General features: G+C 42.9%; 45 protein-coding genes (1 of these 45 running past the window's edge). 3 read left to right on the forward strand and 42 right to left on the reverse strand.

The window, feature by feature from the left end; translation table 11 throughout:
• Nucleotides 1-105: 105 nt before the first annotated feature.
• From I2D69_RS09355 to I2D69_RS09480, 25 genes are all read right to left on the reverse strand, one after another.
• Entirely contained in the window at nucleotides 106-420 is a 315-nt protein-coding gene (locus tag I2D69_RS09355) for a hypothetical protein (RefSeq protein ID WP_195379803.1), read from the reverse strand.
• Between the two features lie 27 nt (nucleotides 421-447).
• Nucleotides 448-984, reverse strand: coding sequence for a flavin reductase (locus I2D69_RS09360; protein ID WP_173718741.1), 537 nt, complete (start codon nucleotides 982-984; stop codon nucleotides 448-450).
• Between the two features lie 622 nt (nucleotides 985-1,606).
• On the reverse strand, nucleotides 1,607-1,867 hold the full coding sequence (locus I2D69_RS09370; RefSeq protein WP_173718739.1) for a type II toxin-antitoxin system prevent-host-death family antitoxin: 261 nt from the start codon (nucleotides 1,865-1,867) through the stop codon (nucleotides 1,607-1,609).
• An 83-nt stretch (nucleotides 1,868-1,950) separates the two neighbouring features.
• Nucleotides 1,951-2,208 (reverse strand): hypothetical protein, encoded by a 258-nt coding sequence (locus I2D69_RS09375; protein WP_173718738.1) that lies wholly within the window; start codon nucleotides 2,206-2,208, stop codon nucleotides 1,951-1,953.
• A 72-nt stretch (nucleotides 2,209-2,280) separates the two neighbouring features.
• Nucleotides 2,281-2,787, reverse strand: coding sequence for a hypothetical protein (locus I2D69_RS09380; protein ID WP_195379804.1), 507 nt, complete (start codon nucleotides 2,785-2,787; stop codon nucleotides 2,281-2,283).
• Nucleotides 2,788-2,884: 97 nt separating this feature from the next.
• Entirely contained in the window at nucleotides 2,885-3,955 is a 1,071-nt protein-coding gene (locus I2D69_RS09385) for a DUF4179 domain-containing protein (RefSeq protein WP_207741806.1), read from the reverse strand.
• The gene (locus I2D69_RS09390) at nucleotides 3,945-4,508 is read right to left on the reverse strand and encodes an RNA polymerase sigma factor (protein ID WP_195379806.1); all 564 of its coding nucleotides are present in this window, start codon (nucleotides 4,506-4,508) and stop codon (nucleotides 3,945-3,947) included. The genes I2D69_RS09385 and I2D69_RS09390 overlap by 11 nt, the downstream gene beginning before the upstream one ends.
• 138 nt (nucleotides 4,509-4,646) lie before the next feature.
• Nucleotides 4,647-4,931 carry a hypothetical protein gene (locus I2D69_RS09395; RefSeq protein ID WP_147422319.1) on the reverse strand — a complete coding sequence of 95 codons (285 nt, stop codon included), beginning with the start codon at nucleotides 4,929-4,931 and terminating at the stop codon, nucleotides 4,647-4,649.
• A 24-nt stretch (nucleotides 4,932-4,955) separates the two neighbouring features.
• Nucleotides 4,956-5,417 carry a hypothetical protein gene (locus I2D69_RS09400; RefSeq protein WP_177968187.1) on the reverse strand — a complete coding sequence of 154 codons (462 nt, stop codon included), beginning with the start codon at nucleotides 5,415-5,417 and terminating at the stop codon, nucleotides 4,956-4,958.
• A 389-nt stretch (nucleotides 5,418-5,806) separates the two neighbouring features.
• Nucleotides 5,807-6,550, reverse strand: a complete 744-nt coding sequence (locus I2D69_RS09405; RefSeq protein WP_118580687.1) for a sugar phosphate isomerase/epimerase family protein — start codon at nucleotides 6,548-6,550, stop codon at nucleotides 5,807-5,809.
• 96 nt (nucleotides 6,551-6,646) lie between these two features.
• Nucleotides 6,647-10,609, reverse strand: coding sequence for a cadherin-like beta sandwich domain-containing protein (locus I2D69_RS09410; protein WP_173718733.1), 3,963 nt, complete (start codon nucleotides 10,607-10,609; stop codon nucleotides 6,647-6,649).
• Nucleotides 10,610-10,633: 24 nt separating this feature from the next.
• Nucleotides 10,634-12,478: a hypothetical protein gene (locus tag I2D69_RS09415; RefSeq protein WP_195379807.1), complete on the reverse strand. Its 1,845-nt coding sequence runs from the start codon at nucleotides 12,476-12,478 to the stop codon at nucleotides 10,634-10,636.
• Nucleotides 12,479-13,876 (reverse strand): DUF4430 domain-containing protein, encoded by a 1,398-nt coding sequence (locus I2D69_RS09420; RefSeq protein WP_195379808.1) that lies wholly within the window; start codon nucleotides 13,874-13,876, stop codon nucleotides 12,479-12,481.
• Nucleotides 13,877-13,894: 18 nt separating this feature from the next.
• Nucleotides 13,895-16,228: a transglutaminase-like domain-containing protein gene (locus I2D69_RS09425; RefSeq protein WP_195379809.1), complete on the reverse strand. Its 2,334-nt coding sequence runs from the start codon at nucleotides 16,226-16,228 to the stop codon at nucleotides 13,895-13,897.
• Nucleotides 16,153-17,319: a DUF58 domain-containing protein gene (locus I2D69_RS09430; RefSeq protein ID WP_173718729.1), complete on the reverse strand. Its 1,167-nt coding sequence runs from the start codon at nucleotides 17,317-17,319 to the stop codon at nucleotides 16,153-16,155. Before I2D69_RS09430 ends, I2D69_RS09425 begins: the two co-directional genes overlap by 76 nt.
• Nucleotides 17,316-18,254: a MoxR family ATPase gene (locus I2D69_RS09435; protein ID WP_195379810.1), complete on the reverse strand. Its 939-nt coding sequence runs from the start codon at nucleotides 18,252-18,254 to the stop codon at nucleotides 17,316-17,318. Before I2D69_RS09435 ends, I2D69_RS09430 begins: the two co-directional genes overlap by 4 nt.
• A 52-nt stretch (nucleotides 18,255-18,306) precedes the next feature.
• Nucleotides 18,307-19,284 (reverse strand): prenyltransferase/squalene oxidase repeat-containing protein, encoded by a 978-nt coding sequence (locus tag I2D69_RS09440; RefSeq protein WP_173718727.1) that lies wholly within the window; start codon nucleotides 19,282-19,284, stop codon nucleotides 18,307-18,309.
• 52 nt (nucleotides 19,285-19,336) lie between these two features.
• Nucleotides 19,337-20,245 (reverse strand): ECF transporter S component, encoded by a 909-nt coding sequence (locus I2D69_RS09445; RefSeq protein WP_227198971.1) that lies wholly within the window; start codon nucleotides 20,243-20,245, stop codon nucleotides 19,337-19,339.
• Nucleotides 20,224-21,984, reverse strand: coding sequence for an ABC transporter ATP-binding protein (locus I2D69_RS09450; RefSeq protein WP_195379811.1), 1,761 nt, complete (start codon nucleotides 21,982-21,984; stop codon nucleotides 20,224-20,226). The genes I2D69_RS09445 and I2D69_RS09450 overlap by 22 nt, the downstream gene beginning before the upstream one ends.
• Nucleotides 21,981-23,021, reverse strand: a complete 1,041-nt coding sequence (locus I2D69_RS09455) for an energy-coupling factor transporter transmembrane component T (protein ID WP_227198970.1) — start codon at nucleotides 23,019-23,021, stop codon at nucleotides 21,981-21,983. The genes I2D69_RS09450 and I2D69_RS09455 overlap by 4 nt, the downstream gene beginning before the upstream one ends.
• Nucleotides 23,014-23,898, reverse strand: coding sequence for a leucine-rich repeat domain-containing protein (locus tag I2D69_RS09460; protein ID WP_177968197.1), 885 nt, complete (start codon nucleotides 23,896-23,898; stop codon nucleotides 23,014-23,016). Before I2D69_RS09460 ends, I2D69_RS09455 begins: the two co-directional genes overlap by 8 nt.
• A gap of 336 nt (nucleotides 23,899-24,234) precedes the next feature.
• A complete protein-coding gene (locus tag I2D69_RS09465) occupies nucleotides 24,235-24,756 on the reverse strand; it encodes a DUF4430 domain-containing protein (RefSeq protein WP_118580657.1) in 522 nt (173 codons plus the stop codon).
• Between the two features lie 184 nt (nucleotides 24,757-24,940).
• Nucleotides 24,941-30,190, reverse strand: a complete 5,250-nt coding sequence (locus I2D69_RS09470) for an Ig-like domain-containing protein (RefSeq protein ID WP_195379812.1) — start codon at nucleotides 30,188-30,190, stop codon at nucleotides 24,941-24,943.
• 70 nt (nucleotides 30,191-30,260) lie between these two features.
• A complete protein-coding gene (locus tag I2D69_RS09475; RefSeq protein WP_195379813.1) occupies nucleotides 30,261-32,597 on the reverse strand; it encodes a leucine-rich repeat protein in 2,337 nt (778 codons plus the stop codon).
• The gene (locus tag I2D69_RS09480) at nucleotides 32,594-33,169 is read right to left on the reverse strand and encodes a hypothetical protein (protein ID WP_195379814.1); all 576 of its coding nucleotides are present in this window, start codon (nucleotides 33,167-33,169) and stop codon (nucleotides 32,594-32,596) included. Before I2D69_RS09480 ends, I2D69_RS09475 begins: the two co-directional genes overlap by 4 nt.
• A gap of 1,024 nt (nucleotides 33,170-34,193) precedes the next feature.
• Here I2D69_RS09480 and I2D69_RS09485 point away from each other — a divergent pair.
• The gene (locus I2D69_RS09485; RefSeq protein ID WP_118580642.1) at nucleotides 34,194-34,961 is read left to right on the forward strand and encodes a hypothetical protein; all 768 of its coding nucleotides are present in this window, start codon (nucleotides 34,194-34,196) and stop codon (nucleotides 34,959-34,961) included.
• Here the strand turns inward: I2D69_RS09485 and I2D69_RS09490 are convergent.
• The 15 genes from I2D69_RS09490 to I2D69_RS09560 all read right to left on the reverse strand — a co-directional run bounded on the left by I2D69_RS09490 (nucleotide 34,928) and on the right by I2D69_RS09560 (nucleotide 51,817).
• The gene (locus I2D69_RS09490) at nucleotides 34,928-35,716 is read right to left on the reverse strand and encodes a class I SAM-dependent methyltransferase (RefSeq protein WP_118580645.1); all 789 of its coding nucleotides are present in this window, start codon (nucleotides 35,714-35,716) and stop codon (nucleotides 34,928-34,930) included. The genes I2D69_RS09485 and I2D69_RS09490 overlap by 34 nt on opposite strands.
• A 212-nt stretch (nucleotides 35,717-35,928) precedes the next feature.
• Nucleotides 35,929-36,846, reverse strand: coding sequence for a tyrosine-type recombinase/integrase (locus I2D69_RS09495; protein ID WP_195379815.1), 918 nt, complete (start codon nucleotides 36,844-36,846; stop codon nucleotides 35,929-35,931).
• 169 nt (nucleotides 36,847-37,015) lie between these two features.
• The gene (locus I2D69_RS09500) at nucleotides 37,016-37,291 is read right to left on the reverse strand and encodes a hypothetical protein (protein WP_195379816.1); all 276 of its coding nucleotides are present in this window, start codon (nucleotides 37,289-37,291) and stop codon (nucleotides 37,016-37,018) included.
• 31 nt (nucleotides 37,292-37,322) lie between these two features.
• Nucleotides 37,323-37,994, reverse strand: coding sequence for a hypothetical protein (locus I2D69_RS09505; RefSeq protein ID WP_195379817.1), 672 nt, complete (start codon nucleotides 37,992-37,994; stop codon nucleotides 37,323-37,325).
• The gene (locus tag I2D69_RS09510; RefSeq protein WP_195379818.1) at nucleotides 37,991-40,408 is read right to left on the reverse strand and encodes a hypothetical protein; all 2,418 of its coding nucleotides are present in this window, start codon (nucleotides 40,406-40,408) and stop codon (nucleotides 37,991-37,993) included. Before I2D69_RS09510 ends, I2D69_RS09505 begins: the two co-directional genes overlap by 4 nt.
• Nucleotides 40,408-42,618, reverse strand: a complete 2,211-nt coding sequence (locus tag I2D69_RS09515; RefSeq protein WP_195379819.1) for a hypothetical protein — start codon at nucleotides 42,616-42,618, stop codon at nucleotides 40,408-40,410. The genes I2D69_RS09510 and I2D69_RS09515 overlap by 1 nt, the downstream gene beginning before the upstream one ends.
• Nucleotides 42,619-42,635: 17 nt before the next feature.
• Nucleotides 42,636-42,818, reverse strand: coding sequence for a hypothetical protein (locus I2D69_RS09520; RefSeq protein WP_173718716.1), 183 nt, complete (start codon nucleotides 42,816-42,818; stop codon nucleotides 42,636-42,638).
• 46 nt (nucleotides 42,819-42,864) lie between these two features.
• Nucleotides 42,865-43,065, reverse strand: coding sequence for a hypothetical protein (locus I2D69_RS09525; protein WP_195379820.1), 201 nt, complete (start codon nucleotides 43,063-43,065; stop codon nucleotides 42,865-42,867).
• Nucleotides 43,066-43,134: 69 nt separating this feature from the next.
• Nucleotides 43,135-43,599, reverse strand: coding sequence for a hypothetical protein (locus I2D69_RS09530; RefSeq protein ID WP_195379821.1), 465 nt, complete (start codon nucleotides 43,597-43,599; stop codon nucleotides 43,135-43,137).
• 13 nt (nucleotides 43,600-43,612) lie between these two features.
• On the reverse strand, nucleotides 43,613-46,180 hold the full coding sequence (locus I2D69_RS09535) for a hypothetical protein (protein ID WP_195379822.1): 2,568 nt from the start codon (nucleotides 46,178-46,180) through the stop codon (nucleotides 43,613-43,615).
• Nucleotides 46,181-46,196: 16 nt separating this feature from the next.
• A complete protein-coding gene (locus tag I2D69_RS09540) occupies nucleotides 46,197-47,978 on the reverse strand; it encodes a hypothetical protein (protein WP_195379823.1) in 1,782 nt (593 codons plus the stop codon).
• Between the two features lie 69 nt (nucleotides 47,979-48,047).
• Nucleotides 48,048-50,270 carry an ATP-dependent RecD-like DNA helicase gene (locus I2D69_RS09545; RefSeq protein WP_195379824.1) on the reverse strand — a complete coding sequence of 741 codons (2,223 nt, stop codon included), beginning with the start codon at nucleotides 50,268-50,270 and terminating at the stop codon, nucleotides 48,048-48,050.
• Nucleotides 50,267-50,659, reverse strand: coding sequence for a DUF4870 domain-containing protein (locus I2D69_RS09550; protein WP_147422317.1), 393 nt, complete (start codon nucleotides 50,657-50,659; stop codon nucleotides 50,267-50,269). Before I2D69_RS09550 ends, I2D69_RS09545 begins: the two co-directional genes overlap by 4 nt.
• A 16-nt stretch (nucleotides 50,660-50,675) precedes the next feature.
• Nucleotides 50,676-51,266, reverse strand: a complete 591-nt coding sequence (locus I2D69_RS09555; protein ID WP_173718710.1) for a single-stranded DNA-binding protein — start codon at nucleotides 51,264-51,266, stop codon at nucleotides 50,676-50,678.
• A 401-nt stretch (nucleotides 51,267-51,667) separates the two neighbouring features.
• Entirely contained in the window at nucleotides 51,668-51,817 is a 150-nt protein-coding gene (locus I2D69_RS09560; RefSeq protein WP_226855071.1) for a hypothetical protein, read from the reverse strand.
• A gap of 204 nt (nucleotides 51,818-52,021) precedes the next feature.
• Here I2D69_RS09560 and I2D69_RS09565 point away from each other — a divergent pair, with 204 nt between their 5' ends.
• Both I2D69_RS09565 and I2D69_RS09570 read left to right on the forward strand, forming a co-directional pair.
• Nucleotides 52,022-52,330 carry a type II toxin-antitoxin system RelB/DinJ family antitoxin gene (locus I2D69_RS09565; protein ID WP_118580603.1) on the forward strand — a complete coding sequence of 103 codons (309 nt, stop codon included), beginning with the start codon at nucleotides 52,022-52,024 and terminating at the stop codon, nucleotides 52,328-52,330.
• On the forward strand, nucleotides 52,327-52,698 hold the full coding sequence (locus I2D69_RS09570) for a type II toxin-antitoxin system RelE/ParE family toxin (RefSeq protein ID WP_118580600.1): 372 nt from the start codon (nucleotides 52,327-52,329) through the stop codon (nucleotides 52,696-52,698). The genes I2D69_RS09565 and I2D69_RS09570 overlap by 4 nt, the downstream gene beginning before the upstream one ends.
• A gap of 82 nt (nucleotides 52,699-52,780) precedes the next feature.
• Here the strand turns inward: I2D69_RS09570 and srtB are convergent, their stop codons facing one another.
• The gene (srtB, locus tag I2D69_RS09575) at nucleotides 52,781-53,509 is read right to left on the reverse strand and encodes a class B sortase (protein WP_195379825.1); all 729 of its coding nucleotides are present in this window, start codon (nucleotides 53,507-53,509) and stop codon (nucleotides 52,781-52,783) included.
• Nucleotides 53,510-53,576: 67 nt separating this feature from the next.
• A protein-coding gene (locus I2D69_RS09580; protein WP_331464850.1) for a SpaA isopeptide-forming pilin-related protein crosses the window boundary here: on the reverse strand, nucleotides 53,577-57,671 show its 3' portion. Its footprint extends 2,292 nt past the window's final position; the window shows 4,095 of its 6,387 coding nt (coding positions 2,293-6,387); the start codon falls outside the window, past its right edge — the gene reads right to left on this strand; the stop codon is at nucleotides 53,577-53,579.

Here is a 57,671-nt window from a genome sequence, read left to right on the forward strand (position 1 = left end):
AAAGAGAAATGGTGTGCATAAAAATACCTACACTCCAAAATGAAATGTAGGTATTTTTGTCGCTTACCTTTAGATATTTCACCTGTCTACTTGACAAGGGGCATATCATTTACAATACCCTGCCAATTCCTCATTTGCCATCTGACAAAGAACAACCGCCTGTTTCGGATCCAGATACGAGGGAGAATTGTTTCCATAGCTTAAAATCTGGCAGTCAATTCCATGTGTTTCCATAAATTCCAGACGTTTCTCCCCAACCTCTGTAATTTCTCCTTTCGCGACAAACTGCTGAATGAAGTTGGCCTTTGCCTTTTGCGCCAGAGTAAGATTCTTTTTCTCTAAGAGCTTTTGGTATTCCCCATTTACTTTCTCTGACATAAAATGTTCTTCTACCGTAATCACCTTTGAAATCTGTTCCATGCTCACACATCCTTTTTTAGAATCTATCTATTCTTTTTTCCGCTCGCCAATAATTTCACCCACAAATACATAGTGTGGCTGCCAGCCGCCTTTAAAATCTGGATAAACTTCTGGTTTTGCCGCATAATATTCCTGGATTTCCGGGGCTAAATCTTCCCGTGAGAACTGGTGCTGATACAGCTTCTTGCAAAGAAATGTACACTCTGCTTCCTCAAACGTGACACCCTGTCCCATTTTTACAGGTGTAAAACCTACTGCTTCTATTTTATTTTCATCCCGTCCGGAGTGTGATCCAAGATATCCCAATGCCTTACGGCTGGTTTCCGGATAAAAACTGACAGTAAAAATATCACTTTCTTTTAATACCTCACTTGTGTAACGGGCTGGATGGACATATACGGTTACCGTAGACCTACTGTTCCCAGCTGTCCCCCAGATATTCCCAAGGCTTCCCCAGCTTACCGTACAACAGTTATAATGCTGTATATTCCCAGCTGTCACAAGCGCCCATTTCTTATCAAATAATTCAAATACCTTGTATTCTTTCCTTTTATAATCCTGCATAACAGCCCTCCGGTTCTGTCTATTTTATGAAAATTTGTTTCTCTTACTATTAGAATATCAATCTACCAATAATGGCGCAAGACTTTCTTGCAATTTTTCGGACGGAATCATATTACTTCTTTCACCGCCATATAAACCAGAGTAGTTGCCTTCATAAGTTTTCCATCAATTCCATCCGGTTTACATGTTTCTGGAAAAAATTCATAACGCGCTTACTCTGATGTTCCACCAAAAAGGGAAGTGCTATCTCTTCAACACTTCCCAAAATTTGCTATATATTCCAATACGAATCAGTTTTTTTCACGAAACATGTTTTCTTTATGATAATTTATTCCGGTAATCCTCCAGTTGAAGAAATATCCCAATAATATATACCTCCAAATCAACTACTTTGACAATCATCAAGTAGGACATATCCGTAAGAATAACTTACCTGTATTTTAAGGATTTTAGATATGCGTCCCGACATTCTGGAAATTGATATGGGTTCTCTTCCAGGCGATCATATGCTTTTTCTATACATGTCAGCAAATGTTCTGCCGCTATATTATTCCCCAGCCGATATACAAGATAATATAGGCATTCATCTAATTGTTCTTCCGCACGCTCTGTAACAATTAGTTTATAAACCATATTTCCCCCTCATTGCGCTAAGCGATTCTCTGGCATCTTTTACGCTTTCCTCTTTAATCTGCCTTTCGGAAGTTTCCAGCGCCTGATACATTCTTAGCTTCTTCATGGCTCTTTCATAATTTTCAATACTCATAATCACCATATCGCCATATCCATTCTTGGTTATATAAACTGGTTCCTCACTTCTATGGCAAAGTTCGGATATCTCTGCTGTGTTTTTCAAGTCTTTAATCGGAATAATCTGTGGCATATAAGGCGCCTCCTTTGATGGGATTATCATACCATAATTATGACATTGCAACAATTGCTGATAGAAAAATATATCATACAAGTTTACGGATTCTCACAAATCATTCCATACCCATATCTGTCATCTCCAAATTCTCTCTTATTCACCAGCATTACTCCAAGATGGCAGTATTTATCACATTTCAGTTTCTCATCTGTTTCAACCACTTCACGGATAAATGTTAAAATACTTTTTAATGGATATTTGGAATCCGGCGTGGTAATTGCAATGTAGCCTTCGTGTTTTTCCGAAGTTGCATAAAGCATTCTTATCATAAAAGAAAAAAAGATGGCTAACGACAACCACCTTTCTCTCCGTTACATGTTTCATTATATTTTTATATAACAGCGAAACAAAATTTATTTTCTCCTGCGTCAACTAATAGTGACTGATCCGTTTGCGGCACACTTAATTGAAAATGTTCCTCCAGCACCTTTTCCTGTTTTTATGTGCTGGCAATAAAAATATCCAAGCGCAACATCACCTGCTTTTGAAGCATCTTTTGTAATCACCTTATAAACATTAGGTACAAGAATCTTGCAGTCAGGAGTTGCATTTGTGCACTCTGCCTTTTTTCCATTATATCTAAAAGTAGCCTTCAAAATATATTTTACAAACACCGTATTCGTATTTTTATCTTTTACCCGGTAAGTCTTTGTGGCTGATGTGGTTTTCCATCCAGCTCTTGCAAGAGACGGAATTTTTTCTTCATAAGACTCAATTTCAATCACCGTATCTTCATCAAGATCAATGTATTCCCTTTTCAGTAAAACAGCATTTTCCTTATTTTCATATGGCTTGATTTCAGTATCTGCCTTTACCGTCACCATACTACCAAGGGAAATAATCATGGTTAATAATACACACAACAAACTTTTCATTTTTTCTCATAAAGAGCCTCCTTTGTAATTATCCTATTTTTAAATCGAGAAATGGATTCTTTTCTCCCCTCCTTCCCATTTCCACTACATTTCCGATTTAATTTTGTAAATCGACGGTAATACCATCTCCAACTGGAACCGCCAAGTCTTCCGGTGCCTGGTCTTCATCATATACCGTTCCTATTTCTTCTATGTAAGTATCTTCAGATTCTTTCTGCTCATAGGAAACCGTTTTTCCTGTAGTTCCTGAATAGTGATAGAGCTGTAGCGTTAACTGTTTTGCATGATCCAAAATTCCCAAATCCTGTAATTCAAAAATTAGATTCGGTTTATCATAGGAAGTGAGATTAAAAACATATTCATTTCCTAAATCGTCCTTCCCGCGAAGCCAAAATTCGTCGTCCTCCGTCATATCGGAATATGATCCAGAAATGGTACATCCGAAAATATTATATTTCATTTCTGAAATCAAAAACGTCTGATCCTTCTCAATTGGGATAGACACTTGAATGTCAATTTCTTTTGTGTCTGCCTGCAGTGCTTCTGGATCTGCTGTAAATGAAAAACTATATATATCTCTTTCTTCAACCTGCTCATTTTGATTTTGGAAGGTTCCTATTTGAATTTCAAATTTCTGGGAATGATTAGCTCTACTTCGATTAAATTTCGCTACAAAGTATTTTGAATTTATTTTTTCTGATCCGCTACTGTTATCAAGCGAATATTGATTTTCTAACGCTAATGACTCGCCATCAACTGCGACCTGAATGCTGCTCATGGAAATGTCATTTTCGCCATTTTCATCAGTCAGAGAATATGCAATCCAAAGGCTTTTTGCATCCGCTGCAACTTCCTCTAACGAAACCGCAATTCCATTTTTTTCGATTGTCTTTTGAATTGTTTTCACATATTCATCTGTTTCCTTCTCAATTCCCAAAATCCGGCCAATAAGAGAAGTCATTTTATACCAGGCTGCTTTTACCTCATTCTGATGTGTAAGTCCACCACCAATAGCAGCCACTAATATGATACAGGCTGCTGCAACCCGTATGTAGCGCTTGACTCTTACGATTTTATTTTCTTTCCACGGTTTCGCCGCCTGATAAATGTATTTCTCATCTATATCCTCAAATGCCGTTAAAAAATCCCATCCTTTATTATCCCTCATAGCCAGCCTCCTTTAATAAACCATAAAGTTTTTTCCTGCTACGAGCCAAAACTGACTTGATCTTACTTTCCCCACAGGCATGTCGGTCTGCTATCGCTTTTACAGGATCCATATACCAGTAGCGTCTAATAAAAATATCCCGGTCACGTTCCGAAAGCGTTGATAAAAAGTGGTCAAATAATTTTACAAGTTCTTTCTTTTTTAAATAAATTTCAATATCAGAAGAAATTGCACTTCCAATTTTTTCCACTTCCCCAGCAATATCTTCCATATGTGAATCCACCCGTTTCTGCGCATTTCTTTTCCGATAACGGTCGATTGCTGTATTTCTTGTTATTTTTGAAACAAAGGAAGACAAAATAGATGGTCTTCTTGGAGGAATGCTGTTCCAGGTAAAAAGCCATGTATCATTTACACACTCTTCAGAATCCTCCCTGCTGTATAAAATATTGTGTGCAACTATATAACACATATTTTGATATTTATTTTTGGTCTCTACAATTGCATTTTCATCTCTGGCAAAATACAAATTAATGATCTGTGCATCATTCATCCTGCGCTGTTCTCCCTTTTCACCTTATATCACGTATTTTATTTCAATTGGTCGCATGAAAAATGTAATTTTTTTATTTTTTTTGCAGAAAAGGAAATGAAATATATTTCGTTCCTAATTCCTTTTCTGCATTTCCACTTACTGGTCAATTACTTCTGTCATATAAGCTCCCTGACCATCTACCGCAGTAACTATTTCTTTTCCGTCTTCTGTTTCAATAATCTGCCCCACTGATACCTGATCCTGTGGTCCGCTGGTGCTTAAATCCGGATCTTCGTCAAATGTGGCCAGCGGGTACATTACCCTCTCTCCATTTGCATTGAAAAATTCATGTAATTCAACTCCAGAACTGGCAGCCACTGAAGCTGTTCCAATCAGCATACACGCTGCCGCTCCAATCCAAAACTTTTTTCGTTTCATCATGCTGCTCCTTTCTCTTAACCGTGATTATTTTTTATATCCACAAATACTACAGGTCTTCTTCAAAAACGGATAACTATGTTTACTGCAATATGTCCATGGAGTGTAAGTTTTTATCCCCCTACGATGGCATTTATTACATTTGTTTGAGATAATCAGCCGTTCTTTGTAACAGATTCCAGCTGTTCCAACTGTTCGAAAATCTGTCTTTTTACCAACAGCTTCTAAATATCGCGCCGGATGTTCACAAGGCGCATTTGTCGCATAGGAAGAAATCGCTTCAATCGGTTCTGTTACAAAAGATCCATCTTCATTTACTCTGACAATTCTTTCCTTAGCACCAGTTTCTGTCACATAAATGTTTCCACTGGAAATTACTTCCTGCGCTTCATTTTCCGCACCCATTACAGGGATACCCTGCCCTGCCATATTTCCCATAATTGTAACACTTGTCATAATAATTGCCATCCACTTTTTTAATCCACTCATCCTTTTTACCTCGTTTTCTTAAATTTTTCCCTATAAGTTGTAAATAAAAATTTTTAGAGCCCTCCCTCCAAAGTTTCGTTATTCCTTTTTCACTATATATCACGTAAAATTTCGGTATCCGTTGCATCCTTGCTAAAAATAATTTATTTTATTCTCAAAACCTCCAGCCCTAATTTGGCACACAAACAGGATCCGTTTATAATCTGTGTCTTGGCGTTTTATAAGTAGCCGTAGAGCAAAAGCCCCCGACAGCATAGTTCCAAAGATCCATACTATCGGGGGCTTATCCCTCATCTCATCATAATTTCCATATTCTCCTGACGATATAAAGCTTTATCAAATTGTACTTTTTTATAAATTACAGATCAGAAATAGTGCTGTTCCACAACTTATTTTTCAGCCAGACTGTCAAGGCATCTTTTTATGTCCTCTTTTTGCATGCACTCAATGGTCCAGGTGCGTTCTTTTGTTTCCGGCAGATAGCCAAGCACTTCCTCCCAGGGAAGGTTTCCGCTTCCAAGTCCGATATGGGAATCCCGGTCGCCGCAGTTGTCGTGGATATGAACATGGCTTACATAGGGAGCCAGATTTTTCGCCCACTCCCTGACATCCAAAGAAGAATAACAGTGCGCGTGTCCGATGTCCAGGCACAGCTTGAAGTTTGGCTGGTTCACCCTCTCATAAACATCCAAAAGAAGCCGCCAATCATCATCAAATACATTTTCCAGCACGACTTCAAGTTCTGTTTTGTTTTTCATAAATTCCTGCCAGAATTTGGCAACCTGCTCCGCCCAATATTCTTTGTAGTAAACATACGGGTTCATGCCAGAGTGAAAGACAATCTTCTTAGCGCCAAGGTGAAGCCCCGCCTCATAGCACTGGTTGAATCTTGTCATGGTAGCTTCCCGCACCATACTGTCATATGCACAGGGGTTCACATCCAGAAACGGACCGTGAAGGATCAGATCCCTGGTTCCTATCTCTTTCATTTTCTCCCAGTACGTTTTGATCGAATCCGAAAGCTGATCCAGGTTATCCGAAATAGAAAAATCAATGCTCTCGATCCCAGTTCCATACTCTTTTACCAAAGCCTTCATGTCATCATCTAAAACTAAATGGCTAATATATATCATTTTTTTCCTCACTTTTTTTGCGAAGCTGCTCCTGCCTCTTTTAAATGGCAGAACAGGCAGGAGCCCTTTAAGGCTTTGCTGCCTGTTCTATCTTTTTTATTTTACTGTGATCTTAATTTTTTTCGATTTGGAACCGGATTTTACCGTAATGGTGGCAGTTCCTTTTTTCTTTGCAGTGATCACACCTTTTGCGGTAACAGTTGCCACCTTCTTATTGGAAGTGGTATAGGTTACCTTCTGCAGGGAGGTGATCGGGCTGATGACTGGCTTTAATGTCAGTTTCTTGCCCTTTTTCAGGGTTGCCTTAGAAGCAATGCCTATGATCTTGGTTGTCTTCACCGCCTTCTTTTGTACCGTAACGTTGACCACCTGTTTTTTGCCGCTTGCAAGTGTGATGGTGACTTTTGCTTTTCCAGCTTTCAGTCCTTTTATAGTACCCTTGCTTGTCACTGTTACAATCTTTTTGTTGCTGGTTGTCCAGGATTTTACGGAATCTCCATTTGCAAGACCGCTCACCTTCACCTTTGTGGTAGACTGTTTTACCTTCAGCTTTATACTGGTGGCATTTACTTTGATGGTTGGGGTAAGTTTACTTCCTACAGTGCGGGTTTCCGTTCTTCCCTTGTTGCTGGTGCGTTTCTGTGTTTCGGGGGCAAATACCGTTGCTCCCGATACGGTTGTCCAAGGACCAAATACCTCCGGAACTTCCGTCGGTGTCGGAGTCGGCGGAACGGGTGTCGGGGTAGCCGGAACCGGAGTTACAGTCGGTGTCGGGGATGGGGTATCGGTACGCTGTACCACAATGGTATAGTCGGTTGTCTTTCCGGATTTGGTGGTAACGGTAACCTTTACCTCTGCTTCTGCCTCTGGATTTGTTTTATCAAAATACATGGCAATTCTGTGTGCTGCACCACTTCCGGTTACTTTTCCAAGAACCGTTACCTTGCTGGTGCCACGGACTCCCACAGCGGTAACCGATGCGCTGCTGTCTGCCGGTTCTGCAAAGATATTTAAAAATTCCCGGCTCTCTTTATAGATTGCCCGGTAGCTGGTTGTTACACTGCTAAATTCCGGGGACAGCGAAATCCGGTTTGCCGTATTGGAGTAGGTATTGCTGGTGCTAAGTGCCATGTTCGCAAGAACCGGAGTGGAAATATCCTGGGAAATATGGAAAGTATATTCCCTGCTCTTTCCCATACCGCTTACAGTTACCTTCACATCTGTGGAGCCGCCGCTTACATCCGCTACAAAACTTCCTGCATACGCCTGTCCATTTACAGTTATGGTGCAGCCTTCCGGTGCTTTAAAATCAAAGGTCACTTTGCCGGTATTCTCTGCTACCGTTAAATTATATTTTAAGGTATCTTTTCGGAAAGCAGAAGGCCAGGTCACTTTTCCAGTATCTGCTGTGACTGTCACGCTGTCCAGATAGGCTCCATTTGTTTCCAGAGCCATCAGATAGTTGGAATCGTTTTTGTAATAAAGGGTGCCCTCACGGTCTGCACAGATGGTACTGATGCAGTATTCCTGCTGGTCACTTGCCGGGCGGAAAAGCTCTACGGCTGTTCCGGAGGTCTGTCCCGGTTCATCGGACAGCATATAAATACCGCCTGGTTTTGCATTGTAGGTAAAGTACAGATAGACTCTTCCATCTGCCTGTCCATCCCCATTATAATCCTGGTTTTCGTAGGCCGTAGACAAAAGAGGCGCTGCCTGGGGATAGCCTGGGATGGATACGTTATATGCCAGAGAGATCCCGGAAGCGGTTTCAGTTAAGACTGCAAAATGATGACCGCCATCGGAACTAAACTGTTCGCCATTTCCGCAGACACCTACATAGATCCTCCCCTTATATACAACCGGGGAAGCAGTTACCATGCCGCCAAGGTTATAGCTGCAGGCAGTTCCAAAGGTGCCGTCTGCATTCATCTGCACGCGGTACAGATACCCGCCTTTGGTGGTGAAATATACATAACCATTATTATAAACGATAGTAGAACGAATATCTCCATGGCTTGTCATCTTATCCATGAGCAATCCGGTATGTGTGTTTACGGAATACAGGATGGCGGAGTTGGTATCTGTTCCTTCTGAAGAACCGTCGTCGGAACCAAATATCAGGTAATCGGATGAGGCATAAGAACCAGCCCAGTAAAAGCCGCCCTTATGGTTGTATTTCCAAGTGCAGTGTTTAATCTCCGTTCCTGTGGATGGATCCTCGTCTGTAACAGACAGACAGAAATAAGAGCCTGCTGTAGTCTCAGAATTCCAGGTTCCGGTATAGATATAACCATCCTTGTAAGTGATCGGGGAAAGTGTCTGACCTCCCAGGGACTCACTGATCCATAAGGACTTTAAGGAAGTAGCACTGACCGCCTGGATCTGACCGCCGCCGATCTGTGCAAAGAGCATTCCCTCTGCATAGGTAAGGGGGATCATGGCATACTGCATATTTCCAGAGAGCTGTTCGCTGGTCTGAAGGATTTCCCCTGTGTTTTTATCCAGCTTATAGATAAACTGTCCAGACGCTACATAAACTGCTCCGCCCAGGATCAGTGGTGGTGTGATGGCTGCCTCCCAGCCCACTCCGATCCTTTTGGTCCATTTTAACAGGGTGGAATCCGCACTGGTTGGGGTGCTGCTTCCGGTAATGCCGTTATTTGTTTCACTGTTTCGAAAATTGATCCAGTCATTGTCCGTGATCTCCGGCTGCGTAGCATCCTGTTTTACCAGTTCTGCACTAATGTCGGAAACCTCGCCGCCGGTAAAACTGCCCTGCTGGGAAATATAGCCATATTTAGAAATATTCCACGTATAGGCTTCTCCTTGAAGGATGTTCTCATAAACCATCAGGGAATCGGCGGAAGGGGTAAGGCGCTCCCCATCCTTGTCATATACGCTGATGACCGCATCCTCCGGGGTTACCTGGAAACTTACTTTGTCACTTGTGCTTTTATGAACCAGGATGGTGTAGGTGCCGGTGGAGGTATAGGTTTTCTCTGCCAGGGCAGGATCCGCATAGGTGTTTGCCTCTGACATGGAGAGCGTCACTTTGGTATCACCGGTGTCTGCCAGTGGAACGCTCACAGCCGTATCTGTAGAAGAAAACGGAACCTCTTTTACTTCGCCTGTGGTTACATTTTCACTGGAAATGGCAAGCTGATACCAGTTGCCGGAAAACGCTTTTGGAACCACCTGTAAAGAAGCAGTAGAAACTGCTACCGTTGCCTCGTAGTCCCTTGTAGTTCCTGTCGTGTCAAATTTCGGAAGGATATTTTTTGCCAGGTCCTTGTCATCCGGCAGGCAGGCCTTGAGATCGGAAAGGTCAAGACGGCGTTCTACCAGGATCTGGTAAACCTGCTTGTCCCCTTCTGTTCCTGCGGTGATAGTATAAAGTGCTCTTTTGGAGCCATTTTCTCCGGCTGCAAAAACGGAGGCAGCTATATTGTAACGGGTACCATCTGTGTATCCGCTTTTTGACATTTCCGCATTCTGTTTTTCTCCGTCCAGTCCCGTGGTTTCCAGCTGAAGGACGGATCCCTCCGGTGCATTCCCTGCCAGATCCGCTGTGATCCAGAAGGATGCGGAATCCATGTTGGAACCATATTCTGCCACATAAACCTTGCCGCCAAACTCTGCGTCAAGATCAGACATACGCTTTAATCCTACGGTAGAAGCACCGCTCTGGCTGGTATATAAGGTCAAGTTCTGAAGGTAGCCACCCTCATCCTGCGCATCGGTTTCTGGCATGATGATAGGATCTGTCTCCCCTTCAAATCCCTCCTGGGAATCAGAGGCTTCAAAGTCCTCTTCTCCTGAAAAATCTTCTTCTGCTTCCCCGGAGGTAAACCCGGTAAATTCAGAAACGCTTGCAAAAGAATCCTCACTTTGTGTGTCTTCGGATTCCTGGGAACCACCCTCAAAAGAATCCGTCTCATCTGTAAAAAATCCATCCTCTTCTGCGGCATAAGCGGTGTTTAACGCATACACCGGAAGATTTCCAGCTAACAGGGCCGCAGACAAAAGTCCGGTCAGCCATTTTTTCATTGTTGGTTTCATTCAGTTCTCCCTTCTTTTCTTTGCTTACGCCGTTATTTTGGGCTTTTTCTTGCTTTCTTTTTTAAACCTTTTCTTTGCCGTTACAAAAAAGAGAGCAAAACCAGTTTCCAATACCGCAATCACCAGAAGAAATTTTGTTGTCAGACTTGCTTTTTGGATTCCTCTTGTCACACTTCCTGCAAAAGATTCCTCTTGAGCCTGGTTCTTTCCAGTTGTATTTGTAACTGTGGTTTTCGTTTCTTCTGTAAAACCATCTGACGCCTCACTTTTTTCTTCTACCACCGGGGAGGGAGTGGCTTTTTCCATCACCTTCTCCCCTGCTATGGTATAGCCAGGCTTTAAATCCTTTGCATATTTCTTCCCTGTCCGGTCTGTCCACTTCGGGGACTCATTTTTTTTGGTGTCAGCTGTCTTCATATTTCCAAACAAAGAAGTCTGTTTCTCCCCCTGGAGCTTTAAGGAAGCCTTAATCTCCCCAGTGGTTTTCTCCCCCTCTTTGCCTCCAGCTTTGCTTCCCTCCACCTGTTTTAAATTGGATAAGGAACCCTCGCCGTTTTGTCCTGGGATAGTGGCCTGGGACTTATTTCCGCCATGGTCGGAGCCATGTACCAGGTTTCCAGGGGTACCGGCTGTTTTTATATCCGGGATCCCCATGACTAAAGAATCACTTACATTTCCCGCTGCATCCTTTACCACGATCACCAGGTCTTTTTCCCCGGAGGATAATCCAGTCAGGGTAATGGTATTGGTTCCGGCTAATACCTCTGTTCCTTCCCCGCCTGTATCCAGGGAGGGTATCTTTGCACCTGCCTCAATCACCTGGTAATAACAGGTTCCTTTTTCAGAGGTCTTATAGACAGCAGAAGCAGTATCCGTGGAGATACGGCTGGCACTGATTTTTTTTAGTACCGGAGCTGTGGTATCGGTAAGTTTCAGGGTAATATAATAGTCTCTGGTTGTCCCGTCCTCTGCTTTTACCTCCAGGCGGACCTTCGCCTCTTTTTCCTGATCGGCAAAAAAAATCTTCCAGTAGGGGCGGTCTTTGTTGTCTTTCGTTCCCGTGATGGTCTCATCTTTTTCTACAGTTCCTGCCTTGATACCGCTGATGGCATAAACCTTAACAGAAGCTTTTTCATCCTCTACTTCTGGCCAGATGTTCAGGCTCTGCCGTTCGCCATCGTAGGAAGCCTCAAATTTTTCCTTATCTGGAGCCAGATCCGGGCTTAATTTTAAGATCCCTTTTCCGTACTTGTCGGAACTGGAAACATACAGTCCCTTTAAAGCGGTGTTGCTGCTGAGAAGGGTGATAGTATATTCCGTCACCGCAGGATCTGCCGTGATCTTCTGGTAGAATTCCTGGTACCCTTCTTTACGGACATAAAGTTCATACGCCTGTCCCTGTAAAAGAGAATACCGTCCATTTTCTTCTGCGGAAACCGGGTTTCCCTCTGCATCCAGGATCACCACACTGGCATCTCCCGGCTCAATTTGAAGTCCCACGCTCACCAAAGCCGGGGTTGGAGTCGCAGTCGGCTGTGGAGTCTCGGTTGGAGCCGGAGTTTCTGTTGGTGCCGTAGTTGGCTCCGGAACCGGTGTTGCAGTCGGCTCTTGTGGAGTCTCAGTTGGAGCTGGTGCCTGTGTAGGCTCTGGCTCCACGGTCGGCTGTGGTGCCACAGTGGGCTCTGGCTCCATGGTCGGCTGTGGTTCCTCACTTGGAGCAGGCTCCGGCTGTTCCGGTTCCGAAGGCTCTTCAGGTCCTCCTTCTTCGCTTTGTATCATCACTTCTTCTTGCTGTGCATATATCTCATAAGGAACACTTCCGGCAATCAGAGCTGCCGTTAAGGTTCCCATTACTAATCTTTTTTTCATTTACCAGTCCCCCCATGTCTCGCCGTTTACCCCGCCGCCTACGTCGGCACCGGAATAAAGAGAAAATCGAAGCCTTACCTCATCCCCGTCCGCTGGGAAATAGGAAGACATTCCAACACTCATGTATTCACCGTTCACAGAATACAGCCAGCCAGAGTCCATGGTAAAATCAAACTCTCCAAGCCAGTTGGAATCGTGATCGGATAACTGACAGTTTACTTCCTGCAAATGCGCCATCAGGTCATCCGGAATAGCCGCATTTGCGGAAATGCCGCCCCTTCCGATTGCTTTTAAGTAAAAGCCGCTGGTGGCATCCCCATTGTTTCTCCAGTCAAAGCCTGTGTTCTGCAAAAGCCGCAGCAGCACAGAGGATAACTGTTCTCCCTGGTAATATTCAATAGAGGTTGCCGGAAGGATGGTTCCAAGCCCTACCGTACCCGCTTCAATGCTGATGGTGATAGAACCTGCCACCTGTGGACCTGCGTCTTCTCCTTTATACAGGGTAAAAGGAGGTAAGGTAGTGGCATAGCCTTCTTCGTCTGTCGCCTTGATTTCTATGGTGTTGGCACCTTCTGCCAGTTCCAGGCGATATGCCAGGATTCCAGCAGCCGGTTCTCCCTGGCAGGAAAGCCGTTCCCCATTTCCGGTTACCGTAAGGGCAGCTGCGCCCAGACTGTTTCCATAATGGTCGGTTGCCTGGATGTAAAAGGTACGGTAAGAAGCATTGACCGTCTCCCCATCGGTAAGGTCTGTGGCAATCTTCGGGTAATTATCTTCTACCGGTTCCTCTGGACTTTCCGTAGGGGCAGGTGTCGCAGTGATCTGCGGCTCTTCCGGTGCCGGGGTAACAGGTGGCAGATCCTCGTTCGGAGTCTGTGCTCCGTCCTGGTTCCGGTTATCATCGGTATCTGGTGATTCCGATGGCTGCTCAGAATTGTCGGGATCATCCTGGTTATCATATTCAATCGTGTTACTCTCATTTTCCTGATTTTGGTTTGTATTGTTATTATTTTCTGGCGGCGCTTCCGTCACCGTCGCCTGGGGTGTGGGCGTTACGCTCTCCTCCGGCTTAGGAGTTGGTGTCACCGTCTGCGCCGCAGGTTCCTTTGTCGGCTCCGGTGTGATCGTAGGAGTCGGTGTCTCTTCCGGAAGAAGCTGTGCCTGTTCCTGTTGCTCTTCCGCTTCCTCGCCGTTTCCATCTGTCTTAGATCCTGCATAGGCAAAACCGGTTCCCAGATACCCTTTTAAGGAGCTGTCTGCACTGATTCCCTGCACCGGGTTTGGTACTGCCTCGGGCTCACTTTTTAATACGCCCTGTGCAAAAACGACAACAGCCAGAAAAAGTACTGCCACAGGAATGAGTGCTGCCAGTATTTTTCTTTTCTTTTTTTCTTTCATAAACAGCCTCCTTTCCTGTCAATAAAGTCTTTCAATGTATTTCATGATCCATCTGTCATACCAGCTTGCAGATGCTTTTAATTCCTTTTTTAAATGCCGGATACAGCTTGCCGTATCATGGCGTTCGGAGGCCGATACCGGATGGGGGCTAAACGCTGCCTTTTGTCCAATCTTTCTTACTCTTTCATAGAGTAATGTGGTCTCATCTGAATACTGTGTGCCATGCTCGTATAACGCTCTGGCATAACCAGCCATCGCCCGGACTGCCAGTTTGGTGTCCTGGGAGGCAAAGCACTTTCTTCTCTTTCGGTTCGTAAACGCTCTTAAGAATATCACCGTCAGGATAAACAGAAACATAAACGTATCAAATACGATCAAAAACAGAAGGAGGAATTTTTCGATTCCAAACAATGCCAGCTTCAAGCTGAAATTGGTACGGATGTTCTCTTCTACTGAAGGCTGTGATTCCGTCTCCGGGATCGAAGCTGCCAGTTTTCCCTTGGCTTCTAGACCGGTTTTTAAGTTGGCTTCCTCCATGACACCGTAATAGGAAGGTGTCATTTCAAGAGGGATCCAGCCAAGCCCGTCCACATAGATCTCCGTCCAGGCATGTCCGTTGGTGCCTGGGATTTCAATGGTGTCCCCAGCCTGTTTTCCTTCTATATCCTGTGGGGTAATTAAGTACCCTTCTACATAACGTGCCGGAATGCCATAGTAGCGGAACATCAGAGCCGCTGCTGTCGCAAAATGAACACTGTGTCCGATCTTGGAGGTGGTTAAAAAATTCTCTATAAAATCCCCGTCTTCTGAAAATACATCGGTCTGGGAGCTGTAGGTCATGTTCTTTTCCAGATAGGAACGGATCCTGGTGATGGCCGTATAGTAATCGGTATGTCCCTCGTCACGGTTTCCGCCGTCTCCAAGTTCCTTTTGAAACAGGGTTTTTAAGGACGCTGGAAGAGCGGTATCTTCCTGATAAACAAAGGTATTGTAATAACTCTCCTGGCTTCGGTAGGAACTGACGGCATCCGCGCCGCCATCCCCTGCATTATTTCCAGCGGTCAATGTCTGATAGACCTTTGCCCCAAGGGTGGTAAAATCACTTACCAGATTTCCAAGGGAGGAAATGCGGTAGGTTCTTTCTCCAAACATTCCTCTGGCGTACAGGGTGCTGTCCGCCTGGGCGTTTTCGCCTGTGTAGCCGTCTGGCAGACCTGAGAGCTCATACGGGGTATAAAGGTATTTACTGCTTGCCGTTTTATTATTTATCGAAATGATTCCTTTTTCACTGGAGAGGGAATCGTCCTGGATCAGATTTCTTGCATTTAGAAGCTGGGTTTCTCCATAAAAGCCCTCCTGGTGAAGCCAGTAATACAAGTCTTTTTCTTCATAGGCCTCTTCCGTGGAAATCTCCGTCCAGGAAGAGCCGTCATAAACGCTTCCCACAAAGCCACGCAGATACAAAGAAGCCGGATGCTCCATGGTAATTTCAAGTGCCGTATCCGATGACGCACTCCAGGCTCCGGTCTGCTTTAACTTTCCATCTGGAAGGGAATTTGCCCCCTGCCCTTTGTAGCGGAGCCTGGAAAGTCTACTTAATGCCTCTTCTTTGGCATTTGCCACAAGCTGGGAGTCCTGGTACTCATTCTTTGGCACCAGGCTTTGAAGAAACACACCCCCGAAAACGGAGACCAGAAGAAGACCAAATGCCCCGGCAAAAAATGCGGACACGTCGACAGCGTTACCTAAGTTTCCCCCTTTATTTTTCGTCATGTAGTTTAATTCTAACAGGGTTCCAGCGTAAAAGCCAAGACAAAGCCTGGTATCTGGAAGCAGTTCTGTTTTTACCAGAACCACCGGAAGGACTGCCGCAAAAAGAAGGAGCAGCACATACCACCGAAGCTTCAGGATTAAGAAGCCAAACAGCCCACAGGCAATGCCAAGGAAAATAAGAACTGCCAGCTCCCCATTTGCTTTTCCAGAATCCTTCAGCTGGTAGATGGTAAGGTAGATCCCTGCTTTTTTCCCAAGAACTTCTGCAAGTTGGTTCCAGAGTGAAAGAAATCCGTTTAAAAGCATGCCAGAGAACGCAAACAGGCAGATCCCGGCAGCTGCACTTAACGAGAAAACCGCAGCAACCAAATGTTCCCGAAGCCTGAAAAGAACGGCACAGAGAAGGGCGGTCACAGTGACGCTCACCAAAAAAGGAATCCCATTCACAGACGGAATCAGGGTATGCAAAAGCGCAAAGGTACCAACGCCATTTACCAGAAAAATCAGGAAACTTTCCAGCAGGATACCGGGCAGGTATCTTCTATGTTTTTCTTCTTGTCTTGTGATCCATACTTCCATGTGATGGTTTCTCCTTTATCTGCTGTGGTTCCACAGCTTACAACGGTTACCTCGCCCCGGGTTCGAAGCCTTCTAAGGTCTTCTTCCTCTGGTGCGCCCGTAATATAAATATAATTTGCAAATCTTTGTTGTCCCGGAGTGTGAAGATATTCTGTGATGGTGCAGGGCTTTTCCCCCTCCCCTCCGTGGCGGAGGAATAAATAGAGAATAGTTTCATAATCCTCGCGGGTGCGTATTTTTTCAATGTAAAAATGTCCGGTGCTGTGGTCAAACACGCCTGCCTGACAGGAAATGCCCTGTTCCATAAAACTATTTAAAACTGCGGCAAACACTTCACCAAGCGTCTGTGCTACGGCTGGAGCTTTTTCCTTTAAATAGGGCTCTGCCAGGATCAGGACCGTATCATCCACCGGGAAACTTCTCTGGCGGATCATCATTTTATCTAACTTGCCGGTCAACTTCCAGTGGATCTGACGAATGCTGTCCCCCTCCTGGTATTCCCGGATATCAAAGGTCTCCCCCGGATCATCCCCAGGACGGGCTCCCGAATAGCGGAAGCTCTCCATGTCAAAGCCCTCTTTTGTGAGAAACTGAAAATCTTCCTTTTGCTCACAGGGCATCACCACCGTACAAGCGGACAGCCCCGCCTTCCTCTTTTGCCCTGCCAGACCAAAGAAATCATAGGAGCGCCAGGTGTGTAAGGTGGCGTAAATACAACCGCACCACTGGCTTTTTCCCTGGAAGTCAATGGCTTTTTTCCCTCTTCCTTTAAGGGAAAACGAAAACGGAAGCTCCATCTGCTCCCCAGTAAAATGATTTTCCAGATGCAGGCTGCCTTTTCCAAGAAATACCGGAAGGACAGACTCATTTGCAATCTGAAGCTTTCCTTTCCAGATCCCATCCTGTTCCGCAGCTTTGGGGAGCTTTAGCTTCATAGTGATCTTTTTTCCGCAAAAGAAACCAAGCAGCAAAAACGCCACTACCGCAAGGGCGGACAAAAGCAAAAGGACGGCATATACCCAGACTCCGGTAAAAACCGCAGCCAGGGCAAGCAATATGAACCATATAAGTAGTAAAATCCTGTTTTTCATTCTCCCTCTACCTTCGGTGCCGGTGTATCTTTTAAAATTTCTTCCAGAATGTCCTTCGCACTCTGCTCCTGGTATCTCGCCCTGGAATCCAGGATCATGCGGTGTGCGGTTACATCTGTGAATACTCTTTTTACATCTTCCGGAATCACATAATCCCGTTCTTCCATGAAGGCTGCCGCCTTTGTCATACGGCATAGCGCCAGGGTTCCACGGGGGCTAAGACCAAGTGTGATCATCGGATGGTTTCTGGTTGCCTCTGCAAGGGTTGCAACATAGTTCAGGATGGAATCTGCCATATATACTTTTTGTACCTGATCCTGAAGCATAACAACTTCTTCTTTGGTAATAACTGCTTTCGCGTTCTCCAACGGATTTTTTGTCTGCCGATCCCGAAGCAGCTCTACCAGGTTTTCGTGATCCGGGTAGCCCATGGAAAGACTTATCATAAATCGGTCTAACTGGGATTCCGGCAGCATCTGGGTTCCGGAAGAGCCGGTAGGGTTCTCTGTAGCAATGACTACAAAGGGCTGCGGAACCGGATGTGTCTCGTTATCTACCGTTACCTTTCCCTCTTCCATGACTTCCAGAAGGGCTGCCTGGGTTTTGCTGGAGGTACGGTTGATCTCGTCCGCCAGAAGCATGTTGCACATCACCGCGCCTGGGCGGTAGATGAATCTGCCCGTCTGTTTTTCGTACATGGTAAATCCGGTTACATCGGAAGGAACTACATCCGGCGTAAACTGGATCCGGTTAAAATCCATTCCCATAAGACGGCAAAGTGCCAAAGCTGTGGTTGTCTTTCCAACACCAGGAACGTCTTCCAAAAGCACATGTCCTCTTGCCAGCACTGCCATGATGATTTTATCCGTAACTTCTTTTTTTCCTTTTATAATGGTTCCAAGCTCCCTCTGAAGCTGTGTGATCTTATCTGCCATTTCTTTCCTCCTGCCCTTTTCACTGGCTGATCCAGATTCTTTTTCTTATGTGTCAATTGGTATCGCTCATATCATAAAAACTGGTTTTGCCATTTAAAAACCGGCTATATGCCGCCATTGCACAAAACGCCTGGTCGGTAGCCATGGGATCGCTGTCCCCATCTAATATGTGGGAAAAGCTTCCATCTTTTTTATAATACTCCATCAGGTTGTCGTAAAGCCCTTTTTCCTTTTTCTGGAAACGTTCATCTTTATTGCAGTCAATCCCATACGTGCTAAGCGCAAGGATTACCTGGGAAACGGACTCAGAGCTTTTATCCCCATACGCCTCATAGCCGCCATCCTCTGCCTGCGCGTCCGCTAAAAATTCCACGCCTCTGTCAATGATGGCACTGATTTCTTCCTCTGTTGCATAGGGCTCTAAGCACTGTAAGGTCATGGCAGTCAGATCCACATCTGCGGTATCAGAGCTGTCATCTAAGGAAAATCCACCGGATGGCTTTTCCTGTTCCACGATGTAGGTCAGATACTTTTGCTCCAGTTCCCCGTCTATCTCCAAGCGGTCCGCATTTAAGGCAAGAAGGGCATACACGGCTCCATTTAACCCCTGTGCGGTTACAGCCTCAAAATCTTCCAGGGGCTTTCCAAGGTCATACCCTCCAATATCGGAAGGATCGATCCCGATGGCCTTACAAGCCAGAACAGCCCTTGCATACTCGGTATAGCGGTTTTCACTTAATACCCCTTCCTGCTCCTTGACACGCTTTTCTAAGTTTGCCCTGTATTTTTCGTAATAGCCGTCCTCTGCCTCTTCCCCGGAGCGTGCCAGTGCAATCACCGTCCACTCACCGCCGAGGGAATCAGAAGCCGGGGAGGGAATACTTGTCTGTTCATAGGAAGCAGTTTTCTTTAATGCTTCTTCTAAAGATGGGGTACCGCCACCGCAGCCGGATAACAGGCTGCTGGCAGCTGCCGCCGCCAGGATTCCGGCAAGATAGCATCCAGTCCTTTTCTTTTTAGGATTTAACATTTTTCGTTTCTCCTTCTTTTAAAAATCAAATTCCACTTACATCTATTTTCTATCATCGTTTCTCTGATTCTTGTATCAGCCCATATTTTACCTTGATCCGCTCCAGCTTTTCCAGAAGCGGGCGGCTAAGCAGCCAGAGGAAAATCACGGTGGAAGCTGCATGTACCAGATCCACGGGGGCGCCTGAAATGTAGTAGGCGATCAGGCTGCTTTTTGTAATGTACCCGTAGGACATCAGGATGCTGGCAGGATTCATAATGCCGCCATAAATTAAAAAGACACTTAAAAATCCATAGATACAAAGATCGAACTTCCTGGCTTTTAAAATCCCCTTCTGGTACAGGATCCCTGCCAGAAATCCGATCATACCAAAGGCAAACATCTGCCAGGGTGTCCAGGGACCCTGCCCCATAAACATGTTGGAGATCAGCATGGTAAGACTGCCAACTAAAAATCCAGCCTCCCCGCCAAAGGAAATCCCGGTTAGGATCACGATAGCAGCCACAGGCTTGAAGCTTGGCACCATGAAAAAGGCGGCACGTCCTGCTACGCCAATGGCAGCTAATACCGAGATCACCATGATCTCCCTTGCCTTTGGCTTCCTGCCCTCAAACATCATAAAAAAGGGAAGCATGGCAGCCACTACTACGATCAGGCTGCAGAGCAGGTATTTTCGCCCTCCCCATATCTTCACAGAGAAGAATAGAAGGATTGGTACCACGATCAGCATGACCGCAAATGCAAACCAGGTGCGGCGGCTTACCTTTCCCTGGCGCTCCATCTGGCGGATAATCATTCCGTCAGACGGAAGGGTGTATTCTTCCAGTTCTTCAGAAGGAACTTCATTTCGACGGAAAGGATTTTGTTTTCCCGAATTCTTTAAACGGGCGGCATCCGAAGCTGGTTCTTCTTCCCCAAAGAATTCGTCCAGAAATTCATCTAACTGGGATTCGTCAAGCATGACACCACATCCTTTCCGGTAACAGCCTCTGGAAACAGCCCTCTTGCCATACGGTTTGCCGCAGTGGTATAAAAGTTATTTCCAGCGAAAAAGTCTCTTGTCTTTTTGCTTGTCACAATATTTCCTTCGAAAAACAGGCCTGTCGTATCCGCATACTCGGCTACAAATTCCACGTCATGGGAAATCATGAAAATCGTCATTCCATGGGATTGCAGCTTCTTTAAGATGCTTCCAAGCTCTTCTTTATATTCCGCATCCATTCCCTTGGTCGGTTCATCCATGAGAAGGATCTTCGGACGAAGAAGAAGCACTTTTGCAAGGGCAAGCCGCTGCTGTTCCCCGCCGCTTAAATCATAGGGATGGCGTTCAAGCAGTCCCTCCAAATGGGTAAGGCTTACAATCCCCTCAATGGCTTTTTCCTTTTTCATGGAAATGGGATACTCGTTAGACGGCTTTTCTTTTTTTCCGCCGATCACGCTATAGAGGTCTTCTAGTACGGTCTTTTTTAAAAAGATGCTCTGGGGATTCTGCGGCATAACACCTAGATACCCGCAGTATAACTTCCGGTCGGAAAAGGAACGAAGATCCTTTCCATCCAGGTAGATTCTGCCGCTATACGGCTGGTGTACTCGTCCAAGTAAGGATAAGGTGGTACTCTTTCCCGTTCCGTTTCCCCCTACCAGGGCATAGAATTCTCCTTTTTTTACTTCCAGGGACAGATCCTGAATGACATCGGGGCTGTCCTTTTCATACCGAAACCAGACATCCTTCATTTGGATGGCTGGGGGCGTATTTTCTTTCTGGCGCTTTAGATGCCCGAAAAAGCCTGCCGTTTCGTTTTCGTTTTTCTCCCCCTGTTTTTCTAGCCTTTGGTTGGCCTGCTGGATTTTCTCTTTTTTTATTCCTTTTTCTTCTATATATTCCCGGATCCACTGTCTGCCCTCACTTACGGTAAGGGGACAGGTAAGGGCGCTGTCTGTCCCTGCATAGATCTGCATGGGAACTGGCATGGATAAAAACATGCCGTGGTGCTGTTCCTTTAATTTGGTTCCAATCTCCCGGGGTTTTCCTTCCAAAAACAGGGTTCCCTCATCCATGACAAACACCCGGTCGGCATACGGGATGATATCCTGCAGGCGGTGTTCGGTGAGCAGTACAGTCGTTCCAATATCACGGTTGATCTTCTTCACGGTCTCCAGAAAATCGGAGGCTGCAATGGGATCCAGTTGGGAGGTTGGCTCGTCCAGGATCAGTAAGGACGGGTGCATGGCCATCACAGAAGCCAGGTTTAAAAGCTGTTTTTGTCCGCCTGACAATTCCGATACATTTTTATAAAACCACTTCTGGATGCCAAAATAACTTGCCATCTCTGCCACCCGAAGGCGGATGGTGGCATTGTCATACCCAAGGCTTTCCAGTCCAAACGCCAGCTCATGCCATACCTTATCGGTCACGATCTGGTTGTCCGGATTTTGCATCACAAACCCGATCTCCTGGCTCTGGGTGCGGTGGTCGGTATCCCTAAGCGGAATATTCCGGTAGAGGATCTCCCCCTCTTTTTCTCCAGCTGGTGCAAGCACGCTTTTTAACTGGCGAAGCAGGGTGCTTTTTCCGCAGCCGCTCCTTCCCATGATGACATTTAAGGTTCCTTCTTTTATGTTCAGGTTTACATGCTCCAGAACTTTTCTGGAACTTTCCGGATAGGAAAACCCGAAATCCTTTATTTCTACAAGATTCATCTGTCTGTTCCTTCCTGTTCCAGCGTCTGGTAAATTTTTTGATACGTCATTTCAAGGTCTGTCGTTTCTTTTCTCCTGCTATAGGAAAAGCGGATGGTTTCTGTCACATCCAGCAGCACTGGAAGAAAACAAAAGGCTGCAAAACAAAGATAAGTAAGCAGGGCAAGTAACGGGGAAACCGAAACGGGTGCCGCGTATCCCTGGATGGTAAAGCCAGCTAACAGGATTCTGGGATCATAACTTGCATAGGCAGCCCCTTTGATACAGCCCCCTGTAAATATAGCAGACAGTCCGATCATCATTCCCAGGACATACTTATCTTTTCTTGTAAAATGGTAAATGGAAAACGCAGTCCTTCCCTTCAGACCATATCCCCTGCTTCGCATGGAATCAGAGGTCTCAATGGCGTTTTCCAGCGCCCAGGTAACCAGGATGGAGAGCATGTTAAGCCCATGGCGGATACGCGCAAAAAGGCTTCCTTCTGATACATCCCGTCCCATGGCTTTCTGCCCGCTTCGGATTACTTTTAACTGTGCAGTAAACCTTGGCACAAACCGAAGCGCCATAGATAAGATCAGGGAAAGCGCCGGAATGATCCGCCCAAACAGATAGATAAATTTATCCGTTGTCATCACTTTATTGTAACAGGAAAACCACTGGATGACTACGAACATCACAGCGCCAAGCACCACACCGTACACAAGTGCTTCCAGGGTGATCCAGTTGCCGCTGCTTTTTACATAATACAGCATGGTAACCCCGTAATGATTAAACATGGGATTTAATAGTGCCACAATGAGAAGACCTGGCAGAGTAAGAAGAAAGCTTTGTTTCAGAGTCTTTTCCCATCCGTTTAATAAAAACGAATAGGAAAATGCTCCAATATAAGAGATCCCGATGAACACCGGGTGTTGATTGAACATGGTAAAAAAAAGTACCACTGTAAAATAGAAAAAATTCAAAAAAGGATGACAGGCAGAAAAGGTATCCATTACCGTAAGGTTTGCACACGTTCTGTTGTTTTTTTCTTTATTCATTGACAACGCTTTCGGCACCGATATACTCCCTCTTCAGTTCATACTCATCACAATAGGCATCCATCTTGCTGCCTTTATAACAGCGAATGGTACAGCTCTTATTAACGATCCACGGACCGACATACTCCGGATCGTGACGGATTTCCACACTTTCCAGCCGGTTGCAGCCATGGAATACCCAGCGTTCGATCACATCCACACTCTCCGGGATCACAACATGTTTTAAGTTGTTGCATTTGAAAAAGGCACTATCGCCAAGTTCTACTAAACCTTCCGGAAGGTTTAATTCCTCAAGGCCTGTAAACCGAAACGCCTCTGCCTCGATTACCTTCAAGGTATCTGGGAAAATTACCTTTTTTAACTCCTTGCACCGAAAGAACGCTTTACTTCCAATCACTTCAACGTGGTCTGGCAGCACCAGTCTTTTTAGCTTGGAACAGGAATCAAATGCTCCCTCCTGAATTTCCCGGCACTCTGAGTCTTTTGCAAACACGGCTCTTAATAGATTGGTACAATCACGGTAAGCTTTTGGTCCTAAGGTTTTTAAAGACGCTGGAAAATGGACTGCACGCAGGCTGTGATTTTCTGAAAACGCCCGCCGTTTAATTTCCTTCATTGTCTTAGGAAGAACAACTTCCTTTCGGATCTGGCACTGGAAAAAGGCTTCCCGTCCAATGATCTTACAATTTGGCGGGAGAATGACTTCCCGCATCCGTCCATCTGCCCGAAAACAGCCATCGTCAATGTAGATATATTTTTCCGGGATCTCCTTCCTTGTAACATCCCCCTTTAACATTTTTGCCTGCTGTGCTGTAAATGTCCGGCTGTCATACCGCAACATACTCCAGCGCATTTCTTCATCTTTATAAACACGCATTCTTTTCTTTCCTCCGCTTTTTAGGGTAACAAAAACAGAGCCCCATTACTTCGATGAGCCTCCGTCCTTTACGACAAGTGGAATATGCTGACTTAAAATGCGCTGTTATGTACCGCTGATTTCATACAGTGATTATGGTTCCGGAATCGCACCGAATTTTCCTAAATCAGCCTTATCTGGCTGAACCATGTCTGGTTATTTGATTTTTCGTTCTCTGATATTTCTACCTATATCAAATATTAGTATTATAGCATTTGAAATGGCATCTGTCAAATTTTGGCAATCTATGAATCTTTTTGCAGGATCAGTGGTTTAGAACCGGTTGGGCTTACCCGGCTATTTTTCGTCTCCCTGATAGGGATTTCCCACATCGTTTCCAAGGTCACAGGTGTACACCCACAAGATCACATCCCCGTCTTTTGGCTTGTACGCAGATGCCCCATAATTGGGAAATGTCCCATTGACACTGTACATCCAGCCGGAATTTTTTCCGCAGTCCAGCTCATAGAGCTGGTTAATTCCTTCCACATAGTAGCTGTCATAGAGTGGGGTGTACTTCGAAGAAATCTGAATCCCCTTTTCCCCACAGATGGTTTTTAAAATATCAAAGACGCTCTCCCCTGTGGTAAATGAGACCGTTGTCTTTTTTAGGATCTGTCCATCCTCCGGGACAAACTCTTTTTTGGTTTCCTTTAACTCCTCCATGTGATCCAGGACCGTCGCACAGGAGATCTCGATCGTACAGGTCGCAGGCTCCCCGGAAGAGGACTCTCCCCCACAGCCTGTAAACACGCTGGCACATAGAAGCAGTAACAGACTTAATAACAAGGTCAACCACTTTTTTCGTTTTTGGTTCATACGCTTCCCTTTCTTTTTATTCTTTCTCTACAGGTATTGTAGCATTGTTTGAGGGGACTGTCATCTGGATTTATAGTTTCTGGTCCTTTCCTGGTTTCTTTTATTTTCCCCATTTTCTTTTAACCAGAAAAAACATCCACCACGCCAGAGAACTTTTCTCCGACATTGGTGGATGTTCCGATTCTTATTTTACGGTTACTTTGACCTTCTTGGTAACCTTTCCGGATTTTACCGTAATGGTTACTGTGCCTTTTTTCTTCGCTTTTATCACACCCTTTTTCGTAACAGTTGCCACCTTCTTATTAGAGGTGGTGTAAGTCACCTTCTCCTGGGAGGTGATTGGAGAAATAACAGGCTTTAAGGTAAGGCTCTTACCCTTTTTCAGGGTGAGTTTCGTCTTTAATCCGGTAATCTTAGTTGTTTTTACCTTCGCGCTTTGTACCTTTACCTTCAAGGTTGCTTTCTTGCCACTCTTTAAGGTGATGGTGATCTTCGCACTTCCAGTTTTCTTACCAGCCTTGATCTTGCCGTTTTTATCCACGGTCACAATCTTTTTGTTGCTGGAAGTCCAGGACTTCACGGAATCCCCATTTGCCAGACCGGTAACCTTTACTTTTGTCGTAGCCTGTTTCTTCTGAAGCTTGATGGAGGTTACATTTAACTTCATGGTTGCGGTGAGCTTGCTTCCGTTATCACGGCTCTGTTTTGCACCGCAGATGGAGCAGATTCCCTCCTGTTTTTCCGGAGCAAATACAGTCGCTTTGGAAATGACCGTCCAGGTGAAGTTATGCTCGTGAGTAAGCATCGGGATCACTTCTGTTTTGGTTGTCCCGCATACAGTACAGGTATAAACCTTTTCCCCGGCTGCGGTGTAGGTTGCCTGTTTAGTGATGGTTCCAGCGTCATAGGTATGCTGGCTGGTTTTTGGAATGGTTTCCGTCTTCGTATAACCGCACACCAGACAGGTAAATTCCTTCTTTCCTTCTGCTTTGCAGGTAGCTGCGTTTACTACCCTGCCTTCTCCATAGGTATGCTTCTGATAGCCGCCCTTTTTCGTATTATCAGTAATATCACAGGTTCCATATCTGGACACACATTCATGCCAATGGGATCCAGAGTCATAAGACCAGCTTTCCGACCACTCATGTTCGTGTTCCTTCCGGTAGTCATCTGTATAATGGAAAACGATCTCGTCTCCATCTTCCAGATACTGCTCTTTTACGCCAAGATCAGAATGGATACCATTTAAAGTGTACATCCAGCCGCTATAATCCCCGTTTGTAAATTCAGCAAGTTCTGGTTCTCCTGCCCGGGTAATTCCGGCAATATAATTTTCTTCTTTTGCAGAACGATAGGTCATGTTATTTTCTGCAAAAGCCGTCTTTAATACTGCAAGAACATTTGCATTTCCATCTACCTTGTAATCTGTCTTTTTGATCCAGGTTTCCAGGTTTCCATTATATAAAGTATGGCAGGTTCCGTCTGTATCACTGTTATGTACGCTGTCTCCAAGAAGGGTAAGGCTGACAGTGATCATTCCTGCATCCTTCTTCAGTACAGTTACGGTCAGCTGGGTAAAAGCTTCTTTATAAGAAAGCTTTAAGGTCTGCTCTCCACGCTGATTTTTGTTATATCCTTCAATGGTAAGATCTGTCCACGGGACCTCCTGTTCGGTACCATCACTGATAAGGGCTTTTACCTGCATTCCTGTAAAATCAAAGTCTTCCCCAATATCAAATGCAGTACGGTAATCGCCGCTAAGCTCCAGGGAATCTACCGTAATCCGCAGGCCTTCTGTGGAGAACAATTTGTCCATATCTGCTCCAAGAGGATCGTCCGTACGGTTATACCCAGTTTTCCAACCACATCCGTTTACATCCGGACAGTCTGTAGTACCATTTTCTGTATTAAAATAGGTAGATCCGCTTGATGTCTCATGGGAAGCACAGCTGGTATCAATATATTTTACGAATCCAATACCATTTGTAGCTCCGCAATCCTTTGAATAATAATTATTCGAAATCGCATCGATCCGGTTCAGACTGTCATAGAAACCAATGATTCCACCTATATAGGAAGCATTTTCACCAGTAGCCTGGACTTTTCCTGTGAAGGAATTATTTCTAAGGGAATACTGACAGTTGTCCCAAGTCTGTGCCACATAGGTATCTCCACCTAGAATACCCCCAACCTTATCTGCACCTGTAACAGTTCCCTCCGACACACAGTTATTAATGGTAACCTTTGTTCCATTTGGAGCTGAAGAATCATCATATCCGCCACCAACAATACCTCCGGCATGCTGTCCGGAAGCAGTTACTGTTCCATAGAATTCAGATCCGATGACTTCACAGGTTCCCATGGCATTATCACGGGTTCCAATGATACCACCTACATAATCCGTTCCATAAACATCTGCATAACTCACGCAGTTCTTTATAGTTCCCTGCATACGCCCTGCGATGGCACCGATCTGACTCTGTTTTTTGTCATACCCAATGACAACACCCTTTTCGATGGTGCAATTTTTAATCGTTGCTACAAATGCGGCAGAACAACCAGCATAAGGATTGGTAGTCTTATTTGCTCCAATAAGACCGGACTTTAAGGTACTGGAGCCACTCTTTAAAGTTACATTATCAATCTCAACTGCACTTCCAGAAAGACCGACACCTTCAAAGTTATTGATAAGCCCGTAACCTGCGATTTTCTTTCCATAAATGTTCAGGTTCCGGATCCTGGTATTTCTGACATAGCCAAACAGTGGAAGCCCACCTTCCGGCACTGTGATGGTATGTCCAGCGCCATCCAGGATGCCGCTAAATGCATTTAAGTTTGCTCCATTTTCCAGATTAACTTTGCCATTCTTTGTTGCACCGATCGGCTTCCAGCCATCCGGAAGGGTAATATCCGCATCCAGTCTGAAGTAAGCATCTGAAAAAGTAAATCCGTCTTTATTTACTTTTTCACGCAGCGCTTCCAGATCCGAAACTGACTTAATAAGGTATGGAGATTCTTCTGATCCGTTTCCTTCCCATGGAAGCGGTTCTTCCGTAACCGTAACAGCAACCGGATTTGAAACCACTTTTTCGCTGGTCAAAGTATTTCTTTCTGTATCTTTGCCCTGTTCATAAGACCGGTCAGTACGCTCATACCAGACTTCACAATAATAGTAGGTGGTTCCAAGTTCTGAAACCGGAGGTGTATAAGAGCTTTTTGTTTCATTTACAAGAGCCTGTCCGTTTTCATTACTATTCTCTGTATTTTTATACCATTGATACTGTGCAATGCCTTGTCCAGTAACTTTCTTAAGACTGACTTCCAGTTTTTCCGTTAATGGCTTCCCTTGTATCCAGGAAATAGGCTGTGGCTGGGTTTCTATCTCCGGTTTTTCAAGTTTTTCCGACACAACCGCAATTTTGGTAAAGTCACTTTTGGCAGGATATATTTTTCCATCGATTTCATAATTGACGATACAGCAATAATATCTTGTGTCAAAAACGGAATCTGTAGGAACCCTATATGCTTCTTCGGTGGCTCCCTCCAATTTTACATACTTATCAAGAGCTACATAATCCGGCACATAAACATTATCAGGCAAGACCAGATAATACCATTGATAAGTCAGTTTTCCCTCTTCCGGACGCAACACTTCTGCACCAGCCGAGAGAACGGGGGATTCTGAATTTTCATAAACAGCCCCATATTTTCCAGTGATGTTTACGGTTACTTCCGGTGTGTAATCAATATCCCCCGGTGTTATGACAAAGGTATATTTTGTATCTTTAGAATTATGATAAGTTTCATTCTTTTCTAAAATAAATGAAATCCGGCATTCATCATTTTTTTCCCAATCCGGGAAAAAGCGAAGCCCTACAGGGATGCTTTGGACCGTTGCCCCTGTGACATTCAGTTTATTGTTATAGTAAAAGAGCTCCTTTATACCACCATAATAAGTCCCGCAATTTAGGTCAAAATATTTTGCATTCTGGGGAACTTTTATTTCAAGTACCTGGTCTTCCAGGGTGTCCTGCAAACCAGTTTCTATCTCATGTCCCCAGGAATCCAAAAATTCCATGCTCGTCAGATGTGACCGATAGTATATTGGAACCTTAACAGATTGTAAGACATTTCCGTTTTTCCGTACCTCAAATCTTATGGAAGAAGTTACATTTGCACACTGGAAAACCGTTGTATTTTTTAAGAATGTCTCTTTTCCATCTGTCAGCTTTACCCGATAGATGCTTCCATCCTGTGGATTGGAATAAACCGCATATACTGCCGCACCTTCTGGGATATCATCCGTAAGCTCAGCTTTGACATAGAAATTTCCATCACTTAGTTCCGAAGGAATCCATAAAGCGTCTTCCCCATCTAATGTGGCGGTTTCGACCTCTTTTGTTGTCTCTCCCTTTTCCACACGCAAATGTACTTTACTGATATAATCTCCAGGCTGCTCACTGGCAGGAACAACTGTAACGGTTGTATATGCAGCCGAAATGTCCGTTACCTCCGTCCCATCAGAGGTATTGATCAATTTCTCCGCAGTGATTAAATAACTCTGGCCAGCTTCTAATTTTGGCAGTGTTACATTTCCCTCTGAGTCTGTGAGTAATTCTTCCTGTTTGACACCATTAATATAAATGCTTGCCCCTGTGCAATTTGAAAAACATCCCCCAAAGTCATTGCGCTGTCTCAGCTTTAGTGTTATTTCCTGTCCCTGGGTATAGGTTGCTTCAGTTTCTGTGAAAAACGCAAACTTATCCTTGCCGTTTTGTGCCTGTATAAAAAAATGCAGTTCATCGCCGTTTTGTACGGTACGGCTAAGGGCCGATCCCAGATTTCGGGTATCGTGATTCAATATAGATTTAATATTGGGAACATCATTTTTGTTGTATCCCCACAATTTATATATTATGCCATCATATATCCCATTTTCATCTTCGTGGTAATCATATCCAGCTTCTGCTCCTCCCGGATAATAAAGATCATGGGCCAGCTTTAAGGCATCATCCATATTATATGTATTTTTGCCGGTAAGCGTAATGGACCGCCCAGCCATCGGATTACCATCTTTATCATTCAGGAACTTTCCATCTTTGCTGACGCTTACCGTAACCTGTACTTCCTGGGTTTCTTCGTTAGATTCTTCCTGATCGGTTCCGTCACTAAAAAGAGCCGTCTCTTCTTCTGACAGGTTTTCCGAATCGGTAAAGCCATCGCTCTCCGGTACTTCTATTTTCTCATCATCGATAAAATCGGTATTTTCTTCCTCTTCAACATAACCAGCGTCTTCTTCTGCAAAATCGCTATCTACAGAAATATCGGTTCCGCTGATCCATTCCTCCGCAAACACGTCTGTCGGAATTTGCAGCACTAACAGAAAAACAAGCAGCCAACTGGCTAATTTTTTCCATAGTCCTATTTTTTTCATTTATTCCAGGCTCCTTTCCTTTAAAAAAGGCCCCTCTTCCTTACGGAAGAAGAGCCTCCATTATTGGTGCTTATTTAACTTTTACAGTTACCTTTACAGATTTACTTCCAGATTTTACAGTAATTTTCGCTGTTCCTTTTTTCTTTCCGGTTACAACACCCTTAGAGGAAACGGTTGCAACTTTCTTATTGGAACTTGTATAAGTAACTTTCTGCTTGGAAGTGAACGGTTTCACAACCGGTTTCAGAGCCACTTTTTTGCCCTTCTTAACAGTTACCTTTGTATTAGCCACAGTAACCTTCGTAGTTTTTACTGCTGTTTTCTGGACTTTTACAGTAACTGTCTTTTTCAGTCCACTGGCAAGAGTAATCTGAAGTTTCGCTGTACCAGCTTTCTTTGCTGTGAGCTTGCAGGTACCATTCTCTTTTCCTTTTACGGTAAAGATCTTGGTGTTAGTAGACTTCCAGGATTTTACGGAATCACCTTTCGCAAGACCTGTAACTTTCAGGCCAGAGGTGGACTGTTTTACTTTCAGTTTTACTGTGGTTGCATTGACTGTAGCTGTTGCTTTTAATGCAGTGCCTTCGGCTTTTGTCTCTTTTGCTCCGCAGGTCTCACAGATTCTTTCCTGCTGCTCTGGTGCAAGTACAGTTGCTTCCGCTGTTACTTTCCAATCACCGAACTTATGTCCAAGTGCTTTGATTGCTTCTGTTTCAGTTGCATCACATCTGCTGCAGGTTTTGGTAATCACGCCATCAACTGTACAAGTAGCTTCCTTGGTAACTTTAGATGTAAAATCATGTCCAAGAGCTGGAATTTTCTGCTCATCTGTTTTCGCATCACATCTGGAGCAATGCTTGCTCTGCTTACCGTCAGTTGTGCAGGTAGCTTTCACATCTACAGTGTAGTCTTTTGCGAAATCATGACCAAGTGCCGGAATCTCTTCTGTAACAACATCGTTACATCTGCTACAGGTTTTGGTAAGAGTTCCTTTTTCAGTACAGGTAGGTGCTACTGTTGTTTCCACATAATCATGTCCGAGAGCCTCTATCTTTTGAATATCATCTTTCGCTTCGCAGCCTTCCCGTGTACAATGCTTGCTCTTCTCGCCATTCTCTGTACAAGTTGCTGGTTTATCCACGGTATACTCATCAGAATAGCTGTGACCTAATGCAGGAATAACACTTTCCGTATCATCTTTATCGGAATAGCTCTTACCACAAACATCGCAAACGTTAGTACCCTTACGACCTGGTTCGGTACAAGTCGGATCTTTTGCTTCTTCTGTATCCGCTTTGTAGTGAATTACTGCAGATGCTGGACAACTGGCATCTTTCGAAATTGTATCCCATTCTGTTTTACTTCCATGATAACAAATAGATGTTAAACTGGAACATTTAAAAAACGCTTTGTTTCCAATTTCATTTAACATTGCAAAGTTAGCTTTTGTGATACCAGATCTTGAAAATGCATAATCACCTATTTTTTGTGTTTCAGAAAAATCAAGCTCATTTAAACTTGTGCAACGTCCAAAAGCATATTTTCCAATTTCTACTATAGATGTAGATTTAAACACGCTCAATGCACTGCAATAATAAAATGCACTACTACCCGTTATTGAAATACTTGAATCACATAGAAAAGAAGCTAACTGCCTACATTGTTCAAAAGAAGACTCACCAATACTAACAGTTCCTTTAGCATTTACTTGTTTTAAAGCTCCACAATAATAAAAAGCATAATTTCCAATAGAAACTAAACTTTTATCAAATGTAACGCTCTCTATACCAGTATGTCCAAATGCACTATTTCCTATATTCTCAACCGATTCAAGATTAATGCTTAATAATGTGGCAACATTACTAAAAGCAGATGCTCCAATTTCTTTTACAGATGCAGATAATTCAACAGTATTAAGATTTGGATAAGCACTTAAATGATTGTCAAAATTGAAAGCTCCAATTCTTGTAATATTATCACCAATTACAACTTTTGTTGCATTTTTGACTTCTTTATTTTTTAAATACCATTCGCTGCAACTTCCATCTTGATTATTATCAGGTAATGCAGCCGGCTCTGAAGCCCTAAATGAAAGGGTTTTGCTCTCACTATCGTATTTAAAAGAAATTTTAGACTCATTTTCTAATTGTGTCCAACCATCATCAGCTGAATCATTGCTTTCCCCAGTGGAATACTCTTCTGCCTGCGAAGAAAACAAATCGCCCTCTGTTATATCATCAGATATAAACTCATCCTCTATTTCTCCAAAATCCTCTATTTCTACATTCTCGTCCACTTCCTGTGCGCTATAAAATGAATCATTTAGAGTTTCCGCACTCGCATTAAGCGGTGCAGAAGCAACCAGGATCAAAGAAAGGGCTGTCACTAAATAAAATCGCTTTCTCATTCTTTTGTCCCCCATCCAAACTTAGTTTCATCATAGCTTAAAACAAAAGAATATACTTCGTTTTCATCTCCATTTGATACAACTGGAACATAAGTTTTTCCAAGAGTAGTCTCTGGGTATGAATGTGTGTCTGCAAGATCAATATTATCACCTTCATACCACATCCAAGCACTGCCTACCCAGATAGCGCCAATCATTGTGTCACCATCATAATCTGGTTCAGTGTTTTTACCGGTATTATCCCACGGTTTATTTCCAATGGTAATAGTTTTTAAATAGTCTCCATCAGTACCAGTCCATGTTAATACATAATCATCATCTGAATTTTTAACGGCTTCATCTAACACAGCTTTATAAGTTGTACCTTTCTTTACATTATTTACTGTAAACACAGGTTCTCTTCCAAATGTTGAAGTATCTGGAGTTCCAAGATAAGAATTGCTGGTGCTATTCTGATGCCACTCTCTAAAATAGATTTTTACGGTTGCTGCCTGTGCTGCTACACTTGAACCAAGTGTCATTGCTGCTGCGAGTGCTACTGCGGAAACTTTTTTAAACATTTTGTTCATCATACTTTTTTGCTCTCCTCTCTTAAATACGATAAATTGTTTTTTGATATTTTTGTTACCATTAATAAAGTTTCTTTTTCTCCGGCCTATGGCCGCCTCCTCCCTGTTTATTTATTCTCCAAACCAGATTCTCCTATTGATGAAATCCCGGCTATGAAAAATCACATTTAGATAACAAAAGCGAAGTCTCCTTTCATAAATATAGGAGTCTCCGCCAACGTGTAGTATGGTCTGACTTAAACACTTCTGATATGAAAAGCTATACACAGGTAAACACAAAGGTTTAGTTCCAGAATTCCACTGGATTGTCTTAAACAGGCTCTTTAGGAGCCGACCACATTATTATTCTTTTGTTAATGAAATCATAACATTTATCTATAAATTTGTCAATCATTCTAAAAGATTTTTTGAAAATTTATTATATTTATAACTCTTCTAAATTATTTTTTCAGTAATTATTTACATATAAATGAAAATCTCTTTCGTGTTTAATTAACCTATTGATTCACTTTTTTCGTAATCTTCTTAGATCCTGTAATTATAAGTAACCTTTTGAATCTCTGATAAAATAGTATATAATCTATATCTTGATGTCTTATATACATCCGCAACTATAAAAGCCCCGACAGCACATTCCATAGATCCATACGATCGGGGGCTTATCCACCATTTTATCAAACCGGTTATCCTATAATTTCCGTATTTTTCTGATGATATAAAACAATTTATCAAATTCTGCTTTTTATAAAGTGCAGGTTCCGTTTTCTATTTTAAACTGGAACAAAACGCCCTCCTTTGTATTCGTCATTTCATACTAGGCATTATGCTGCTCCAGGATTTCCCTGACAATATTATGTAGTTTATATGGAGAAATGAAAATTTGTGCTGTTTTTTTATAATTCACCTTCTGACTTTTTTGATCTTTTTTTCGTCTACTTCTCCTCAAAATTCATAATACTTTATATTTTGGAACTGAATACAGGATAATTCTTAATTATCTGCTATAATTATACGAGAGAGGACTCATATGAAAAAAATGAATTCATCAACAAAACAATTGATTCTGTTGATATTTAATTCGGTTTTGACTATTGCAACTTTTGTAATAACTTATTATATCGATCCATTAAAATACACTTCGCAATCATCATTAGCAGCTGTGCCAGCATTTTTACTTTCTATAATTGTGTTGATTATTGGGCAAAATATAACTACTCACAATGAAGTGCAAAAAGTATCTGAGGATTCTGAACTTATTTGTGAAACCGTAAAAAACTATTTACATGTAACAAAAATGGGAACCCCAAAATACGCTTGGGAATATATTATTAATAGATTGCCTGTTTTAGATTATGTACAAAATACTTCTTTTAATTTCGAAGATGAAGAGATTCAAACGAATGAACGCTTATATGATGGTACTTCTTATCAACAATCATTTGCTAAAATTGCCAAAAATGTAAATCAAGGTCTAACTTGGAAAGATATTGGAGATAAATCCGCACTTGAACGATTCAAAAAAATAGACAGTCAAGTATCTGAAAAGCATAAAGGCAATTACCAATATAAACTGATTGCACAATCAGAACCCCAAATCGGTTTTGTTATTCTGACATATAAAGATGGTACTAAAGAAGTTTTATTTAACTGGGATTTTAGAGATATACCACAAGACCCAGTTGTATTGCTATCTAGAGATACTGAAATACTTAATATGTTTGCTGCGCAATACAAAGGTCTGTGGCGTGTTGCGGTCGAAGATTATGACAGTAGAGCAACTAAATCAACTTCATAAAAATAGCGATTTTTCATAAGCGCGTCAGCTTCCATCCATTTTTTTAGATTATTTGCAGATACTTCAGATAAATGCTGAATGGTCCAGATGAGCGTGCCTTGATAATAGGGAATAAAGTTTTCATCAAACGGACTCACTCGTTCAAATAATTCGAAACTATATTCAAAATTATTATAGTTGGATTTATGCAAAGCTGAAAATGTCCTGTCCATATCATAATGGTGAAATTTTTGACTATTTTCAGTTGCTATTCTTAAATCCAACTCCATCTTTTGTCTTATAGCTGTATCCATTGGACCAAAACGAATTGAAGCACCATCGTACTGCCGTACTGCAAGAACTCCATGTGGAGATCTATTCCATAACGCCTTTATAAAGGAATCCAGATCGTCAATATATGGAAAAATATTAAAGGCTAAAGTTATATCACTGGGAGGTATTTTGTCAACTTCCTTTTCCAAATCTAAATGAAGAAATTTAACTTTTCTGTCCCATAATTTGCTTCGTTCAGTTGCTAATTTTAGAGATTCTTTATCACTATCTATGCCGATAAATTCACAATCGGACGGGAGTATATCATTCAAAAGCTCAAGCCATAAACCAGTTGCACAGCCTAAGTCAACAATATTTTTCGGATTCAATTTTGCTAATTTCTTAGCAAAAGCAGTTCTTTCAGGTAGTTTTGCACGATGGTGATTTTCTAACCATTTTGCATCTGCCAATGGTCTACCTGTCGAATTTTCTTGTGAAATCATTTCACTGCCTCCTAATGTCTTATTTATTAAGATAATTAAGAATTATCTATAAAGATTATATCAAATTTCATACAAATTTTCCATATTTTAATACTATATAATTATTTTTTGAAAAATGCTATTACATGATTTCCAGCATTTCACATTTATGCACATGAAAAAGGCCACCTGCTTTCAGCTGGCCTACTGCTCCAATATTCTAAATATTAATATCACGCAGCATCCATAATTTTCATATTATTTCTCGGATGTCGTTCTCGCAAAATATCCGCTTGCTTTTTGGCTGCTACGTGAATATAGATCTGAGTTGTTTTTATTGAGGAATGCCCCAAAATCTGCTGCACACAGCTCACGTCTACGCCTTCCTCAATCAAATATGTAGCAAAGGAATGTCGGAACATGTGGGGTGTAATTTTTGTTTCAATCCCAGCATTCTTCGTGTATTTCTTTAACATAAAACGAATAGATTGTTCTGTGTATCTGTTTCCTCTATTATTCACAAAAAAATATCCACACTTCTTTATTTCCCTCTCATTTTCTACATAGTATTTCCGCAGAATTTCTAAAACTGTTTTATTGCTGATTTGGATATACCGTTCTTTTCCTCCCTTTCCCATAATTCGTATACGCCCAGAATTCAAATCCATACTCTCATTTCGAATATTTGATATTTCATATACTCTGGCTCCAGTGGCAAAAAACAGCTCCACAACCGCTACATCACGCAAACCATATTTATATCCAATGCCAGAAAGACCATTCAGGTAAGTATACATATAATTTAAGAGCTGCTCTATCTCATCTCTTGGGATAATCCGAGGCAGAACTATTGTTTCTTTAAATTTAACTTTTATTTTTCGAAACGGATTCTGTTCTAACAGTTCCTCTTCTTCCAGGTAACTATAAAAGGCTTTTACCGATGCAATTTTTCTTTTCACCGTTTTCTGCTTATATTTTTTATGCAGCTCCGTAATATACCACTCAATCGTTTCTTTTTCTGGCGCATCACAGCATACAAAAGAAAAGAACTGATTCAAGTCGATCCGGTACGCTTTTACCGTTTTTGAGTCCAGTTCTTTTCTGTAAATGCAATATTCTAAATATTGTTCCAATCTATCCTGTAGCTTCATTTCCAATACTCCTTTTTCTATCACAGTACTGTAAAATATATTTTTTGTCAAAACCAATGCATAAAATACCCGATCGATTTTCCAAAAGAGTTGCCATTCCCAACAACACACTTCACGTCACAATTCTCAGTATTATTGTAAGGGACTGTTTCCAGCCCCTTACTTTCTCCTATTCAACAAACAATTTTCTTCTGTTTTTGTGTCTCTTTAGAAATTCCTTGCGGACACGATCATATTCCGTTAAGAGGGTAATATCCTTTCGCCTGCTAAGCGGACGGTCAATCACTTCCGCATAATAGGTATGCTGGATCAATTGTCCATAACACGCAGAATTATAAACATCCTGCAGCTTACAGCCGATTGCTGCTGCCACTTCCGGTCCGGTGATGGAATAAACCATCACCGTTCCGTCCTTTCTACATAAATCATATAATGCCTTTGCCATACACACTTCCCCACTTTTCCTTTTATACGATTCACACTTCATTTGGAACTTTTTTTGCAAAGCTGTCAAAGTCACGCCAGGCTTTTGTATCCTTCGCATAAGCTCCCTTTTCCTTACAAGCTCCTTCATATAAATCTTCAATTCGCTTTACGATTCCCAGATAGTCTGTGTGCTCTCCCTTTATAAAATTCATGGCTGCAGTCAGATTGTCATACCGGTACCGAAGCCCGACGTAGGAGCGATAAACATTAAAGCACTGGCGTACTGATGCGATCAGTTCCTCTTTGGTAAGACGCATGAGCTTTTCTTTTGCCACATCCTCCGCCCAGGCCTCTTCTCCGTTGATTCCGAAATAATCACGCTCAAAAATATCATAACCAAGATAATCCCCGGCTTGTGCAGCCACAAAAAACAGGTTGAAGCACTCGGGAATCCACTCTTCCTGAAGAGCTGCCATCAGCTGGTCACAGTCTGCTTCTAAGGTAGAAAATGCAATTTTATATTCCTCAACTTCGGATTCATCATCATTTAAAGACTCTAAAAGAGTTTCCTTATCATCATCCATGAACCAGATCACAAGGGTACACCCTTCGTACATTTCATACAGGTCATCCCAAATATCCTGCCAGTTCAGACCTTTTGCAATGGGCTTCTTGTACCTTAAATTTCTTGCCTGTTCTTTTCTTAGTTCCTGAATGCTCACGCAGCCACCTCCTGTTCTTTATTTTCCAGCAAAAAGATATTGCTGCTATAGTCTCCGGAATCCGATACTGACGCTTCCCCGTATAGGCTATCCAGGTATTGGCTGCCGTTTTTGGATTTGGAAATATATAAATAGTAGTTACTCTTTATATATTCCTTTGTTTTCACATCATCCTGGTAGTAACAGCTAAGAACCAACCTGGCTCCCAGCTTTTTGGCTTTTTCTTTTGCAGCCACAAATGCAAGGTATACTGCCTGATCCTGTTCCTCATACGCCAGGTTTTTCTCGTAATAACGCTCCAAGAACAATACCAGTTCTTCCCCTTCCTCTTCTTTTGGTTTCCCAGCTCCTGACAGATCTGCAAACTGGATCTTTTTTCGCATTCTGTCACCCACATAGGATCCCTTTGTCAATCGTATCATGGCCCGAAATACCACCTGTCCATTTTTTCGGATAAAGAAAAACTTTTTATTCGAATCAAAGCAGGATAACAGGCAATCGCTGTTTAACCCTGAGCGGTAGGAGAGGCAGGAATAGCTTGGGACCTCTCCGATCTGCATGACTGGAAGAAGACCGGTTTCCTCTTTTAATACCAAGTTTTTGCTGGTAAAAGTCCGATCTATTTTCCATTCTTTTTCCGCTTCTTCGGATACCTCAAAATCAATCTCACGCATGAGATCCCCAGATGGATATTTCAGTTCGTCAAATTTTCCAAGAAGCTCTGCTGTAACCAGTCTCCGGATCTCTTCGATTTTGGATGGCTGCCGTTCCAGAAAAGTTTCCATGATCTCAGCCCCGCCTACAAATAGAAAGTTGCCAATCCGAGCAGCATTATTTTGTACAAATTCTTCTGAAAACGACAGTTTTTCTTTTAGCAGCCTCCAGGAAACATCCCCTAAGATCAGCTTTTCTTTTAATTCACTTAACGAATCACACTCTTTTACCAGTGCCAGATCTTTTAACAGATAGAGGGCCTGTTGTTCCATGGTGATCTCTTTTTCCATGCCTTTTAGCTGCTCCCGGTAAACAAGAAGCCACAGTGCCGTTCCGTAGCTTAAATCCGAAATGTTCCGAAAGTCCTCCCGGATCCATCTGGATAGCGGCTTTTCGGATAATGCAGCTGCAAGTGGTTCTATCTGTCCTTTCCAAAAGGAATACGGCACACACTCCCGTTTTATCAGTTCCCGAAGAACCATGAGTCTTTCATCACATTTGCAGGTCAGCTGTTCATACAAACGGATCAACGCCTCTTTTGCAGTACAAAGAAGCTTTAACTCTTCAAATGTATGCTCCCGCTTTGCCAAAAGTTCGAATCTGTCATTCGATAAAATCAGATCCGCACTATCTTTTAAATTCTTCCGGTTGAGGGTATTTAAGTTTATATACTCCTGGTACATCTCTTTCTTTAACAGCATGGAAGCATTTGGAAGATCATAAAAAAGTTCCGGTTCCTCATTGATGAGATTTAAGAATGCCTTCTTTTTCTGTGTGATGGCATATAATAGAAGTTCTGATTTTTCTACACTTAAACTGGACAGAGAAATTTTAGATAAGGGATTCTGGTACAGGGTATTCACATAGGACACTTTACTGTAAAATACCTCTGCCAGATCCGCACCATCTGTAAATGCCCGTTCCAGCTTACAAAGATCCTCATACAGAGCTTCATTCCACAGCCATAAGTTTAATCCATCCGTCAGATTCTCTTTTTCAATGTACCTGGTCACAATCCTTAACTTTTCCAGTATCTCAACAGGTCTTTCCTTCATCTGATCGAACTGATTCTGATTTAGAGACCGGATCTCAGCTTCATACCCGGCAAGCGTGTTAACAAGCTCCATCAGATCTTGATCTTGAAGAATTTTAAGGTTGTTTACATTTTCCAATAGATCGAGCAGCAACTCCGAGGAAAATACCGGATTCACAAGCAGCATACGGTCTTTTTCCCCTACATTCTCAAAGTCCAGCACATCCGTACACATGGCAATACTTTTTACCAGCTGTTCTTTTTCTTCTTTGCTTACGTTCTGCTCTCCATAATATTTCATATAAGAATAGGCCGTTCCATCGGTTACCAGCGGATCAAAATACACGGCTTTTACCTGTTCATAGGAAAAATCTGAAACTTTATCTATCCCTGCATCCAATAGGATCCGCTGGAACCGGTATGCATTCAGCTCACATCCCTCTTTTTTCAGGATTCCAAGATAGGTAATCGTTTCCGGATCTTCCATCATGTACAAACATACCTGTTCCCCCAAGAACGGGATCACATCCATAACTTCATTTTGAATGATGGCTTCTGCTGCCCGTACACATTTTTCTTCTCCCTTTTTTGCCAGGTAACAAAGAGACAGGCCCGCCGTTTTTAGCATATTTCGTTCCGCTAAATGTCTTTTTATCACTTCTATCATTATGCAACCTCCATCAAATCTATCATCTGCCTGATGCCCTCTAACGCTATCTGTTCATTTTTATACAGGTTCTGAAACAGCAACAACAGATATTTTATTTCCTCTTTGCTGGTTACAATTTTTCCTCTTCTGTCCAGATAATCCCGCATATAGGAAAGAATGATCCTGGCACGTAAGGAATTTTCCGCATATCTTCCATAGTAATAAAAGTCATAGATCTGTTCGAAAAGCTGATTTGTCCCCTTATTTTTCCGAAGCAGAAGATTAAATTCCTTTTTGATCTTCTTTTCCTCTTCCAGCTTTCGCATCCTTGTTTCCTGTATCTGTTTCCACTCTTTTTCCATTTCAAGGCTTCGCAGTTCTTCCTCTGACATGTATTTTCTTCGCAGCGTTTCTTTCCCACTACTGTCCTCCAGATAGGGAAGGATTTCTTTTGCCATCTGCATAGCTTCCTTTTGTTCCATCCAAAGTCCTGTACTGTCTTTTAACAGGATGCTCCTCAAAAAGCTGATGTAGTTTCCAACATCTGTTAAAAACAGATGTTCCTCGATCCACATAAATAATTCCTGATGTACACCTCTTTCCAACAGCGGGCGGCAGATCTCGCATTCTCCACGACTAATTCCATACGAATACAAAGAAAATGATCTCTGGATCATGCTCCATGGTTCCAGAATTCCCGGGATTCCCTCTATTCCAATTTGGGTAATGACGAGCTTTAACATGGAAAAACTGGTCATGGTATTTATATCTTCCATATCTGCTTTCAGGTAATACAACATGCTATCCCATTTCTCCCCAAATACTTTTTCTGCCTCCCCGATTGGATTCTCCCTGGTATCAGGCTCTCCCATAAAGGGAACCGTTTCAAAAGCATCTGGATCTGGTTCTTTGTTTCTCATTTCCCGGTATCCCTTTAAAAATTGTTTCATAAGACCGACGGCATCCAGGATCCCATTTTCGCTTAACAGATGAAAGACATGACAAAGATCGTAATCCATTTTCTTCCAGAAGATTTCCACATATTCCCGTCCGGTCAGCTTTTGATAGGCTGCAAGATAGGATTCCAGCTCTGTTTTTTCAAATGTCCCATTTCGCAGGGTGTCATTCACACACTTTTCAAACTCTTCCTCCTTAAGCTGTGCCGCCAGGCAGTGCCATTTTTCCTGGTTTAAATTAATATAATGCCACTCTTTCATCCCATTTTTCCGAAAAGGGAACAACGTTAAGAAGGTTCTGACATTTTCCACCTTCATTCCATACAAACAATTTTGGATTTTTTCCTGTCCACCAAGACGCACTGGAAAACAGTCGTATTTTCTTAAAAAAGTTTCACATAACTCATACACCACATCCGGATACATCTTTTCTCCTGGCAGAAAGGTTTTCAATACCCTTACTGCAATCTTCTCCGCGGTCAATGAGTTCGCATCCAGGTATCTTCGTGTTCCTGTCAGGATGCCATTTAGAAAAATCACCTCTTCTTTTTGATATCCACTTTTTATAAGCTGTTCCTCCAACGCCCCGTTTGCATTCGCCGCATTTGTCTGGGAAAGTTTTACCACCTGTTTTAACACCGCAGTTTCTTTGGTCCGGTCATTTTTCAGCCGTTTCTCATATTTCATGGCAATCCAGGCATAAAAATGCCAGTCTTCGTAAACAGACAGCCTGCGTTCCCTTCCAAAGCAGGCCGCGATCTTTCCCTTTAATTTCTGCCATAACGTATCCGACTCTGGAAAAACGGAAAGGATAAAGATCATTTCCTCCACTTTTTCATATGGATACTGGTGCAGGGCATCCACCCAGAGCTTGCGATCTTTTGTTGCAAGCAGACACCGGACTGCAAGGTAACACAAATCCTTTTCTCCAAGTACCTTGCCAAACTGTTTCCAGAAGCCGCTTTTTTGGGTACCATTAAACATACAGGTCTCCTGAATGCAGGATGTCCCTGCAAGCGCAAGCCCAAGAGCCCGGTAAACCGGTTTTGTCATGGTTCTCCGCTCTTTCATACGCTCTAATACTTCTCCGGGATAGTGAAGATTATATTCTTCCTCCATGCTGTGCTCACAGATTCCATAAAACAGGCTGTTTTCTCTCTCCTGTTTTAAAAATGCTTCTTTGTCCGCATTTGAGGACAGCTGATAGATCATGGATACCATCTGCCGGTACAAGACGGGATCCAGCCAGTCTTTATAGATGTTCCATTCCATTCTTTGCCTCTCCTTTTTCAACTAAACTTAAATGCATCAATCCCATGCAGGTTATGGCTTTTTCTGGTCAATGTAATACTGTCCTCAAAATGTTCCTGACAGCTTTTTTTCGCTGCCCTTCTCATGCCTTTTGAAGTCTGGCGTTTTGCCATTCTTTTAAAACCAGGTCCTACCAGGTGATTTTTATGATACATTCCCATATCTTCCACTCCATTTCTGCGGGCACAAAAGCCCGGCTTCTTATTCTCATGCTCTTTCTATATAGCGGATACTGTTTTTTCGGCATTCAAATTCCGGACACAAGGAACTCCACAGTTCTTCCAGATCCTTCATCCCGAATGCACTTAGTTCCGTTTCCTGTTCCATTTCATACAGGTCGGTATATCCAATCCGGTAAGTTCCACCTCCGCTTCTTACGATTCCTTTTCCAGCTTCCCTTACGGTCATGCTATCGCCTCCATTTAAAATTATTTCTTCCTATTAAATAAGGAGGGGGACGACTTGTCCCCCCAAAAGTTACGCTGCAATATAAAGTTCTTTTTCCCTGTCCACAAGAGGCAGAATATAAGTCGTCTGTTCCAGATGGTTTTCTTTTTGATAGTTTACACCATCGTGATAAGACGAGAACTGAAGGATCTGCCCCTGGTTTTTATAGGGCTTCAGATTTTCCTTCCATCCGGGCTCCAATCCATGAACGGCAAGCCCCCAGGCCACCTTGCAAAGATTGCATCTTAATCCTGCATATCCAAGATATTCTTTTACAAACTGTTCCGCACTGTGGGTGTTAGAAAAATAACGGGCATACTCAAATGAGCGGCACAGAATTTTTCCATCCTGAAAGCCTGCAAAATAACAATCTTTTTTCAGCTCGATCACATACCCGGTTGCGTAGATTTCCTTTCCCGGATGTATCTTTTTTGAATCCTCATGGATCTGTAACAACTGTTCGGAATAAATCTTTTTTCTTTTTTTATGCTGCATCGTGCTCCTCCTTTTAGTTTACTCTTCGAAGTAATTTTGCCAGCTGCTTTGTCAGTCGGATGGGAAGCTGCTCTAAGCTTGATATATCAAGATAGGCATTTCCATAAATCTTCCGGATAGCTTCTTTATCCCAGCCAATCGCCGCAGCCTGAAACAAAATTCCTTTCTTTCCGAGCTTTTCCTTGATCTTTTTTAAATCTGCTGTGGCATAGCTTCCAAAATAACGGGTTGCATTTGGCAGTCCGTCGCTGATAAGGAACAACAGCTTTTGTTTTTCCGGACGTTTTAAAAGCTTATTTGCCATAAATAGAAGGGCTGCCCCGTCCCGGTTACTGCCATCGTTTTCCATAGTGATGATCCGCAAACGGTCGTTTCTGTCTTCCTCGAACTCTGCATAACTGTGAAAATAAACGGTTTCCTCACTTGGATCACGATGATCGTAACCATCCGTATGGTGCCCGTAAACCAGAATGGGGATTCCGGCTTTCCTGCAAAAATCGTATAAGGTAAGGGCTGCTACCTTGGCTGCTTCTATACGATGGCCTATCATGGAGCCAGAATTGTCCACCAACACGCAGACCACCGCATCTGTTTTCTTTCCGGGAAATGTCCGCTTATATACGGCACCGCCTTGATCCGCAATGGCACGCATATCCAGCTTTTTTCCAAGATACATCCGACGTTCCGTCCGTTCCTTCTGGTTTTCCAGGATTGGAAGAAGCCTGGTTCGAAGCCTTTTTTCTACCTTTCTTGCCGAAGCTTCATATGCAGACAGCCAGCTTTTTTCTGTTTCTGTGAAGGTGTTCTTATACAGAACCTCTTTTTTTACCATGTTATGGGCTGCTTCAAATTCCATCCCGTCCAGTTCCTCCTGCAGACGGTTTTGGGCTTCTACTCCCATATCCTGATCCACGGTTTCTGATACTAAATCCAAAAGGATTTTTTGCAGTATCAGGTCGGATTTTTCATCTGCGCCTTCCCTTTCTTCCTTATCCTCTTTCGAAACCTGGACCACAGTGGCATTTTCAAGTTCCGGTAAGGCAGTCTCATCCACTTCCGATTCCTGAATAAATTTGGGAAGATCTTCGGTCAGTTCTTTTAGATACTCCCCCATGGCTGCTTCCAGCTTTTTTAGTTGTTCTTCCGTCAGCTCTTCTGTTTGTTTCCCGGTTTTCGCCTCATCCCCACCATCTCCGGATGTATCTGTCGGCAGATCCTCATCAGAGGAATCCGAAGAAAAATCTTTTGGACCTTCTTTACCGCCTACAGCTTCCTTAGATTTCTCTTCTGAAGAAGCTTTTTCAGATACCGTTTCTGATTTATTTTCCTCCTCTGAGGCATTTGGAGACTCCTCATCCCCGGTCTGCTTAGAAGCTTCCCGGTTGTTATCCCCAGAAGTATTCCTTTCTTTTACAGGTTCCGCTTCCCCTTTGGATTCCGTTTCTTCTGTGGGGGATTCTTCTTCCTCTTCATCTTCTCCCACGGATTTTCCTTCTCCCTGGGATGCCTCTTTTCTATCTTCCTCTGTAGAATTTTCTTCCCCTGCTGATTTTTCTTCTGCTGATTTTTCTTCTGCCGGTTCTACCTGAGGTGGTTCTTTCTGCGACGGTTTCTCCTGTGACTCGTCCACTTCTGGCGGCTCTTTTTCTGATGGTTCTTCCTGAGGCATTTCTGCTTCCGGCGGTTCTTCTTCCTGTGGTCGTTCTTCCTCGTTTTCTTCTGGTTCCTGACATTCCTGCTTCAATTCTTCCAAAAGATTCCGAAAATACTTCCACATCTTAAGCAGGATCTGGTTGGTGGCCTGGTAACGGATAAGGTCACTGTCCGCTGTCACCGACAGATCCACAAAATGCTTCACTTCATTTAAGGTATCCAGCATCTCACAGCTTTCCATATTCCAGGAATTGGCATATCCCCGGAGGGCATACTGTACAAGTACCTTTAAAAAAACAGAAACCGGATCTGAATTTCCCTCTAGCAGTTCTTTTAACGGGGGAATCCATTCCACGTTTCGTCTCCGGTTGATCAGAATTCCTTTTTTGATACTTCCAGGAAACAGGCTGCACATCTTTTCCTCTATGTACACATCATTTAAAAGGTTGCTGATATAAGCCGCACATTCTGTCAGAAGGGGAACCACCACTGGATTTTTCCCGGTCAGACAGGTATCCATCTCATCCAGGGCTTTTTCTTCGTCCTCGTTTTCCGGCTCTGGTGCATCCGGATACCAGACACCTGCCAGCATGTTCTGCACATAGACTTTCCGAAGTGCAGAATCCGTAAATCTGGCATGACCGCATTCATGTCCTAATATCCCGATCAGGCTGTCACTTTTTTGTTCCAGTTCTAAAAAACTGCCTGTAATGAGATTGTCAATGTTGATGCCAATTCGTTTCCCATCATTCCAGCCTGCCAGCCCGTCTTCTGTACTCTGGTACAAAAGCAGCTGCTCCAGTTTTTCCCCTGCCACTTCATTTGCAAGGTCCCGAAAAAGTTTCCGGTAACCTTCTGAAAAAAAGACCTGACTGGGGCTTAACTTTTTTTGTTCTTCCTTGATCCGCTCTCTATAAGTATCCTTCATTTCGATTCTCCTGTTTCTAACAATACGGTTCCACATAGGTCTTCATCAGATGTTCCTGTTCCTCCGGATCCATTGTGGCTTTACTGATAACCGCAACCTGTGCCGCGCGCCTGACATCTTTAATTGCCTGAAAGGTACGCACCCAGTTTTCCAGTTCCCGATAACCGCACACACCATCCTGAAGATCTTCTTCCTTCAGATAAGCATGGATTTTTCGAACGGCCGAAACCATAAAGTTTAAGCCTTTCTCATCCGCATATCCGGTACGTGCAATAACCCGCCGCTTCATTTCCTCTTCTGTGAGATTTTGCTTGGGCTGGATCAGGCTCATTCGGGATAATACCGACTGGTTAAAGTTTCCGCAGCCCACATAATCCAGGTTTGTAGTCATAATGATAATGGTATTCGGATTTCGCCGTATTTTTTCCCCATTAATCAGATCCGTCACTGCTCCGTCATCAAAAAGGGAGTTCAGTCTTGTAAGCGTTCCTGGTTTTTCAATCATGGACGGCTCCTGAATTTCCAAAACGGAAGGAAGGCGGCACGCTTTTATGATCTCTGATTCCCGCAACAAAAAATCCTTCTCTGCCCTTGCACTTTCATATCCTTTTTCATACGCAAGGCGCAAAAGTTTTTCAAATGCAGCTTCTTCTGAAATGCCCTCTTCATAGGTTCCGCTAAGTACACAAAGTGCGGAAGCTGGATCCATCTGAAGGTCGTAAAAGACTGGAAGCACTGGAAGCGTTTTGTTTTTCGTTCCCATGTTTGGTACCGTACTTGCAAGAAGCTCCAGCTCATCTGTACCAGGTCCACAGGTAAATACATAATAGGGAAGACCTAATATCTGTGCGATCATCCTGGCATCTGTGGTTTTTCCAGTTCCAGCTTCCCCCGTCATCATAAAAAGCCTTGCCGGGGTATGAACGACCATTTCCAGGATTTCTTCCACCTCCTGGCTCACAATGTAATCCTCTGGAAGCGTGGGGATCCTCTCTTTTTCACCATGCCGGCAATTAAAATGTCCTGCATACTCCATCTTTAACTCCGAAATAGCAGCACCTTTCTTCCTTCCTTTTACTCCCAGCACCTTAAAAGTGCCAATTATACAGGCATTTGGCGCATAAATTCCGGAGTTCAGGTCAAAGGGGTGAAAACTATCCTTCAGTTTTCCTTCCGCAAACTGGTTCCGGTCAAAAGAAATGGCATCCTCCGTTGTGGCAGTCATCCGCAGATACAGGTTATCGCAGCAGCGAAAGGACATTTTGAGCGCCTGCCCCGCCAGTCCTGCTTTTACAGCACGTTTCAGTTCATCAAAGCAGGTATGAAACTCATCGTCGTAATACTGGCTTTCGGGAACTATACTTGCAAGGACAAGCATTGCAAGATACTCTTCCCCGGTAGATTTTCCCTTTAAAACGCCAGGCATCTTTGTTGTTTCTCCTGCGGGATCATTTTTCTTTCTAATTCCACAGAATCTTCCGTTTTGATAATTGTACGTCATGACACAAAGTTCCTGCTCCACCGGGTATTCCAGGCAAAAATAACGAACAGACTTTTCTGCCAGCTGAATTCCGGCAGCACCTTCTTCTTTCTCTTTCATTCCAAAAAGCTTAAAAATAGCAGCCAAAGTAGGCGGATGAAGCTTTGCAGATTTTCCATTTGTCCGCGTATTATATCTGGAGCAGTCTTCCGCTTCATAGCTGATTCTTTTTTTCTTTGCAAACTTTAAATATGCCTCAATTTTTTCTGGCAATGCCAATTGATAGGTCCATGGTTCATAAAAACAGATTTCTGGCATTTTGATTCCTCCATATGGAAAAGCAGGGTATGAGCATTTCGCGTCTCATATCCTGCTGATCTTTGTTTGTTATGCTGATTTCTTTTCCTGTTCCAGGTAGGCTTTGTAAATCTTTTTGATCCGGTAACCAAACATGGTATTTCGTTTACTTACCGTATCGTTTTTGATTGCGATTACCATTGCCTTTTTACTTCCTACTATTTTCACCCCACGCCTTGCTCTTGTGACTGCGGTATAGAAAAGATTTTTCCGCAGCATCCGATAAAAACAGGTGAGCATTGGCAGAATCACCACTGGATATTCCGAACCCTGTGCCTTATGGACTGTGATACAATAAGCCAGATTTAGCGGCCATATATCCCCTTCGGTATATTCCATGATTTTTCCATCCCCAAAATCTACACGCATCCTGCTTTTCCCGTCTGCTTTATAGATATTTAGGACTTCTCCCACGTCACCGTTTGCCACATCTTCCTCATTTTTCAGCTGCATAACGAGATCTCTCTCCCGATATGTAGTCGATCCATTCTTAATTTCCGGATAACCGTACCGTTTCGGATTCACGATATCCCGAAGGACAGGATTTAATGCATCTGCACCTACCTTCGTATCCTTTCGAAGCGGGGAGAGCACCTGAACCCCTTCTACCCGGTTTTCGTTTTTTTGAAGTTCTTCCCGGTAGAGCTTCTGGATAATTTCAGCTGCTTCTTCATCATCTTTTGCCGGATAAAACTGGAACGTATCATCAAAAACCAGATTGGTTTTCCTTTCGTTTATCTTATCCGCATTCTGAATAATCGTGGATTTTCCTTCCTGACGGAAGCTCTCTGTTAGTATCGTAACTGGAATCACACCAGATTCGATCATCTCTTTAAATACATTTCCCGGTCCCACTGATTCCAGCTGGTCTTTATCGCCTAAGAATACCAGGCGGGTTCCAATAGGCACCCGGGACAAAAACTTATCCATAAGTGGCATGTCGATCATACTGCACTCATCCACAATGATAAGAGATGCCTCCAGCATACTCTCTTCATCCCATTCTTCCTCACCCGCTTCTCCTTTTAACCCAATTGCTTTATGAATCGTCAGGGCGGGGTAAGCAGTACAGTCACTCATCCTTCGTCTGGCACGACCAGTTGGAGCACATAACAGTATCTCCGCGTTCTTATGAAGAATTTTCTCTACCTCAATGATAAAGCTGATGTCTGTTGTCTTTCCACGTCCAGGTCCTCCGGTAATGATGGTAACCGGATATTGAAATGCTCTTAAAATTCCTTCTTTTTGCCTGGCATTTAATAGAATCTTCTCTTTTTTCTGAATGCTGCTTATAATGGAGTCCACCTGATAACTTTGTGTCCCACCTCGCAGGATCAGTTTGACCAGAGATGCAGCTGCTCCAAGCTCTGCACGAAAACTATTCTTTAAATAAAATCCGCCATCACTACACACCAGGGTCCCATCCTTACGGATCATTTCATTTCCAGCATCCCGGATGGCTCTTTCTGGCACCAGTCCGGTTTCCTTTTTATGGTTTAAAAGCAGGGCTGTCCGCTTTAAGATTTCCTCACAAGTCAGGTATAGATGGCCTTCGCCCTCTGCTTCCGACATAATATGAAGAATCGCTGCTTTGATCCGCATAGGCTCATCTGGCTTAAAATTCTTTGCTTTTACCGCAATCGGATCCACCGTTAGAAATCCAAACCCAGGAATCTCGCACAAACGAAATGGCGTGTTCTGAATAATAAGTGGGGCTGCATTTCCAAAGTGTTCCTGGATCTGCGCCACCTTCCTTGGTGTCACCCCAAAGGGAGATAAGGTCACCATTAACTGCCGCAAAGTCTCGCTGCCACGGTATCCTTCCAGAATCTCTGAGAGCTTTTTTCGGGTAATGCCTTTGATTTCCAGTAACTTCTCAGGATTTTTTTCAAGAACTTCAAACGTATTTTCCTGGTAACGGTCTACAATCCGCTCGGCAAGTACTGGCCCGATTCCCTTAATTAGGTCAGAGGCCAGGTATGCCTTGATTCCTTCTGTGCTCGTGGGTAATGCAATCTGAAAAGAAGAAACCTTATACTGCATTCCAAATTTTCCGTCTTTCCAGGTTCCGTTCAGTTCTACTTCAAGGCCATCCTCTGTGGGAAGCTCATTTCCAATTGCCATAAACATGCCATATCTGCCATTTTTCTGGCTGCTTACTTCCTTGGGAAGGGTTTCTTCCGTTACATAGGAGGCAACGGTGTATCCATTTCCTGCATTGTAATAGATACACCGGACTGCTTTACATTTCATTTTGGTCCATCACCTCCGGAAACACCTCTTTTTCTTCCCTGTTTTCTTCCTTGCTTTCTCCTCTGTTTTACCGGTTCTGACCGCGTTTCATCCGGACTCTTTTGAACGCCACCGGGCGCTTCAGCATGACCGCGTACTTTACCGGGAGCTGGTTTCTTGGTTTCAGGGTGGCTGTGTTTTTGTTCATCATTCTCATTCGGATTCTCCTTTTTTTCATTTAGATATTTGTAACAATAGATACCTGCTGCAATTGGAAGCCCCAGTGTCAGACTCTGTACAATCACTGCTAAAAACAGCGGCCATAAAAAGGGTGACAGAAGCATTCCTATAATTCCAGTTATCAGGCAGGCTTTTTGGTGTGCCTGGCACCATTTTTTTACTCGTTCCATTTTTTCTCCTTTGTTATCAGCAAAAATCTCCCATCTCTTCATTTCCCATATTCATAAATTCCTCGTCTACGTTGTAGCGGTTTTGTGAAGTCTGGCGTGAAGACTGGGCTCTTTGTGGTTTACTTCCTGTACGGTTTGTTTTCCCCTGGTTCGTGTTTTTGTAGTATGGCGAATTTTGATAGGAATTTCCTGGATTCTGGCTGGATCGTCCATTGGAATTTGATCCACTATTTCGTGAGGGCTGTGAGGAATTCCGATTGGTACGTCCGTTCTGGCTCACATTTTCACTTTCGTCCTTACTGTCTACAAACTCAATGTCGTTTACAAGCAGTCTCATACCATATACTTTTTCGCCACTATTACCTGTATAGTTATCATTATGCATCTCGCCCTCTAAAGCGATTTTTTTGCCCTTATAAAAATACTTTGCTACAAACTCAGCTCTTTCCCCAAATGTGACACAGCTAAAGTAATCAGCATTCGGAGCTCCTTCCTGCTTGAAATTTCGCTCAACCGCAATCCGAAAATACGCGACTGTCTTTTTTCCCGCTGAAGACATCACCTTTGGATCCGTTGCCATCCGTCCGATAAATATAGACTTATTCATGTGCACACTCCTTGTTGTTTTGATTCGATAACAAAAAACATTCAGAATGAATCCCAAATGTCCGTTATCATTTTCCTTCTTTTACCAGTTCTTCCGATCTCCTTTCTTTTGGATTTTTTATTTTTCCTCCTTTCAAGATGTTGATTCGTATTTGTTTTTTTGCAATAAAAAAAGGCCACTTAGAACGTTTCATTCTAAATGACCTAATTTCTCACAAAAGGCAGGAACCATGTTCCTCATATTTTTCTTTCGGGCTTCTCCGAAACCAAATTTTTTTACCTGTTTTACAGGCACAAATACAAATCTCAAAATCATAATAACACAAGATATAGTATGCGTCAACAATTCATTTTCTGTATTTTGTGTTATAAACAATATGTTTTTCATTTTTACCACAAGAGTCAAATTCTTGCCCAAAGTTCGGTTGGTGTAAATGCCATAACTTTACTTTTGGTAAAATCTTTCAAATTTCTTGTAATGATATAATCTGCATGAACAGATTCCACCGTTGCACTCTGCACTGCATCTTCAAACAATTTTGCTGTCATCATAGCAAAGCTCCTTTTCTATGTTTAGTACATATCGCGATATATATCATAGTCAAGAAGATATTCTGCTATATATCTTATCGTCTCCAGAACAGTAGCTATTCACCATTTATACCTGATTCAATCCCAAGATTGTATTGCTATTGTACTGACATTTGTGTATAATAACTATAGATATCTTATTTCTCTTGAAAGGAGCGGATCTATATGGCTGCAAAATCAGCAAATTTATATGCACGAATCGAACCAGATGTAAAAGAAAAAGCAGAAAACATTTTGTCTACGCTTGGAATTCCAGCTTCCAGTGCTATTAATATGTTTTATAAACAGATTATTTTACAGAGGGGACTTCCATTTGAAGTGAAATTACCATCTTCAAGACCAGTTGACATTCATACATTATCTGAAACAGAATTCAATGAAGAATTGGAGAAAGGATATTCGGATATGCAAGCTGGACGGGCTAAAAATGCGAAAAAAGCCTTTGCAGATATCCGCAATGATTATGGCATATGATCTATGAGGTTGAATTATCTGAACAGGCTGACAACGATTTAAGAGGGATTTTTGAATATATTGCATTTGAATTGCAATCCCCTGAAAATGCAAGCGGACAGCTTGATCGTCTTGAAGAACAGATTTTAAGTCTGGATATTATGCCAGAACGGTATCGAAAATATGAAAATGAACCATGGAAAAGTCGTGGACTTCGTGTATTACCTGTAGATAATTATGTGATATTTTATATTCCTGATTCCAATAAGAAAGTCGTAACAATTCTTAGAGTAATGTACGCTGGACGTGATATTGAAAATCAGTTAAAATTTCACACAAAGCAATCAGAGACCATAACTTCCTTTTCTGCAAATATGGAAACGCCATAATAACTCGAATTAAGTTTCACTTTCTAAACAATGCCATCTTTGATAATTTTGCTATCAAAGATGGCATTTTAACTTCCTGCAATTAAAAGACTTCTATACTTATATCCTCACCATTTGTCTCTGACTCTTCACCTTTCTCTGGCAGTTCACAAAAAAGCACTAGCCGTTTTAAAGAATCAGAGCCGCAGGTGGATAACAAAAGTGTCCTGGTCTCCACCTGTTCTCCCAGCCAGAAGGTATCACTATCCGCTTTTACATAGCCACATTTTATGACGGTATAGGTTAAGGCTTCCCCATCTGGTAAATACAGATATACCTTATTATGCTCCTGTAAATACGATTCACTTTCATATTTATGCAGCCCCTGAAACATGCTGCCATCTTTCATATTATGCCCGTATAGAATAGTTTTACGGTTGGTAAAATCCGGACTATTATCTTTATCCAGAAAAATACTTCCTGCCACATGTTCCGTCTTTTTAAAGGTATGCTTCAGATAATATTCATTGTCAGTTCCCTGCACAACCGGATAATCAATCCTGGTGTCCGGGATCCGTATCCAGGCAATGATCTCTGGATTTATTTTCTTTAGAGCTTCAAAATCCACGGTAACCGTTTCTTCCTGGTTTTCCTCTGGTGTTTCTCCATCTTTCCTTTCTTTTGGTTCTTCCACGGCAACGTATTCCCGCAGGTTGTCATATTCCTCTTCTCCATCCCGGTACATAAGATAAGTTCCGATTCCCATACAGATACCAAAGCCAAGCAGCAAAAGGCACACCGCTACAATCCCCATTTCTTTTACCTGCTTCATAACTTCCTCCATTTCCAATGTTTTTGCAAGAAAAAAGGACCGCCACAAACGTGACAGTCCAGTTTTCTTATTCCTCGTGATTTTTCTTTTTGGTGTACCAGAAGATTCCAGCAATTCCGCCCACCGATAAAACAAGAAGAAGGATTGGCAGCCAAATGTTAGTGTCATCTCCTGTTTTCGGGGATTTTACATAGCCGCCAGTCGGGATCCGCTCATTGGTAAGCTCTTTGGTAATTTCAATCTCTTTCGTCTTACCGTCCTTGTATTCAAATACAACGGATTCCTCTTTTTCGCTTCTCACATAGCCATCCGGCGCTTTGGTTTCCACCAGGATGTACTCGATTTCTTTTTTCATCTTTCCATCTTTATAAGAAGCGATTGGAATGTCTCCGCTTGTGGCAACACCCTCTTCATCTGTGACAAGGGTTGCCACAACTTTTCCAGATTTCTTGATTCGAAGCTCAAACTCCGCTCCGGAAAGAGGGGAGCCATCTTCTGCATCGGTTTTCTTAAGAACCAGTTTTCCAACTGGGCGGGCATCTTTCATCTCAACCTTTTGGACTTCTCCGGAATCTTTAACCTCGAAAGATACCTCTTCTGCAACCAGGTAACCATCCGGGGCCTGTTCTTCTCGAAGGGTATAGGTTCCAACCGGAAGTTTTTCCACCATATGCGGATCTTTTTTCGATACCCAGCTTTCTACTACTTTTCCATCTTTATCCAGGATGGTCAGCTTCGCACCTGGGATTTCTTTGGAATCTGTCACATCGGTTTTATTGATTTCCACTTTTGTTACATCATCTAGCATCTGGTGCTTCTGAACTTCGGCTGTATCTTCCACTTTAAACTCAATGCTCTCTGCAGTGGTATAGCCGTCTGCTGGTTTGGTTTCCACCATCGTATAGGTTTCCCCCACTAACAGGCCACGGATCATATGTGGTTCTTCGGTAGAAATCCATTCATCCACAACAGTTCCATTGGAATCCAATACCTGCAGGGATGCACCAGGAAGCTCTTTTCCATCTGTTAAGTCCGCTTTGGAAAGTTCCACAGAGGTCTGCATATCCTCAAAAATAAACTCATAAACAGCCTGGGTGGTTTTGTCGCCCTGATATTCGAAGGTAAATTCCTGAATTTCGGTTCCACGCACATACCCGTTTGGTGCATAGATTTCTTTGAGGTAATACTTTGCATTGATCGGAAGGTCCGCCATAAAGTGAATCCATCCGCTTTCATCTGTGGTCTTCAATTCAATGATAGTATCCTTCTCAATCAGAACTTTGCCGCTTGCCGATACAATATCTTCCGCTGCATACAGTCCAAAGATGGCTCCGGAGAGAACCTTGTCGCTGTCCTTTTCTTTTTTCAGAACATTTACCTGCACCTTCTGGCGGCGGTTCTGCCAGTCTGCACTATAGGTTACCACCGGGGTATCCTGGTCACGGTAGGTAAGGTCTACATATCTTGGCTCATCATCCAATACATATCCATAGGAGGTTTCTTTTTCGATAATGTAATATTTACCAAGAGGCAGATTGTCAAGCTCTGCGATACCTGTTCCGTCGGTTGTGATGGTACCCACCAGCTGATCTTTTGTATAGTAATTTTCACTGACACCATCCGCTGCTTTAATATCCTCAGCTGCGTACACGTTAAAGGAAACATCCATCAGGCTTCCGGTTACATAACTAAAGAAATGCTCTACCACACCTTTTGCATTGTCAAGTAGGGTAACATCATCTATGAACTCCCCTTTTTTATTTACCAGCAGGCGTGCAATCGGCACATCATCTTCCATCTTTACCTTCTGTACCTCTGCGGTATCGGAAATCTGAAAGCTGATATCAGTGGTGCGTAAATAGCCGTATGGTGCGATCTGTTCCCTGAGAGTATAGATTTCTCCAACCTTTAAGCCTTTGATTACATGCGGCTTGTCTTTTACAGATGTCCAGAAATCTACCACTTCGCCTTTTTTATTTAGGATAATTAAGGAAGCTCCGTCCAGTTCCACGCCGGTCGTTACATCTGCCTTTGTGATTTCCACGGTGGTTGGCTGGTTTTTCTTGGTGGCTTTTAATTTGATTACTTTTACATCCTGTCCCTGGTAGCTGGCATCAAATTCCAGGATTTCATCCGAGGAAACATAGCCATCCGGTGCCTGAAGCTCTTTCACATAATACTTGCCAAGCGGCAGGTCCAGGGTAATCTGTGCCAGCCCATTTTTGTCACTCTTTACCTTCTGAAGCAGGGTATCTGCCTTTACAATTACCTTATCGCCGAAATAAATGTCATTATTGTTATAAATTCCAAACTCGGCACCTTCCAGCTTTTTACCAGTTTCGGCATCCTCTTTCACCACTTTAAGTTCTACCTTCTGGCGCTTATTGGAAAATTCCACGGTTTCTTCCACAACTGGAGTGTTCTGATCTTTATACAGGAAGGTAAGCTCCTGGCTGTCCGAGTTAATGACAAACCCGGTTGGTGCTTTGGTTTCCACAACACGGTAGGTACCAAGGGGCAGATCATTTAGAATGGCCTCTCCTTTTTCATCTGTGGTAACCTTCTGGATCAGCGTATCTTTTGGGTAAATGACAGTGCGGTTGCCCGCTTCATCCACCTGGTGATCCGGGGTATAAATATCCTCTGCGGCATAAACCGCAAACTCAGCACCAGAAAGGGAAGTTTCCTCGTAGATAAAATCTTTTTTGAAAGATTTTAAGGTTTCCCCAGATTTATGGATGATGAGCTTTCCTTTTGCCGGATGGTTCTCATAGACAACCGTGATGATCGCATCCCCAGTTGTGGAATCCATCTGGTAAGCAGTGTTGCTGTCTACTTTAATCTCAACGAAATTGGTATTCTGGGTATAGCCGTCCGGGGCAGTCACTTCTTCAATGCGGTAGTTGCCACATTTTAAGGCACTTGGCAGGATCAGATAACCATTTTCATCCGTAAAATAAGATTTATGGGTAACGGTACTTGGATAAGTTGTGGTCTGCTCCACGTATTTTCCTTCATCCAGGTTGTAAATCTTAAACTCGGTGTTTGCAACCAGGACCGGCTTCTTGGTTTCATCATCCTGTTTAATGATTTTTAGTTTTGCAGAAAATTCTCCGTCTAAAAGGACCCGCCAAACCTGTGGCTCTGACTTATTTTCGCTGATTATAACCGTAAAATCAGCAACCGGTTTAAAATTATGCGGTGTTGTGGTTTCCCTTACCACATAAGTTCCATATGGAAGGGGGATTGTGCAGGCATAGCCTTTTTCGTCTGTAAAGATCTCGGTCTTTCCATCTTCTGTCAGTACTACAGGAATGGCATTTGCAAAATCATAGGAACCATCCTCTTTTGTACTTAAGCTGCTTACGAGATAAGCGGAAAATCCGGCGCCTTTTAACAGATCGGCATCTGTTTTTCCGTTATTTGCAGCCTTAATCAGCTGGAACGGCTGTTTTTTCACATTCTCGGCAACTGTAATGGTACAATCGATTTCTTTCAACTGGTCACCTTCATAACCGCCTTCCACATCATGCTCTTCTTCATCCAGGACATAACCTGCAGGCGGAGTAATCTCTTTTACATAGTATTTTCCAGGATAGAGACCGGATACACTTGCATTTCCAGCTTTGTCGGTGGTAAGTGTAGCAACCTGGGCGTCTTTTGGATAAAGGACACCGCTGCTGCCATCCGGGTAACCAATTGCTTCCCTTGCATATAGGCCATAAACAGCACCTTCTAAAGTTGCATCTCCCTGTGCGTTCTTTCCCGTCTCACTGTCTTCCTTTGTAAGATGGATATTCACACGGACGCGCTCATCTGTAAAAGTATGTGTAAATTCTACTTTTTTCTCTTTATCCCCTGCATAATTAAATGCAAAGGAATAAACATCAGAAGTATTTAACACGTACATCTGGGGTGCCTGAAGTTCTTTGATATAGTAGGAATTGTTAACCGGAAGGTCTGCGGTATAACCTGCTTTTCCATCCGTACCAGTAGCTACCTTTTCAATCAGGGTGTCTTTTCTGACGATCACATTCCCGTCTGCAGATACAATATCATTCCCTGCATACATTCCAAAAACAGCACCTGTAAGCGGCTGTCTGGTTTCCCCATCCTGTTTTACCAAAGATACGGAGGCTTTTTGTCTGTCGTTGGTAAAGGT

The sequence above is a fragment of the Ruminococcus sp. D54t1_190329_F1 genome (assembly GCF_015551645.1).
Taxonomy (GTDB): Bacteria; Bacillota; Clostridia; order Lachnospirales; family Lachnospiraceae; genus Blautia_A; species Blautia_A faecis.

Bases quoted from the DNA above. Each gene is read 5' to 3' on its own strand.
- I2D69_RS09515 (WP_195379819.1), bottom strand. From the start codon at position 42,618: ATGGAATGGAACATCTATAAAGACTGGCTGGATCCCGTCTTGTACCGG.
- I2D69_RS09475 (WP_195379813.1), bottom strand. From the start codon at position 32,597: ATGAGAAAGCGATTTTATTTAGTGACAGCCCTTTCTTTGATCCTGGTT.
- I2D69_RS09380 (WP_195379804.1), bottom strand. From the start codon at position 2,787: ATGAAAAGTTTGTTGTGTGTATTATTAACCATGATTATTTCCCTTGGT.
- I2D69_RS09525 (WP_195379820.1), bottom strand. From the start codon at position 43,065: ATGACCGTAAGGGAAGCTGGAAAAGGAATCGTAAGAAGCGGAGGTGGA.
- I2D69_RS09485 (WP_118580642.1), top strand. From the start codon at position 34,194: ATGAAAAAAATGAATTCATCAACAAAACAATTGATTCTGTTGATATTT.
- I2D69_RS09520 (WP_173718716.1), bottom strand. From the start codon at position 42,818: ATGGGAATGTATCATAAAAATCACCTGGTAGGACCTGGTTTTAAAAGA.
- I2D69_RS09495 (WP_195379815.1), bottom strand. From the start codon at position 36,846: ATGAAGCTACAGGATAGATTGGAACAATATTTAGAATATTGCATTTAC.
- I2D69_RS09550 (WP_147422317.1), bottom strand. From the start codon at position 50,659: ATGGAACGAGTAAAAAAATGGTGCCAGGCACACCAAAAAGCCTGCCTG.
- I2D69_RS09480 (WP_195379814.1), bottom strand. From the start codon at position 33,169: ATGATGAACAAAATGTTTAAAAAAGTTTCCGCAGTAGCACTCGCAGCA.
- I2D69_RS09420 (WP_195379808.1), bottom strand. From the start codon at position 13,876: ATGAAAGAAAAAAAGAAAAGAAAAATACTGGCAGCACTCATTCCTGTG.
- I2D69_RS09435 (WP_195379810.1), bottom strand. From the start codon at position 18,254: ATGGCAGATAAGATCACACAGCTTCAGAGGGAGCTTGGAACCATTATA.
- I2D69_RS09540 (WP_195379823.1), bottom strand. From the start codon at position 47,978: ATGCCAGAAATCTGTTTTTATGAACCATGGACCTATCAATTGGCATTG.
- I2D69_RS09535 (WP_195379822.1), bottom strand. From the start codon at position 46,180: ATGAAGGATACTTATAGAGAGCGGATCAAGGAAGAACAAAAAAAGTTA.
- I2D69_RS09425 (WP_195379809.1), bottom strand. From the start codon at position 16,228: ATGGAAGTATGGATCACAAGACAAGAAGAAAAACATAGAAGATACCTG.
- srtB (WP_195379825.1), bottom strand. From the start codon at position 53,509: ATGAAGCAGGTAAAAGAAATGGGGATTGTAGCGGTGTGCCTTTTGCTG.
- I2D69_RS09500 (WP_195379816.1), bottom strand. From the start codon at position 37,291: ATGGCAAAGGCATTATATGATTTATGTAGAAAGGACGGAACGGTGATG.
- I2D69_RS09470 (WP_195379812.1), bottom strand. From the start codon at position 30,190: ATGAAAAAAATAGGACTATGGAAAAAATTAGCCAGTTGGCTGCTTGTT.
- I2D69_RS09465 (WP_118580657.1), bottom strand. From the start codon at position 24,756: ATGAACCAAAAACGAAAAAAGTGGTTGACCTTGTTATTAAGTCTGTTA.
- I2D69_RS09370 (WP_173718739.1), bottom strand. From the start codon at position 1,867: ATGCCACAGATTATTCCGATTAAAGACTTGAAAAACACAGCAGAGATA.
- I2D69_RS09560 (WP_226855071.1), bottom strand. From the start codon at position 51,817: ATGATGACAGCAAAATTGTTTGAAGATGCAGTGCAGAGTGCAACGGTG.
- I2D69_RS09490 (WP_118580645.1), bottom strand. From the start codon at position 35,716: ATGATTTCACAAGAAAATTCGACAGGTAGACCATTGGCAGATGCAAAA.
- I2D69_RS09430 (WP_173718729.1), bottom strand. From the start codon at position 17,319: ATGAAAAACAGGATTTTACTACTTATATGGTTCATATTGCTTGCCCTG.
- I2D69_RS09565 (WP_118580603.1), top strand. From the start codon at position 52,022: ATGGCTGCAAAATCAGCAAATTTATATGCACGAATCGAACCAGATGTA.
- I2D69_RS09400 (WP_177968187.1), bottom strand. From the start codon at position 5,417: ATGAGTGGATTAAAAAAGTGGATGGCAATTATTATGACAAGTGTTACA.
- I2D69_RS09385 (WP_207741806.1), bottom strand. From the start codon at position 3,955: ATGAGGGATAATAAAGGATGGGATTTTTTAACGGCATTTGAGGATATA.
- I2D69_RS09545 (WP_195379824.1), bottom strand. From the start codon at position 50,270: ATGAAATGTAAAGCAGTCCGGTGTATCTATTACAATGCAGGAAATGGA.
- I2D69_RS09510 (WP_195379818.1), bottom strand. From the start codon at position 40,408: ATGATAGAAGTGATAAAAAGACATTTAGCGGAACGAAATATGCTAAAA.
- I2D69_RS09530 (WP_195379821.1), bottom strand. From the start codon at position 43,599: ATGCAGCATAAAAAAAGAAAAAAGATTTATTCCGAACAGTTGTTACAG.
- I2D69_RS09405 (WP_118580687.1), bottom strand. From the start codon at position 6,550: ATGATATATATTAGCCATTTAGTTTTAGATGATGACATGAAGGCTTTG.
- I2D69_RS09390 (WP_195379806.1), bottom strand. From the start codon at position 4,508: ATGAATGATGCACAGATCATTAATTTGTATTTTGCCAGAGATGAAAAT.
- I2D69_RS09440 (WP_173718727.1), bottom strand. From the start codon at position 19,284: ATGTTAAATCCTAAAAAGAAAAGGACTGGATGCTATCTTGCCGGAATC.
- I2D69_RS09555 (WP_173718710.1), bottom strand. From the start codon at position 51,266: ATGAATAAGTCTATATTTATCGGACGGATGGCAACGGATCCAAAGGTG.
- I2D69_RS09455 (WP_227198970.1), bottom strand. From the start codon at position 23,021: ATGAATAAAGAAAAAAACAACAGAACGTGTGCAAACCTTACGGTAATG.
- I2D69_RS09395 (WP_147422319.1), bottom strand. From the start codon at position 4,931: ATGATGAAACGAAAAAAGTTTTGGATTGGAGCGGCAGCGTGTATGCTG.
- I2D69_RS09445 (WP_227198971.1), bottom strand. From the start codon at position 20,245: ATGCTTGACGAATCCCAGTTAGATGAATTTCTGGACGAATTCTTTGGG.
- I2D69_RS09360 (WP_173718741.1), bottom strand. From the start codon at position 984: ATGCAGGATTATAAAAGGAAAGAATACAAGGTATTTGAATTATTTGAT.
- I2D69_RS09570 (WP_118580600.1), top strand. From the start codon at position 52,327: ATGATCTATGAGGTTGAATTATCTGAACAGGCTGACAACGATTTAAGA.
- I2D69_RS09450 (WP_195379811.1), bottom strand. From the start codon at position 21,984: ATGAATCTTGTAGAAATAAAGGATTTCGGGTTTTCCTATCCGGAAAGT.
- I2D69_RS09410 (WP_173718733.1), bottom strand. From the start codon at position 10,609: ATGAAACCAACAATGAAAAAATGGCTGACCGGACTTTTGTCTGCGGCC.
- I2D69_RS09415 (WP_195379807.1), bottom strand. From the start codon at position 12,478: ATGAAAAAAAGATTAGTAATGGGAACCTTAACGGCAGCTCTGATTGCC.
- I2D69_RS09460 (WP_177968197.1), bottom strand. From the start codon at position 23,898: ATGCGTGTTTATAAAGATGAAGAAATGCGCTGGAGTATGTTGCGGTAT.
- I2D69_RS09355 (WP_195379803.1), bottom strand. From the start codon at position 420: ATGGAACAGATTTCAAAGGTGATTACGGTAGAAGAACATTTTATGTCA.